The sequence below is a fragment of the Kaistia defluvii genome, from assembly GCF_040548815.1.
GTDB lineage: Bacteria > Pseudomonadota > Alphaproteobacteria > Rhizobiales > Kaistiaceae > Kaistia > Kaistia defluvii_A.
Genome location: NZ_JBEPSM010000002.1, coordinates 625,149 through 680,482, shown reverse-complemented (window position 1 = coordinate 680,482; position 55,334 = coordinate 625,149). Strand labels below are relative to the sequence as shown.

At 66.0% G+C, this 55,334-nt stretch carries 56 protein-coding genes (1 of these 56 only partly in view); 37 read left to right on the top strand and 19 right to left on the bottom strand.

Features of this window, described 5'->3' with window-relative positions; all coding sequences use genetic code 11:
- Positions 1-3: 3 nt before the first annotated feature.
- Positions 4-1,053, top strand: coding sequence for a cupin domain-containing protein (locus ABIE08_RS16205; RefSeq protein WP_354552581.1), 1,050 nt, complete (start codon positions 4-6; stop codon positions 1,051-1,053).
- A 44-nt stretch (positions 1,054-1,097) separates the two neighbouring features.
- Entirely contained in the window at positions 1,098-1,592 is a 495-nt protein-coding gene (locus tag ABIE08_RS16200) for a Dps family protein (protein ID WP_354552579.1), read from the top strand.
- 59 nt (positions 1,593-1,651) lie between these two features.
- Here the strand turns inward: ABIE08_RS16200 and ABIE08_RS16195 are convergent, their stop codons facing one another.
- Entirely contained in the window at positions 1,652-3,151 is a 1,500-nt protein-coding gene (locus tag ABIE08_RS16195; RefSeq protein WP_354552577.1) for a CoA-acylating methylmalonate-semialdehyde dehydrogenase, read from the bottom strand.
- A 105-nt stretch (positions 3,152-3,256) separates the two neighbouring features.
- Here ABIE08_RS16195 and ABIE08_RS16190 point away from each other — a divergent pair, with 105 nt between their 5' ends.
- Positions 3,257-4,144 (top strand): LysR family transcriptional regulator, encoded by an 888-nt coding sequence (locus ABIE08_RS16190; RefSeq protein ID WP_354552576.1) that lies wholly within the window; start codon positions 3,257-3,259, stop codon positions 4,142-4,144.
- 7 nt (positions 4,145-4,151) lie between these two features.
- On the opposite strand, the gene ABIE08_RS16185 is transcribed toward ABIE08_RS16190, so the two are convergent.
- Positions 4,152-4,457 (bottom strand): DUF2218 domain-containing protein, encoded by a 306-nt coding sequence (locus ABIE08_RS16185; RefSeq protein WP_354552575.1) that lies wholly within the window; start codon positions 4,455-4,457, stop codon positions 4,152-4,154.
- Entirely contained in the window at positions 4,457-5,068 is a 612-nt protein-coding gene (locus ABIE08_RS16180; protein ID WP_354552574.1) for a PadR family transcriptional regulator, read from the bottom strand. Before ABIE08_RS16180 ends, ABIE08_RS16185 begins: the two co-directional genes overlap by 1 nt.
- A gap of 204 nt (positions 5,069-5,272) precedes the next feature.
- On the opposite strand from ABIE08_RS16180, the gene ABIE08_RS16175 reads away from it, so the two are divergent.
- The 4 genes from ABIE08_RS16175 (at position 5,273) to ABIE08_RS16160 (ending at position 8,454) form a co-directional block, all read left to right on the top strand.
- Positions 5,273-6,034: a FadR/GntR family transcriptional regulator gene (locus ABIE08_RS16175; protein WP_354552572.1), complete on the top strand. Its 762-nt coding sequence runs from the start codon at positions 5,273-5,275 to the stop codon at positions 6,032-6,034.
- 44 nt (positions 6,035-6,078) lie between these two features.
- Positions 6,079-6,978 carry a polysaccharide deacetylase family protein gene (locus ABIE08_RS16170; protein ID WP_266333464.1) on the top strand — a complete coding sequence of 300 codons (900 nt, stop codon included), beginning with the start codon at positions 6,079-6,081 and terminating at the stop codon, positions 6,976-6,978.
- Positions 6,979-7,057: 79 nt separating this feature from the next.
- Positions 7,058-7,363: a hypothetical protein gene (locus tag ABIE08_RS16165; protein ID WP_354552570.1), complete on the top strand. Its 306-nt coding sequence runs from the start codon at positions 7,058-7,060 to the stop codon at positions 7,361-7,363.
- Positions 7,363-8,454 carry a CobW family GTP-binding protein gene (locus ABIE08_RS16160; protein ID WP_354552569.1) on the top strand — a complete coding sequence of 364 codons (1,092 nt, stop codon included), beginning with the start codon at positions 7,363-7,365 and terminating at the stop codon, positions 8,452-8,454. The genes ABIE08_RS16165 and ABIE08_RS16160 overlap by 1 nt, the downstream gene beginning before the upstream one ends.
- A gap of 309 nt (positions 8,455-8,763) precedes the next feature.
- On the opposite strand, the gene ABIE08_RS16155 is transcribed toward ABIE08_RS16160, so the two are convergent.
- The 9 genes from ABIE08_RS16155 to ABIE08_RS16115 form a co-directional block, all read right to left on the bottom strand.
- Positions 8,764-9,744 carry an asparaginase gene (locus tag ABIE08_RS16155; RefSeq protein WP_354552567.1) on the bottom strand — a complete coding sequence of 327 codons (981 nt, stop codon included), beginning with the start codon at positions 9,742-9,744 and terminating at the stop codon, positions 8,764-8,766.
- A gap of 133 nt (positions 9,745-9,877) precedes the next feature.
- Positions 9,878-10,636, bottom strand: coding sequence for an SDR family NAD(P)-dependent oxidoreductase (locus ABIE08_RS16150; protein WP_266333460.1), 759 nt, complete (start codon positions 10,634-10,636; stop codon positions 9,878-9,880).
- A gap of 14 nt (positions 10,637-10,650) precedes the next feature.
- On the bottom strand, positions 10,651-12,084 hold the full coding sequence (gene hydA, locus ABIE08_RS16145) for a dihydropyrimidinase (protein WP_354552566.1): 1,434 nt from the start codon (positions 12,082-12,084) through the stop codon (positions 10,651-10,653).
- A 40-nt stretch (positions 12,085-12,124) separates the two neighbouring features.
- Positions 12,125-12,880, bottom strand: coding sequence for an SDR family NAD(P)-dependent oxidoreductase (locus tag ABIE08_RS16140; protein WP_354552564.1), 756 nt, complete (start codon positions 12,878-12,880; stop codon positions 12,125-12,127).
- Positions 12,880-13,809 (bottom strand): NAD-dependent epimerase/dehydratase family protein, encoded by a 930-nt coding sequence (locus tag ABIE08_RS16135; protein WP_354552562.1) that lies wholly within the window; start codon positions 13,807-13,809, stop codon positions 12,880-12,882. Before ABIE08_RS16135 ends, ABIE08_RS16140 begins: the two co-directional genes overlap by 1 nt.
- A complete protein-coding gene (locus ABIE08_RS16130; RefSeq protein WP_354552561.1) occupies positions 13,806-15,479 on the bottom strand; it encodes an ABC transporter ATP-binding protein in 1,674 nt (557 codons plus the stop codon). The genes ABIE08_RS16135 and ABIE08_RS16130 overlap by 4 nt, the downstream gene beginning before the upstream one ends.
- Positions 15,476-16,315, bottom strand: coding sequence for an ABC transporter permease (locus ABIE08_RS16125; RefSeq protein WP_354552560.1), 840 nt, complete (start codon positions 16,313-16,315; stop codon positions 15,476-15,478). Before ABIE08_RS16125 ends, ABIE08_RS16130 begins: the two co-directional genes overlap by 4 nt.
- On the bottom strand, positions 16,315-17,370 hold the full coding sequence (locus ABIE08_RS16120; protein ID WP_266333454.1) for an ABC transporter permease: 1,056 nt from the start codon (positions 17,368-17,370) through the stop codon (positions 16,315-16,317). The genes ABIE08_RS16125 and ABIE08_RS16120 overlap by 1 nt, the downstream gene beginning before the upstream one ends.
- Before the next feature lie 70 nt (positions 17,371-17,440).
- Complete coding sequence (locus ABIE08_RS16115) at positions 17,441-19,123, bottom strand: ABC transporter substrate-binding protein (protein WP_354552558.1); 1,683 nt, start codon at positions 19,121-19,123, stop codon at positions 17,441-17,443.
- A 649-nt stretch (positions 19,124-19,772) separates the two neighbouring features.
- On the opposite strand from ABIE08_RS16115, the gene ABIE08_RS16110 reads away from it, so the two are divergent.
- Positions 19,773-20,375, top strand: coding sequence for a biliverdin-producing heme oxygenase (locus tag ABIE08_RS16110; protein ID WP_354552557.1), 603 nt, complete (start codon positions 19,773-19,775; stop codon positions 20,373-20,375).
- 317 nt (positions 20,376-20,692) lie between these two features.
- The gene (locus ABIE08_RS16105) at positions 20,693-21,235 is read left to right on the top strand and encodes a flavin reductase family protein (RefSeq protein WP_436409563.1); all 543 of its coding nucleotides are present in this window, start codon (positions 20,693-20,695) and stop codon (positions 21,233-21,235) included.
- Between the two features lie 24 nt (positions 21,236-21,259).
- Here the strand turns inward: ABIE08_RS16105 and ABIE08_RS16100 are convergent, their stop codons facing one another.
- Positions 21,260-22,171 carry a LysR family transcriptional regulator gene (locus ABIE08_RS16100; protein ID WP_354552556.1) on the bottom strand — a complete coding sequence of 304 codons (912 nt, stop codon included), beginning with the start codon at positions 22,169-22,171 and terminating at the stop codon, positions 21,260-21,262.
- A gap of 118 nt (positions 22,172-22,289) precedes the next feature.
- Here ABIE08_RS16100 and atzF point away from each other — a divergent pair, with 118 nt between their 5' ends.
- The 8 genes from atzF to hpxZ all read left to right on the top strand — a co-directional run bounded on the left by atzF (position 22,290) and on the right by hpxZ (position 30,953).
- On the top strand, positions 22,290-24,104 hold the full coding sequence (gene atzF / locus ABIE08_RS16095) for an allophanate hydrolase (protein ID WP_354552554.1): 1,815 nt from the start codon (positions 22,290-22,292) through the stop codon (positions 24,102-24,104).
- A gap of 241 nt (positions 24,105-24,345) precedes the next feature.
- Positions 24,346-25,449 carry a BMP family ABC transporter substrate-binding protein gene (locus ABIE08_RS16090; RefSeq protein ID WP_354552553.1) on the top strand — a complete coding sequence of 368 codons (1,104 nt, stop codon included), beginning with the start codon at positions 24,346-24,348 and terminating at the stop codon, positions 25,447-25,449.
- 123 nt (positions 25,450-25,572) lie between these two features.
- Entirely contained in the window at positions 25,573-26,682 is a 1,110-nt protein-coding gene (locus tag ABIE08_RS16085) for an ABC transporter permease (RefSeq protein ID WP_354552552.1), read from the top strand.
- On the top strand, positions 26,679-27,599 hold the full coding sequence (locus ABIE08_RS16080) for an ABC transporter permease (protein WP_354552551.1): 921 nt from the start codon (positions 26,679-26,681) through the stop codon (positions 27,597-27,599). The genes ABIE08_RS16085 and ABIE08_RS16080 overlap by 4 nt, the downstream gene beginning before the upstream one ends.
- Before the next feature lie 46 nt (positions 27,600-27,645).
- Complete coding sequence (gene biuH, locus ABIE08_RS16075; RefSeq protein WP_436409572.1) at positions 27,646-28,347, top strand: biuret amidohydrolase; 702 nt, start codon at positions 27,646-27,648, stop codon at positions 28,345-28,347.
- The gene (locus ABIE08_RS16070) at positions 28,344-29,891 is read left to right on the top strand and encodes an ABC transporter ATP-binding protein (RefSeq protein ID WP_436409562.1); all 1,548 of its coding nucleotides are present in this window, start codon (positions 28,344-28,346) and stop codon (positions 29,889-29,891) included. The genes biuH and ABIE08_RS16070 overlap by 4 nt, the downstream gene beginning before the upstream one ends.
- A 2-nt stretch (positions 29,892-29,893) precedes the next feature.
- The gene (locus ABIE08_RS16065) at positions 29,894-30,577 is read left to right on the top strand and encodes a cysteine hydrolase family protein (RefSeq protein ID WP_354552549.1); all 684 of its coding nucleotides are present in this window, start codon (positions 29,894-29,896) and stop codon (positions 30,575-30,577) included.
- The gene (gene hpxZ / locus ABIE08_RS16060) at positions 30,570-30,953 is read left to right on the top strand and encodes an oxalurate catabolism protein HpxZ (protein WP_354552547.1); all 384 of its coding nucleotides are present in this window, start codon (positions 30,570-30,572) and stop codon (positions 30,951-30,953) included. Before ABIE08_RS16065 ends, hpxZ begins: the two co-directional genes overlap by 8 nt.
- Before the next feature lie 29 nt (positions 30,954-30,982).
- Here the strand turns inward: hpxZ and ABIE08_RS16055 are convergent, their stop codons facing one another.
- Entirely contained in the window at positions 30,983-31,576 is a 594-nt protein-coding gene (locus ABIE08_RS16055; RefSeq protein WP_354552546.1) for a TetR/AcrR family transcriptional regulator, read from the bottom strand.
- 237 nt (positions 31,577-31,813) lie between these two features.
- Positions 31,814-31,978 carry a hypothetical protein gene (locus ABIE08_RS16050; RefSeq protein WP_354552545.1) on the bottom strand — a complete coding sequence of 55 codons (165 nt, stop codon included), beginning with the start codon at positions 31,976-31,978 and terminating at the stop codon, positions 31,814-31,816.
- A 309-nt stretch (positions 31,979-32,287) separates the two neighbouring features.
- Here ABIE08_RS16050 and ABIE08_RS16045 point away from each other — a divergent pair, with 309 nt between their 5' ends.
- From ABIE08_RS16045 to ABIE08_RS16000, 10 genes are all read left to right on the top strand, one after another.
- Positions 32,288-33,094, top strand: coding sequence for an ATP-binding cassette domain-containing protein (locus ABIE08_RS16045; RefSeq protein ID WP_354552544.1), 807 nt, complete (start codon positions 32,288-32,290; stop codon positions 33,092-33,094).
- A 60-nt stretch (positions 33,095-33,154) separates the two neighbouring features.
- Positions 33,155-34,207 carry a sugar ABC transporter substrate-binding protein gene (locus tag ABIE08_RS16040; RefSeq protein WP_354552542.1) on the top strand — a complete coding sequence of 351 codons (1,053 nt, stop codon included), beginning with the start codon at positions 33,155-33,157 and terminating at the stop codon, positions 34,205-34,207.
- Positions 34,208-34,222: 15 nt separating this feature from the next.
- Positions 34,223-35,212, top strand: a complete 990-nt coding sequence (locus ABIE08_RS16035; protein ID WP_354552541.1) for an ABC transporter permease — start codon at positions 34,223-34,225, stop codon at positions 35,210-35,212.
- A complete protein-coding gene (locus tag ABIE08_RS16030; RefSeq protein WP_354552540.1) occupies positions 35,209-36,216 on the top strand; it encodes an ABC transporter permease in 1,008 nt (335 codons plus the stop codon). The genes ABIE08_RS16035 and ABIE08_RS16030 overlap by 4 nt, the downstream gene beginning before the upstream one ends.
- Before the next feature lie 48 nt (positions 36,217-36,264).
- A complete protein-coding gene (locus ABIE08_RS16025) occupies positions 36,265-37,455 on the top strand; it encodes an enolase C-terminal domain-like protein (RefSeq protein WP_354552538.1) in 1,191 nt (396 codons plus the stop codon).
- 5 nt (positions 37,456-37,460) lie between these two features.
- Positions 37,461-38,234 carry an IclR family transcriptional regulator gene (locus tag ABIE08_RS16020; RefSeq protein ID WP_354552537.1) on the top strand — a complete coding sequence of 258 codons (774 nt, stop codon included), beginning with the start codon at positions 37,461-37,463 and terminating at the stop codon, positions 38,232-38,234.
- 9 nt (positions 38,235-38,243) lie between these two features.
- Positions 38,244-38,546, top strand: coding sequence for an L-rhamnose mutarotase (locus ABIE08_RS16015; protein ID WP_354552536.1), 303 nt, complete (start codon positions 38,244-38,246; stop codon positions 38,544-38,546).
- Between the two features lie 89 nt (positions 38,547-38,635).
- The gene (locus ABIE08_RS16010) at positions 38,636-39,553 is read left to right on the top strand and encodes a dihydrodipicolinate synthase family protein (protein ID WP_354552534.1); all 918 of its coding nucleotides are present in this window, start codon (positions 38,636-38,638) and stop codon (positions 39,551-39,553) included.
- Between the two features lie 263 nt (positions 39,554-39,816).
- Entirely contained in the window at positions 39,817-40,845 is a 1,029-nt protein-coding gene (locus ABIE08_RS16005) for an aldo/keto reductase (protein ID WP_354552533.1), read from the top strand.
- Between the two features lie 22 nt (positions 40,846-40,867).
- On the top strand, positions 40,868-41,749 hold the full coding sequence (locus tag ABIE08_RS16000; RefSeq protein WP_354552532.1) for an amidohydrolase family protein: 882 nt from the start codon (positions 40,868-40,870) through the stop codon (positions 41,747-41,749).
- Between the two features lie 40 nt (positions 41,750-41,789).
- Here ABIE08_RS16000 and ABIE08_RS15995 read toward each other — a convergent pair whose 3' ends face one another.
- Positions 41,790-42,617, bottom strand: a complete 828-nt coding sequence (locus ABIE08_RS15995) for a universal stress protein (protein WP_354552530.1) — start codon at positions 42,615-42,617, stop codon at positions 41,790-41,792.
- 284 nt (positions 42,618-42,901) lie between these two features.
- Here ABIE08_RS15995 and ABIE08_RS15990 point away from each other — a divergent pair, with 284 nt between their 5' ends.
- Positions 42,902-43,345: a MaoC/PaaZ C-terminal domain-containing protein gene (locus ABIE08_RS15990; protein WP_266333401.1), complete on the top strand. Its 444-nt coding sequence runs from the start codon at positions 42,902-42,904 to the stop codon at positions 43,343-43,345.
- Between the two features lie 18 nt (positions 43,346-43,363).
- A complete protein-coding gene (locus tag ABIE08_RS15985) occupies positions 43,364-44,242 on the top strand; it encodes an amidohydrolase family protein (RefSeq protein WP_354552529.1) in 879 nt (292 codons plus the stop codon).
- 66 nt (positions 44,243-44,308) lie between these two features.
- Here ABIE08_RS15985 and ABIE08_RS15980 read toward each other — a convergent pair whose 3' ends face one another.
- Positions 44,309-45,289 carry a LacI family DNA-binding transcriptional regulator gene (locus tag ABIE08_RS15980; RefSeq protein WP_354552528.1) on the bottom strand — a complete coding sequence of 327 codons (981 nt, stop codon included), beginning with the start codon at positions 45,287-45,289 and terminating at the stop codon, positions 44,309-44,311.
- Between the two features lie 162 nt (positions 45,290-45,451).
- On the opposite strand from ABIE08_RS15980, the gene ABIE08_RS15975 reads away from it, so the two are divergent.
- The 7 genes from ABIE08_RS15975 (at position 45,452) to ABIE08_RS15945 (ending at position 53,004) form a co-directional block, all read left to right on the top strand.
- The gene (locus tag ABIE08_RS15975; protein ID WP_354552526.1) at positions 45,452-46,660 is read left to right on the top strand and encodes a CaiB/BaiF CoA transferase family protein; all 1,209 of its coding nucleotides are present in this window, start codon (positions 45,452-45,454) and stop codon (positions 46,658-46,660) included.
- Positions 46,661-46,709: 49 nt separating this feature from the next.
- Positions 46,710-47,687, top strand: coding sequence for a substrate-binding domain-containing protein (locus ABIE08_RS15970; RefSeq protein WP_354552525.1), 978 nt, complete (start codon positions 46,710-46,712; stop codon positions 47,685-47,687).
- A gap of 186 nt (positions 47,688-47,873) precedes the next feature.
- Positions 47,874-48,872: an ABC transporter permease gene (locus ABIE08_RS15965; protein WP_354552524.1), complete on the top strand. Its 999-nt coding sequence runs from the start codon at positions 47,874-47,876 to the stop codon at positions 48,870-48,872.
- Between the two features lie 47 nt (positions 48,873-48,919).
- Positions 48,920-49,885, top strand: coding sequence for a sugar ABC transporter substrate-binding protein (locus ABIE08_RS15960; protein WP_354552522.1), 966 nt, complete (start codon positions 48,920-48,922; stop codon positions 49,883-49,885).
- A gap of 51 nt (positions 49,886-49,936) precedes the next feature.
- Complete coding sequence (locus tag ABIE08_RS15955) at positions 49,937-51,412, top strand: sugar ABC transporter ATP-binding protein (protein WP_354552521.1); 1,476 nt, start codon at positions 49,937-49,939, stop codon at positions 51,410-51,412.
- A gap of 15 nt (positions 51,413-51,427) precedes the next feature.
- A complete protein-coding gene (gene rbsD, locus ABIE08_RS15950) occupies positions 51,428-51,919 on the top strand; it encodes a D-ribose pyranase (RefSeq protein WP_354552520.1) in 492 nt (163 codons plus the stop codon).
- A gap of 20 nt (positions 51,920-51,939) precedes the next feature.
- A complete protein-coding gene (locus tag ABIE08_RS15945) occupies positions 51,940-53,004 on the top strand; it encodes a Gfo/Idh/MocA family protein (protein WP_354552518.1) in 1,065 nt (354 codons plus the stop codon).
- 75 nt (positions 53,005-53,079) lie between these two features.
- Here ABIE08_RS15945 and ABIE08_RS15940 read toward each other — a convergent pair whose 3' ends face one another.
- Both ABIE08_RS15940 and ABIE08_RS15935 read right to left on the bottom strand, forming a co-directional pair.
- Positions 53,080-53,778, bottom strand: a complete 699-nt coding sequence (locus ABIE08_RS15940; protein WP_354552517.1) for a FadR/GntR family transcriptional regulator — start codon at positions 53,776-53,778, stop codon at positions 53,080-53,082.
- Positions 53,779-53,903: 125 nt separating this feature from the next.
- Complete coding sequence (locus ABIE08_RS15935; protein WP_354552516.1) at positions 53,904-54,953, bottom strand: LacI family DNA-binding transcriptional regulator; 1,050 nt, start codon at positions 54,951-54,953, stop codon at positions 53,904-53,906.
- A 212-nt stretch (positions 54,954-55,165) separates the two neighbouring features.
- On the opposite strand from ABIE08_RS15935, the gene ABIE08_RS15930 reads away from it, so the two are divergent.
- Positions 55,166-55,334: the beginning of an amidohydrolase family protein gene (locus tag ABIE08_RS15930; protein WP_354552514.1), read on the top strand. 692 nt of this gene lie beyond the right edge of the window; only the first 169 of its 861 coding nucleotides appear in the window; the start codon lies at positions 55,166-55,168; its stop codon lies off the right edge, out of view.

The window sequence follows — 55,334 nt, the reverse complement described above, 5'->3', positions numbered from 1 at the left end:
ATCATGACAACGGAAACCAGATCCCGACACACGATTTCGCTGGCGGGCCAGAAGCCCCGCTTCGAGGGCCCGAGAGGCTCCATCACCCATATGGATGTGACGGACCTGCCGATCCTGCGCCGGCTTTCCATCCGGCGGCTGCTGCTGGCGCCGCTCGGCCTGCGCGAACCGCACTGGCACGCCAATGCCCATGAATTGGGCTACTGCGTGCATGGCGAAGCGCTGATCACCATCGCCGGCAACCACGCCGAGCGCGAGAGCTTCGTGATCCAGGCCGGCGAGATGTTCTTCGTCCCCTCCGGCGCCATGCACAGCATCGAGAATATCGGCACCGGGCCGGCCGAATTCGTGCTCGCCTTCTCGCATGAGAAGCCCGAGGATTTCGGCATCAAGGCGGCCTTCGGGGCGATGTCCGACGCCGTGCTGGGCAACACCTACGACCTGCCCGCCGCCGCCTTCACGCCGTTCGACCGGCAGGTCGCGGGAAGCGAGATCCTCGAGCTCCCCGCCCATCGGGCGATCGAGGACGAAGCGCGCCACGTCAATCCCTACAAGTATAGTGTCGAGGCCACGCCGCCGCAGATCGACTATCCGGCCGGTAACGCCCACACCACCAAGGCAGCCCTCTGGCCGGCGCTGCGCGATATCGCGATGTTCTCGGTGACGATCACCCAGCAGGGTATGCGCGAGCCGCACTGGCACCCGGAAACGGCGGAGATGGGCTATGTCCTCACCGGCCAGGCGCGGATGACGATCCTCAATCCCGATGGCCAGACCGACACCTATCTGATCGGTCCCGGCGACGCCTATTTCATTCCCGCCGCCTATCCGCACCACATCGAGAATGTCGGCGAGGGCAATGTGCACCTCCTGATCTTCTTCGATCAGGTCTCGCCCGGTGACGTCGGCTATCGCTCGCTGATCAACGTCTATCCGCGCGCCGTGCTGGCCGCCGCCTTCGGCATTCCCGAGGCCGAGTTGCCGGAATTCCCCTTCACGGAAATCGACCCGCTGCTGGTGCCGCGGCCCAACCCGCTCGACCCCGTGCTCTGAAACCTCCCCTGCCCCAACCGACCTTCAACCCAAGGAAATCCGCTATGACCACCCGCAACGCCCTCCGTACCCCGACCGATCTCGGCGAGAATGCCACCAAGGACATCTCGGCCGCCCTGTCGGGCCTGCTGGCCGATACCTTCGCGCTCTACCTCAAGACCAAGAACTTCCACTGGCACATGTCGGGGCCGCATTTCCGCGACTATCACCTGATGCTCGACGACCAGGGCGACCAGATCTTCGCGATGACCGATGCGATCGCCGAGCGCGCCCGCAAGCTGGGCGGCACGACGATCCGCTCGATCGGCCATATCGCTCGCCTGCAGCGCATTCCCGACAATGACGCCGAGTTCGTCACGCCCGAGGACATGATCGCGGAACTGGCAAGCGACAACCGCGAGCTGGTCGGCTTCCTGCGCTCGACCCACGCAACGGCGGAGGAACATAACGACGTCGCCACCACCAGCCTGATCGAAGTCTGGATCGACGAAACCGAACGCCGCAGCTGGTTCCTGTTCGAGATCACCCGCAACGTCTGATTGGCTGCCTCCAAAAAGCAGAAAGCGCGCCCGGCATCCCCACCGGGCGCGCTTTCTTTTTAGCGCATCGTCGGCATCACGAAGTCGGCGCCGGCGCGGATGCCGGTCGGCCAGCGGCTGGTGATGGTCTTGAGCTTCGTATAGAAGCGCACGCCCTCCGGCCCGTGCATGTGATGATCGCCGAACAGCGACGCCTTCCAGCCGCCGAAGGAATGGAACGCCATCGGCACCGGGATCGGCACGTTGATGCCGATCATGCCGACCTGGATCTGGTGCGCGAATTCGCGCGCGGCGTCGCCGTCGCGGGTGAAGATCGCGGTGCCGTTGCCGAACTCGTGCTCGTTGATCCACTTGGCGGCAGTCGTATAATCGGGCGCGCGGGCGACGGCCAGCACCGGCCCGAAAATCTCTTCCTTGTAGATCTTCATGTCGGTGGTGACGTTGTCGAACAGCGTCCCGCCGATGAAATAGCCGTCCTCATAGCCCTGGCGCTTGAAGTCGCGGCCATCGACGACGAGCGTGGCGCCTTCGGCGACGCCGGCATCGACATAGCCGCGCACCTTGGCGAGATGCTGGGAGGTGACCAGCGGGCCCATTTCGGCCTCGGGATCGGTGCCCGGCCCGATATTGAGCGCGCGCACCTTGGGCTCCAGCTTGGCCATCAGCGCATCGGCCGTCTTCTCGCCGATCGGCACCGCCACCGAGATCGCCATGCAGCGCTCGCCGGCGGAGCCATAGGCCGCCCCCATCAGCGCATCGACCGCCTGGTCGAGATCGGCGTCCGGCATGATGATCATGTGGTTCTTGGCGCCGCCCAGCGCCTGGCAGCGCTTTCCGGTCCGCGCCGCCGTCTCATAGATGTAGCGCGCGATCGGGGTCGAGCCGACGAAGCTCACCGCCGAGATGTCCGGGTCGAACAGGATAGCGTCGACCGCCTCCTTGTCGCCGTGCACGACGCTGAAAACGCCGTCCGGCAGGCCCGCTTCCTTCAGCCATTCGGCGACCAGAAGCGAGGCGGAGGGGTCCCGCTCCGACGGCTTCAGGATGAAGCAGTTGCCGCAGGCGAGCGCGACCGGGAACATCCACATCGGCACCATGGCCGGGAAGTTGAACGGCGTGATGCCGGCGACGATGCCGAGCGGCTGGCGCAGCGAATGGCTATCGACGCGGGTGCCGACATTCTCGGTGACCTCGCCCTTCAGCAGCTGCGGCGCCGAGGTCGCGAACTCGACCACCTCCATGCCGCGCTGGATCTCGCCCTTGGCGTCGGACAGCACCTTGCCATGCTCGGCGGTGATGACAGCCGCGAGTTCGTCGGTGCGGTCTTCGAGGATGCGCAGGAACTTGTTGAGGATGCGCGCGCGGCGAAGCGGCGTGGTCGCGACCCAGCCGGGCAGCGCCTTGCGCGCCGCGGCGACCGCCTCGCGCACCTCGTCCGCCGAGGCGAGCGGCACCAGGCCCGTCTGCTCGCCGGTCGCCGGATTATAGACGGGGGCCGTGCGGCCGCTGCGCCCGGCGACGAGGCCGCCGGCGATGAAATGGGAGATCAGGTTCGGCATGTCGCCCTCCACGAGCCGGTTACGATGCCGGGCTTATGGACCTCGCAGATTTGCACAGCAATCGCGACGATTGCAGTTCCGATGTGCGGAAATTATAGTCCTGATATGGATTGGGATCGCATTCGCATCTTCCTCGCCGTCGCGCGTACCGGCCAGCTGGCCGGCGCCGCCAAGCGGCTTGGCCTCAACCACGCGACGGTCGGCCGCCAGTTGACGGCACTGGAGGAAGAGCTTTCGACCAAGCTGGTCGAGAGGCAGACCAATGGATGCGTCCTGACGCCGGCCGGCGAGGCGCTGCTTGCAACGGCGGAACGGGTCGAATCCGAATTCCTGCAGCTCGAGGCCGAGCTTTCCGGCACGGCGGAGGCGATCAGCGGCGCGGTCCGCGTCGGCGCGCCGGACGGGCTCGGCAATTACTTCCTCGCCGGGGCGCTGGGCGGCATGGCGGCGCGTTATCCCGACCTCGTGATCCAGCTGGTGCCGCTGCCCCGAACCTTCTCGCTGTCCCGCCGCGAGGCCGACATCGTCATCACGCTCGACCGGCCCAAGCAAGGGCGCATGCTGGTGCAGAAGCTGACCGACTACACGCTCAGCGTCTACGCCTCGGAGCGCTACCTGGCCAAGACGGGGCCGATCGAACAGGAGGCCGATCTCGCCGGCCGGCTGTTCGTCACGCATGTCGAGGATTTCGTCTATAGCCGCGCGCTCGACTATGCCGACCGGCTCGGCCAGCTGATGCATCGCCGGTTCGAATGCGGCAGCGTGATGGGGCAGATGGAGGCGGTGCGCGCCGGCCACGGCATCGGCATCATGCACGATTATGCCGCGCAGCGCTTCCCGGAGCTGAAGCGCCTGCTGCCGGAGATCCGCTTCACCCGCAATTACTGGCTGATATCGCACCCCGACACGCACCGGCTGCGCCGGGTCGCCGAGGTGCAACGCCACATCGTCGCCAGCGTCCGCGCCGCACGCCGCGAATTCGAGGCGGACTAGCGCCGATTCAGGCGGGACGCCAGTCGATGGCGAGTTCCTCGCGAAAGGCGAAGCGCAGGAGGTGGCGCACCACGACATCCTGCAATTGCGGCATCTCACTACCGTCCTGCGCGGTCAGCGTCAGGGTCAGCACGCCGTCGGCCGCGACCAGCCGGCAGGAGCCGATCGAGAAATCGATCTGCCCCGCCGTCTCGTCGAAGGTGACGGGAAGCTTGTGCGCGAAATGCTTGCAGAGCTGCTGCAGGTAGCGGCTCGCATGCTCCGTCGCCACGGTGGCGACGGCGGTCTGCGGGTTCGAGCTGGTATCGGTCATCAGCTGCGCTCCACGGTCTGGGCGGCCGCGTCGAGGGCGGCGGCGATGGCTTCGGCGGCGGCGGCGTCGATCGAGCCGCGCTGGATGCGAAGCCGCAGCGCGAGCTTGAGGTTTTCCATGGCGCGGATCATCGGCGCGGGAACCGCCTCGCTCCCTTCCCGGCCGACCGGGCCGACGCGGGCCAGCAGCTCATCCGCCGCGGCGCGATTGGCCGCGAGGAAGGCCTCGCCCTCGGCGGTGATGCGATAGCGCTTGCGGCCGGCCTCGACCGGTTCAATCGCGGCATAGCCCATGTCGTCGAGCCAGGCGAGCGTCGGATAGATCACGCCGGGGCTGGGCGTATAGCTGCCGCCGAAGCGCTCTTCGATCGCCTTGATCAGCTCGTAGCCATGCCACGGCCGCTCGGCGATCATCGCCAGAAGCAGAAGGCGCAGCTCACCATAATCGAACAGGCGGCCACCGCCATGGCGCCCGCCGCCGCGGCCATGCGGGCCGCGACGACCGTGATCCGAATGCGGATGGAAGTGGGGGTGAAAGCGGTGATGCCCCGAGAAATCCTCATGGGCGGCGAAGGGACGGCCGTGGCCGTCATGGGTGTGTCTGTGTTTCATGAAGCCGATATAGATCTCGATATATCGTAAATCAAGATATATCGAGAAATATCTCGACTGTATCGAAACTGCCTTTGAATGCCCGTGCCTTTTTGACTGGCGGATGCATCGTGCGATTGCACAAATCAAAGTCTGGTCGGACCAATTCCAAGCTGCCATGATCCCAAGCGAGCGCCACCGCGCTCCGAAAGATCGAATGGAAGCATGACGGCAGACATCAACAGCCAGGATATCGACACCGGTCTGACCGGACGCGGTTCCAGCGACCCATCCACCCCGAATGCCAGCTTGGCGCAACTTGCGGTCGTCAAGCTGCGCAAGATGATCGAGGATGGCGAACTGGTCGCCGGCGAGGCGCTGGTGGCGCAGCGCCAGCTGGCGCGCGAGCTCAATGTCAGCCGCGCCACGCTGCGCGAGGCCCTCTCGATCCTGGCGACCGTCGGGCTGGTCTCGATCGAGCCCGGGCGCGGCACCTTCGTGCGCGACCCCCATGCGGTGGCGGAATCCGGCTCGGCCATGTCGTGGCGCTTCTCCGCCCGCTACAGCCCGGCCGAGGTCTACCAGGTGCGCTACATCGCCGAGAGCCAGGCGGCGCAGCTGGCTGCGATGACGCTGACCGCGCCGGAAATCGGCCTGCTCAAGGACAATCTGCAGGCCTTCCGCACGGCGGCGCGGCTGTTCGACGTCGACGCCTTCGCGCAGGTCGATTTTGAATTCCACGCCATGATCATGCGCTTCTCGCGCAACCGGCTGCTGTCGGACATCCATCACAGCTACGCCAGCGTGCTGATCGAGAGCACGCGGCTGCCGATCACCCGCGAAAAGCTCTGGGATCCCGTCGCCGAGCACGAGCGCGTGGTCGAGGCGCTGGTGATGAACGATCCCGAGGGCGCGGGATATTATATGCGACGCCATCTGAGCCGCACGGCTCACCGCGTCGGCATCTCCATCGTTGAACTGGTCTGAAAGCGGGCGGCACGCCGCCCCGATGTTAAGCGGAAAGGAACGACATGCCGAAAGAGATCTTCGTATCCTACGGGATCGACGTCGACGCCGTAGCCGGCTGGCTTGGCTCCTATGGCGGCGAGGATAGCCCTTGCGACATCTCGCGCGGCGCTTTCGCCGGCCATGTCGGCAGCGCCCGCCTGCTGCGGATGTTCGAGAAGTGGGGCATCCAGACCACCTGGTTCATCCCCGGCCACTCGATCGAGAGCTTCTGGACCGAGATGAAGGCCGTCGCCGACGCCGGCCACGAGATCGGCATGCATGGCTACAGCCATGAAAATCCGATCGCCATGACGCCCGAGCAGGAAGAGGCGATCTTCGACAAATGCGTCGAGCTGATTACCAAGCTCTCCGGCAAGCCGCCGCGCGGCTACGTCGCGCCGTGGTGGGAGTTCGGCTCTAAGACCAACGAGCTCCTGAAGCAGAAGGGCATCAAGTACGATCACTCGCTGATGCACAACGACCATCACCCCTATTATGTGACGGTCGGCGACGAATGGACCAAGATCGACTACTCGAAGCATCCCTCGACCTGGATGAAGCCCTATGTCCAGGGCGAAGAGACCGACCTGATCGAGATCCCGGCTTCCTGGTATCTCGACGACCTGCCGCCGATGATGTTCATCAAGGCCTCGCCGAACAGCCACGGCTTCGTCAATCCGCGCGATATCGAGCAGATGTGGAAGGACCAGTTCGACTGGGTCTACGAGAATTACGATTACGCCGTCTTCCCGCTGACCATCCATCCCGACGTCTCGGGCAAGCCGCATGTTCTGAAGATGCATGAGCGGCTGTTCGAATACATGAAGGGTTTTGAGGGCGTGAAGTTCGTGACGATGGAAACCATTGCCGAGGACTTTGCCAAGCGCTTCCCGAAGAGTGGCACGGCGCGGCCGCAGTCCTGATCGAACGACAATCGGCGCGGCGGCGGTCTGCGGATCGCCGCCGCGCCCCTCCAGCGGCCACGGCCGGAAGGAACAGACGATGTGCGGATTGTGCGGCGCCTTTGGCGGCAGCGACCACTGGACCGGCGGCAGCGCGGCGACGGCGACCGGGCTGACGCCGGCGGCCGAGCGGCAGGCGCGCGCCCGCATCGCCAACCAGATCCTGAAGCCCTACGGCCTGACGCTGGACGAATGGGCCGGCCGCTTCACGCTGCGCGCCCGCAACGGCAAGACCGCGATCATCGACCATTTCGGCGCCATCTGGCCGGAAGCGGAAAGGCTCACCGGCCGGACCTTCGACCCGCTCGACCCGGCCGCCCTCGACCGGATGGAGGGAATTTCCTGATGACCGCCCCGGACGAAAGCGACGACCGGATCACCGCCAATGTGCTGACCGGCTTTCTCGGCGCCGGCAAGACGTCGCTGCTGAAGCGCCTGCTCGCCCTCCCCTCGCTTTCCGGCACGGCGGTCATCATCAACGAGTTCGGCGAGGTCGGGCTCGACCATCTCCTCGTCGAGGCGATCGATGACGACATCGTGCTTCTGAAGAGCGGCTGCATCTGCTGCAACATCCGCACCGATCTGAAGACCGCGCTGCTGTCGCTGTTCGAGCGCAGCCGCAGCGGCGAGATCCCGCGCTTTTCCCGCATCGCGATCGAGACCACTGGCATTGCCGACCCCGCGCCGATCGTGGCCACGCTCTCCGCCGACCCGATGCTGCGGCACCATTTTCGCGTCGGCAACATCGTCACCGTGGTCGACGTGCCGAACGGCCTGAGCAACCTCGACGCCTTCCCGGAATCGCAGCGCCAGGTCGCGGTCGCCGACCGGATCATCGTATCGAAGGGCGACATCGCGCCGGCCGACGACACGGCCCGGCTGCGCGCCCGGCTCGAAACGTTGAACCCCGCGGCGGAAATCATCGAACTCTCGGAAGTCATGCAGCCGGACGAGGCGCTGTTCGTGCGCGACATCCACGACATTTCCGCGCGTGGAGCGGAGGTAGCCCTCTGGCTGAAGGCTGAGACGCACACGCAAGACCATCACGGCCACCATCATCATGGCCACGCCCACCCTGCGCATGATCACGACATCAACCGGCACGGCGACATCCGCGCCTTTGTGCTGACGGGTGACGCGCCGCTCAACTGGGCGCGCTTCGGCCTCTGGCTGTCGATGCTGCTCAACCGGCATGGCGGCGAGATCTTGCGGCTGAAGGGCCTGCTCGACATCGAGGGCAATGACAGCCCGGTCGTGATCCAGGGCGTGCAGCACCTGATCCACAAGCCGATGCATCTCGACCGCTGGCCGGACGGCGTCATCGGCACGCATCTCGTGGTGATCGCCAGGGGGCTCGACCCGGCCCTGGTCGAGCGCTCCTTCCGCGCCTTCAACGGCTTGGCGCCGCTGGCGGCCGGGCTGGCGAAGAGCGCGTGAGGGGTCACGAAGCGCCCATCTCAACATGCTGAGGAGGCCCGAAGGGCCGTCTCGAAGCACGCACGACGTCTGCCCATCGGTCCATCGGCCTTGCGTCCTTCGAGGCTTCGCTACGCGAAGCGCCTCAGGATGTTGGGCATTGGAGGCTGCAGGACTGCCGGAGTCGAGCTTCGCACGTAAAGCTGACGCGGTCGTCATCCCGGCGGAGGCCGGGATCCAGACACGCTGGCCCATGGCCGCCAGGCTGAACCCATATTGCCGGCGCCGGTGTCTATGGGCCCCGGCCTCCGCCGGGGCGACGACTGCCCCCTACCCGCCCAGCAGTTCAAACTCCGCGCGGATCTCCTCCCGGTCCAGCCCCAGGCCAAGCAGCACCGAGGCGAGGATGCGCGCCTTGATGCCGGTCAGGTCGCCGGCAAAGATCACCCCGGCGCGCTCCAGATCCTTGCCGCCGCCATTGCCGTAGATCGGCTTGACGCGGCCTTCCGGGCAGCGCGACGTGACGATGACGGGGATGCCGGTTTCGGCCAGTTCCTCGACGGCTCGTGTAACGGCCGGCGTGGCGTTACCGCGGCCGAATCCTTCCAGCACGATCGCCTTGGCGCCGCTCGATGCCGCAAAGCGGATGGCGCGGTCGGAGGCGCCCATCACCATCTTGATCAGCTCGACATCCGTCTCGACCCGCTCGGCCGAATAGGCCTTGCGCAGCAACGGCTTGCGCTGGACGAGGACGCGCTCGCCGTCGACCTCGCCCAGCTTGCCATGCTCGCCGGAGCGGAAGGTGTCGACGCGCGAAGTGTGGGTCTTGGTGACGTCGCGGGCGGCGTGGAAATCCTGCTCGAAGGCGATCACGACGCCAAGACCGCGCGCGGCCGGGCTAGCGGCGATGCGGATCGCCGCGGCGATGTTGCGCGGGCCGTCCGTATCGGGCTCGTCGGCGCTTCGCTGCGCGCCGGTGAAGACGACGGGCTTGTCGCTCGCGACGAGGAGATCGGCCATCCAGGCGCTCTCCTCCATCGTGTCGGTGCCATGGGTGACGACGACGCCGTCGCAGGTGGGATCGGCAAGATGCTCCGCGATCCGCTTCGCCAGGTCGAAGGCGAGCGGCAGGTCGATCGCGTAACTGCCGACATTGCAGAATTCGTCGATCGTGAGCCCGATCCCTTCCAGCGTATCCTGCAGCGTTTCACGCAGGTCGGCGCCGGAAACACTGGCGACGACATCGCGGCCGTCGGCGGCGAGCCGGGAGGCGATGGTGCCGCCGGTCGTGATCAGGGAGATCTGGGACATGGAAACCAACTCCATTCGCGCGAGGCGCGAAAAGGATCCCGGAACGGGGCATTCCGGACGGATCCTGCAGGGAATAGGAAGGACGCCGACCGCCGCCAGGGCGACCGGCGACCGACGATCGGCGACCGGATTTTCAGTAGCGGCCGACGAGCAGGCCGCCGTCGACGACGATGACCTGGCCGGTGATATAGCGCGAGCCAGGCGAGGCGAGGAAGAGGATGACATCGGCAATGTCTTCCGGCTCGCCGACGCGGCCCATCGGGATGAAGGACGCCGCCTGCTCCAGCCCCTCGGGGCCGAGCGAATGCTCCTTCGAAAGCGCCTGGGCGGTGCGGATATAGCCGGGCGCGATGCCGTTGACGCGGACGCCGTCCGGGGCGAGCTCGACGCCAAGCCCGCGCACCAGGCCGACCACGCCGGACTTGGCGGCGGAATAGTGGACATGCTCGTCCCAGCCATAGGCGACGCCCATGATCGAGGACAGCGCGACGATGGCGCCGGACTTGCGGCGGCGCATGCCGGGGGCCGCGGCGCGGATGATGCGCAGCACGCCCTTCAGGTCGACGTCGAGCGTGCGGTCCCACTGGTCGTCGGTGAGGTCGGCGAGCGGCACTTTCTTGGCGATGCCGGCATTGGCAATGATCGCGTCGATCTGGCCGAAGCGTGCCTCGACATCGGCGACCAGCGCATCGGTGCGCTCGGTCGAGGTGACGTCGAGAAACTGGAACTCTGCGCTGCCGCCCTCGGCGCGGATGCCCTCGGCGACGGCGTTGCCTTCGGCCTCGAGGACGTCGGTGACCACGACATGATAGCCGGCGCGGGCGAAGGTGAAGGCGGTGGCCCGGCCGATGCCGATACCGGCGCCGGTGATGATGGCGATGGGCTGCGTCATGAAATATCCGTTCGTTACAGGGCGGCTGCGCCGTTCGGCACAGCGTAGGGCGAAAGCGAGCGCTTGAGGAAGCCGCCATCGCCAGGCTCGCCGACGATCTCGCCATCCTGCATCACGACCTTGCCGCGCAGCACGGTCATGACCGGCCAGCCGGTGACCTCCAGCCCTTCATAGGGCGTGTAGTCGGCGCCGTGATGCATCAGCTCCTGCCGGATCGTCTCCTTGCGATTGGGATCCCACAGCACGATGTCGGCGTCGAAGCCGGGCGCGATCGAGCCCTTCTTCGGATAGAGGCCATAGATCTTGGCGTGGTTGGTCGAGGTCAGCGCGACGAACTCGTTGACCGTGATGCGGCCCTCGACGACGCCCTTCTGGTAGAGGATCTGCAGCCGCGTCTCGACGCCCGGAATGCCGTTCGGCACCCAGCGGAACGAAGTCCGCGCCTTGGGATTGAGCTTGCCCATCTCGCCTTCGTAGAAGAAGGGGCAATGGTCGGACGAGAAGGTCTGGAACACGCCGGCGCGGATTCCCTCCCAGATCGCGTCCCAGCTGGCATGGTCGCGCGGCGGCGGCGAGCAGACATATTTGCCGCCGCTCTCGTCCATGTTGAGGCCCTTCATGTCGTCAGCGGTGAGGGCGACATATTGCGGGCAGGTTTCGGCATAGACCTTAAGGCCCTTCTGCTGGGCCCAGCGGATCTGCTCCATCGGCTCGCGGCCGGAAACATGCACGACCATGATCGGGACGTCGGTCAGCTCGGCATGGCTGATGGCGCGGTGCGTCGCCTCGCGCTCGACCGATTGCGGCCGCGACACGCCGTGATAGTAGGGCGCCTTCTTGCCGGCCGCCTCGAGCTTCTCGGTCATGAAACGGATCGCGTCATAGCCCTCGCAATGGACCATGACGAGCGCGCCGCAGCCGCGCGCGCAGTCGAACACTTCGAGCAGTTGCCGGTCGTTCAGCACCAGGTCGTCATAGGTCATGAAGACCTTGAACGACGAGTAGCCGTCATCGACCAGCGAGGGCAGTTCCTGGCCGAGCACGCTCGGACTCGGGTCGGAAATGATCAGGTGGAAGCCATAGTCGCAATAGGACTTGCCGTCGGCTTCCTTGTGATAGTCGACGACGCTGGTCCGGAGCGATGCGCCGCGCGGCTGCAGCGCGAACGGGATCACCGTCGTGTTGCCGCCTGCGATCGCCGAGCGCGTGCCGCTCTCGAAGCCGTCGGCCATGGCCGGGCCGCCAAAGGCCGGCTGCGCCAGGTGGACATGGCTGTCGATGCCGCCCGGCATGACCAGCAGGCCGGTGGCGTCGATGATGCGGTCGGCGTCGTCGAGCTTTTCGGCGACGGCGATGATGCGGCCGTCGCGGATGCCGACATCGGCGCGCAGCGTATCGGACGCGGTGACGACGGTGCCGCCGCGAATGACGAGATCATAGTCGCTCATGGAGCCCTCTTCCGGATCGGACGTTTCTTGAAGGCGGCCGTCAGACCATCACGTCGCCGCCATTCGGCGACAGCGTCTGGCCGACATAGTAGGCGCCGGCGTCCGAGGCGAGCATCAGGATGGTAGGGGCGATTTCGGACACCTTGCCGAAACGGCCGATCGGCAGCTGGGCCTTCTTCATGTCGCGCCATTCCTGGCTGAGGCCGTTCAGCAGCGCGGTTTCGGTGGCGCCCGGCGCGATCGCGTTGACGGTGACGCCATGCGGCGCGCCCTCATAGGACAGCGCGCGGGTGAAACCGACGAGGCCGGCCTTGGCCGCGCAGTAATGCGCCAGACCCGGCGCGCCCTTATAAGCAAGCTGCGAGGCGCAGTTGATTACCCGGCCATAGCCGCGCGCCAGCATGTCGCCGAAGAAATGGCGCGTGACCAGGAAGGTGCCGCGCAGATGCACGCCCAGCATCTGGTCCCAATCGGCGACCGAGATATCGACAAAGGCCTTGTCGCCGCCAATGCCGGCGAGGTTGACGAGGATGTCGACCTGGCCGAGCTTTTCCTTGGCCCAGGCGGCCATCGCGTCGACGGAGGCCTCCTCGGCGACGTTGCACTCGATCGCATGGACCGTGTAGCCCTCGCCGGCCAGCCGGGCGACCAGCGCCTCGGCATTCTTCGCGTCGCCATAGTGGCAGAAGGCGACTTCGGCGCCGTAGCGGGCGAAGAGCTCGACCGTCTCGCCACCAATGCCGCGGCTGCCGCCGGTGACGAGGGCCTTGCGGCCTGCAAGCGAAAATTCGTTCATCAATGGGCTCCCGCATTCGGCTTCCGGCTGGCGATCCAGTCGGCATAGGACCTTATTCCGGCCTTGAGGTCGAAGCTCGGCGCATAGCCGAGATCGCGCTCGACGGCCGAGATATCGAAGCGCCGATGCACCTCGTCGACCGGATCGGCGCCGGGCTGCATCTCGATGTCGGCATCGGGAAGAACCGTCTTCACGATGTCGCCGATCTCCTGCAGCGTATGATAGGTGCCGCCCGTCACCGTATAGATGCGGCGCGGCAGGTCGGCGGCGTCGAGCGCCAGCAGAAGCGCGCCGGCCGCGTCGTCGACATGGATGTACTGGCGATGGAAATCGGCGCCGAACGGCACGCGCGTCGGCCGCCGGGCAAGCGCATCCTCGATCAGCGTGCGGATCATGCAGTCCGTCGTGCGGCCGGGTCCGTAGACCCAGGAAAGCCGCAGCGCCACCGCATCGACGCCGAACTGGCGGAAATAGGTCCAGACCAGCTGCTCGCTCGCCGCCTTGCTCGCGCCATAGACCGTGGTCGGATAGAGCGGGACATCCTCGGGAACCGGCCCCTCCGGCGTGTTGCCGTAGGCGCTGGTCGAGGAACAGAACACCATGCGCCGCATCTTATGCACGCGGGCCAGTTCCAGCATGTTGGCGGTGCCGACGATGTTGACCTGCACCATGGAATAGGGATTGTCGCGCGCCACCATCGGGCCGGAATAGGCGCCGCAATGGATGATCGCGTCGACGTCGTGATCGGTGACGACGGCATGCAGGCGGTGGATGTCGTTGACGTCGCAGGGGATGATCGGCTGGCCGTCCGCGCTGCGGTCGACGCGGTCGATCGCGACGACGGCGCGCCCCTGCTTCTCCAGCTTCTGGCGCACGACATTGCCGACCAGGCCGGCGGCGCCGGTAACGAGAACTGCCTTGTCGCTCATGCCGCGGCTCCTGCCAGACGTCGAGTCTCGGCCCGGTCGCGCTGCGCCGTGCCCTGTTCCACCGGCAGTTCGGCCGCCAGCAACGCCTTGGTGTAGTCTTCCTTCGCAGCAGAGAAGATCATCTCGGTATCGCCCTCCTCGACGATCTTGCCATAACGCATAACGGCGACGCGATGCGCCAGCGAGCGAACCGAATTGAGATCATGCGTGATGAACAGCGCCGACATGCCCATCTCCGCCTGCAGGTCGCGCACCAGGTCGATGATCTGGGCGCGGACGCGGATATCGAGCGCCGTGGTCGGCTCGTCGAAGACGACGAAATCCGGCCGGGTCGCCAGCGCCCGGGCGATGCCGACGCGCTTCTGCTCGCCGGCCGTCAGCTGGTGCGGATAGACCTCGGCGATGCCAGCGGGAAGCTGCACCAGATCGATCAGCTGACGGACCCGCTTGTCGGTCGCGGCGCGGTCGAGCGTCGGATCGAGGCGCAGCGGTTCGGCGATCAGCGCCTTGACCGGCCAGCGCGGGTTGAGCGCGACATAGGGTTCCTGGAACACCATCTGGATGCGCCGGCGCATGGCGCGGAACTCGGCCGCCGGCATGGTCGTGATGTCGGCGCCGTCGAAGGTGATGCCGCCGCCATCGCTGTCGAGCAACCGCACCAGGCACTGCCCGACCGTGGTCTTGCCGGAGCCGCTTTCGCCGACCAGCGCCAGCGTCTCGCCGCGCCTGACCGAGAAGGACACGTCGTCGATCGCGCGCACCACGTCCTGCGTGCCGGCGATCGGGAACAGCTTGAGCAGGCGGCGCACGTCGAGCAGCGGCGTCTCGGGCTGCTTCTCGAGCGCGGGATCCTCGACCTTGGCGACCATCGGCGTCGGGCGGACGCGCGCGGCATCGAGCAGCGCCTGGCCGTATGGCTCCTTCGGCGCGGCGAGGAACTTGCCGACCTCTTCCAGCTCGACGATCCGTCCCTCCTTCATGATCGCGACGCGGTCGCAATAATGCGCGACGATGCCGAGATCGTGGGTGATCAGCACGGCGCCGGCGCCCAGCTCGCGGCAGCGCTTGACCAGGAGGTCGAGCACCTGGACCTGGATCGTGGCGTCGAGGCCGAGCGTCGCGTCATCGGCGAGCACCACGTCGGGGCCGGCCACCATCGCCATGGCGATAACGATGCGCTGCGCCATGCCGCCGGAAAGCTCGTGCGGATAGGCCTTGGCGCGGCGTTCCGGATTGACGATGCCGACCTGCACCATCAGGTCGACGGCCGCCTTCCAGGCTTCCTTCTGGCTGCAATTGCGGTGGGCGCGGAGCACGCGGGCGATCTGCGCGCCGACCGTCTCGACCGGCGACAGCAAGGCCTTGGCATTGGTGCCGATCAGCGCGATGCGGCCGCCGCGGATCTTGCGCTGCTCGGCTTCGCTGATACCCAGCACCGTCTCGCCCTCGAGACGGATGTCGCCGCTGGTGAAGCGGCCGCCCTCGGGCAGCAGGTTCAGCAGGCTACGGGCGAGCAGCGACTTGCCGGCGCCGGTCTCGCCGACGATGCCGAGGATCTCGTCGCGGCCGAGGCTGAACGAAATGTTCGAAAGCGCCTTGCGCGTGCCCTCGCCGAAATCGACCGAGAGATTGTCTACCTCGAGCAGAGCGGTGGAGTTGCGATCGCTCATAGGCGTTCCCTCGTGGTCGGGTCGGAAAGGTCCTTCACCATGTCGCCGAGCAGCGCGAAGCTGAGTACCGAGATGACGATGGCAAGGCCGGGGAACAGCGCCACCCACCAGACGCCGAGGATCATCTGCTGCGCGCCGGTCGAGACCATCAGGCCCCATTCCGGCGTCGGCATGCGCACGCCGGCGCCGACGAAGGAGAGGCCGGCGGTGAGCAGGATGGCGAGGCCGATGCTGATCGAGACCTGGACGATGGCCGGCGTCAAAGCGTTGGGCAGGATGTGGCGGAACATGATCGAGCCATCCGTCGCGCCGCTGCAGCGCGCCGCGCTGACATAGGGCCGCTCGCGCAGCGACAGCACCTCGGCGCGGATCAGCCGGGCGAACATCGGTATGAACAGCACCGCCAGCACGATGGCGACGTTCCAGATCTCCTGCCCCATCACCGATACCAGCGCCATGCCGAGCACGAAGACCGGGAAGGACTGGATGAAATCGAACACGCGCATGACCAGCGCGCTCATCCAGTTGCGGTAGAACCCGATCAGCAGCCCGATCGGCACGCCGACGACGAAGGCGAAGGCGACGGCGACGATGCTGATCAGCAGGTTGATGCGGGTCGCGTAGACGATGCGGGTATAGATATCCATGCCCGAGACGTCGGTGCCGAACCAGTGCGCGGCCGAGGGGGGCTGCAGCGACATCAGCGGATCGGCCTCCTCCGGCGAATAGAAGGTCAGCCAGGGGGCGAAGAGGATCGAGGCGATCTGGAGGGCCAGGAGCGTGAGCCCGACCATCGCGCCCGGATGCTTGGAGACGTAGCGGATGAAGCGGGTCATCAGACGCGAATCCTCGGATCTGCGAGTTCGTAGAGGATGTCCACCACCGTGTAGACGATCAGGATGAAAGCGGCGGCGACGAGGACGAAGCCCTGCAGCGCCGGGTAGTCGCTGTTGACGACCGACTGCACGGCGTACTGGCCGAGCCCGCCCCAGGCGAAGATCGTCTCGACGAGAACGGCCGCGCCCAGCAGGAAGCCGAACATGAAGCCGACCAGGGTGATGATCGGCGGCAGGCTGTTGCGCAGCGCGATGCGGCGGATCGTGCCTTCGGAGAGGCCGGAGGCGCGGGCGTGGCGGATGAAGTCGCTGCGATAGATGTCGGCGAAGGTCGTCTTGGTCATCTTCATCAGCGCGCCGGCATTGACGATGGCGAGCGTGAGGACGGGGAGCGTCAGCCGTCCGAGCGAGGAGACGAAGGCGTTGAGATCGCCGGCGATCAGGCTGTCGATGGTGTAGAAGCCCGTCACCGTATCCGGCGGCGACACGAAGGTGTCGATCCGGCCGAAGGGGGCCGGCGCCCAGCCGAGAATGTAGAAGAAGAAATAGATCAGCAGCAGGCCGACCCAGAAATCGGGAATGGCGCCGGCGGCGAGGCCGTAGACGCGGCTGCCAATGTCGACGACGCCGCCGGCCCTGACGACGGAGATGATCGCCAACGTCACGCCGATCAGGATCGTCAGCAGCATCGCATAGGTGATCAGCTCGAGCGTCGCTGGCGCGCGCTCCAGCAGATCGGTCACGACCGGGTTCGAGGTGAAGATCGAAACGCCGAGATCGCCATGCAGCGCATTGCCGACATAATGGACGAACTGTTCCCACAGGCTGAGATTGAGGCCCAGCTTCTCGCGGAAGGCCGCGATCGTGTCGGGCGTGGCCATGTTGCCAAGCAGCAGCAGCGCCGGATCGCCGGGCAGCATGCGCACCAGCAGGAACGTCACCATCATGACGCCGAACATCTGCGGCACCAGCATCAGGAGCCGGCTGGTGATGATGCGCAACGGGCGGGGTATCGCCCGCCAGTAGACGCCCAGATTGGCAACAGCCACGGTCATCGGATCTTTCCTGTCTTCGCAACCGGAGAAGGAGATGCGGCCCCGCCGGGGGGCGAGGCCGCGCTGTTCGCTATTCTTTCGAGAGGTCGAAGAAGGCGTTGCCGTTCGGCGTGTACCAGGAGTAGCCCTTGACGTTGGCCCGCGTGGCGAGCTGGTAGCCGGGGTTCATCAGGAAGACCCAGGGGGCCTGCTCCATGGTGATCTGCTGCACGCGCTTCATGTCGACGAGGCGCTTCGGCTCATCCGTGCTCTTGAGGCCGCTGTCGATCAGTTGATCGACCTCGTCGCTCTTGAACTTGGAGTAGTTGATCGCCGAGGCGCTGTTCAGCCAGAGATTGGCGACATAGGCGGCATCGGGAACGATCGCCATGTCGCGGAAGAAGTACATCGGCACTTCGCCCTTGGTGTAGCGCTCGACCAGGGTCGAGGCCGGCAGCTTCAGCAGTTCGACATCGACGCCGGCCTTGGCGAAGGCGGACTTCAGGATGACGGCCATTTCCTCTTCAAGCTGGTCGCCGGTGCGGTAGGCGAGCTGGGTCTTGAAGCCTTCCGGGAAGCCGGCTTCAGCAAGCAGCGCCTTGGCCTTGGCCGGATCGTTCGAATAGGCGAAGAACTCGTCGGAGAAGCCCGGATAGATTTCCGAGATCGGGCTCTTGGTGAAGCGCGCGGTGTTGAAATAGACGCTCTTCAGGATCTCGTCGCGCGGCACCAGGTAATTCAGCGCCTGGCGGACCTTGACGTTGTCGAAGGGCGGCTTGGCATTGTTCATCTCGACGCGGTGGATGAAGTTGCCGAACACCTTGTGCACTTCGACGCCGGGCGCCTTCTCGAGCAGCGCCAGTTCGCGCGGCAGCAGATATTCGGCGACGTCGACCGAGCCGGCCTGGATGGCGGCGACGCGGTTGGCCGAGGTGGGCATCTCGCGCAGGATGACGCGCTTCAGCTTCGGCTCGCCGCGGAAGTAATTCGGGTTGGCGTCGTAGACGACTTCCTGGCCGGGCTTGTACTTGCTGATGAAATACGGGCCGAAGGCAGCGGTGTTGGTGGCGAGCCAGGAAGCGGCCCAGGGATCGGCGTCGGTCAGGTGCTTCTTGACCTCGACCGAGTCGAGAATGCCGAGATCGCTGTTGATCCAGATGCGCTCGATCAGCGGCGAGGCGTTGGGCAGCGTGACCTTGACGGTGTAGTCATCGACCTTCTGGAACGCGGTGTCGAAATCCTCGATCTTGAAGATCTGAGTCATGTACCAATGGAAATTGGACTTCATGTTCCAGCCGCGCAGGAACGACCACATCACCGTATCGGCGTTGAGCTCGTTGCCGAGCGCCGACTTGACGCCCTTGCGCAGGTGGAAGGTGATCGACTTGCGATCGTCCGAGACTTCCCATTTTTCGGCGAGCGCGCCGTCGATCGCGCCGAAATCTTCATAGAAGATGCCGTCGTCGCCCTTCTTCTGCTTGTAGGTCAGCAGGCGCTCGAACACGTTGCGGCGCACTTCATGGCCGGCTTCGGTCGGCGGGTATTCCTGGTCGAGCGATTCCGGCGTGCGCGGCGCGGCCACGACGAGCGTGGTCTTGGCGTCCTGCGCGAAGGCGCCGACGGTGCCCAGCACGGTCGTCGCCATGAAGGCGCCGACGAGGCCGGCGAAGATGCCCTTGAGCGGCGCCTTGCGCAGCCACAGGGACCGCGCGGCGCCCTTGCCTTCCGGCAGACGTCTCGTCATGCCGCTGGAGGTATGAGGGAAAGTCTGCACGTTCGTCTCCTTGAGATGGGAGTGGCACCGCACGACTGGTCTGACCAATGCAGGTGTGAGAGCATCCTCCCGATGCGGGCGCCCATCGACAACGACAAATTTTCAGCGCTTTATGCACAAGACTCGATCAGGATTAAAAAGACGGCAAATTGCCGATAATCCAGCGAAACTCCGCAAGATAATCACGGCGGATTCTGCGGATCAGCGACGAAAACATTTGTCCATAATGTCGCCACCAGACTATATTTACAGATATTTTGCATGCCTACATCGCATCGGTGAACGGTTGCGGTCGCCGTAGATCCCCGGACTGGAATTTTCACTCCGAGATAACAGGAGATCCGGGCAATACATTGGGAATCTATACATCGCTATAGGTTGGCGGCTCTTCATGATACCGCTTAACCTCGCGACGATCCGCCCGCCCCTGATGCCGCCTGCGGGCCAGACTGCCTGCAATTTGGTCTGACCGGTTTGTGACAATCTGGCCCAATGGCCCCAAATGGCCCATCCGGGGCTCCAGCGGCCCGCGCCGACCGGCCCTTCCTCCGAAAAGCCTCTGTCCCGGCAGCGTCCCTCGGGTCAGCTTGACAGCCGCGCCCGGAGCTATACCAAGGGGCAAAAGTCAACTTTCATGGAAAGACTCCGCATGAGCGAGACGATGGAACGGGCAAAGCCGCTCGATACCGGGCGCGCCAAGCTGCTGAAGGCCGAGACGACCGAGACCCATAGCCGGCTCGACCAGTCGATCATGGCCGGACGGCCGTTCGAGAGCCGCGAGCGCTATGCGCTGTTCCTCAAGGTGCAGCACCAGTTCCACCGCGATATCGACGCTCTCTACTTCAACCCGGCGCTGGATCGCCTGCTGCCCGACCTGGCCGGCCGGCGGCGCTTTGACGACATCGAGCAGGACCTTGGCGATCTCGCCGTGACGGCTCCCGCCGCCGCGACGTCCCCCGCCTTTGACGGCAATCCCGACATCCCGACCGCGCTGGGCTGGCTCTATGTCGCCGAAGGGTCCAATCTCGGTGCCGCCTTCCTGATCAAGCAGGCCGCCAAGCTTGGCCTTTCGGAAGAATTCGGAGCCCGCCATCTGGCAGGCGCGCCGGAAGGCCGCGGCCTGCACTGGAAGACGTTCACCGCGGCGCTCGACGCGCTCGATCTCGACGAGGCCGAGGAAGCGCGCATGATCGAGGGTGCCCGTGCCGCCTTCCGCCGCGTGCATGGCCTGGTGATGGACGTCTTCGCCTGAAAGCGTCGGCGCCTGCCCGCCCGCTGCAGCCAAGCCCTGGAATCGGCGGCGGGCACCACCCGCCGCTCACGCCGGAGAAGACCCCATTTGTCGCCTCGGTCGACAGGCGGTTTTTTCTTCCCCGCATTCCCCGCCTTTCAGCAAGGAAAGTCCTCGCAAAGGGGCAATCCCGGACTGGCCCGCCCTCGTCTTGCCTCGGCCGTCCGTGCTGCAATGGGGCATGAAGGCCGCCTGCCCCTCCGATCGCATCGCCCTGCCCCGCCTCCCGCCAAAACCGGCGCGCGACCGTTCGAACGACGTCCCCCACGGAGAAAACCATGTCGCTTGCCGCAGCCTATGACCCCATGCTGATCCCCGAGCAGCCTCCCGTCGAAAGCGCGGACTTCAAGCACTCGATGCGGTTTCTGGCAGGAGCCGTCAGCGTCGTCACGCTTGGACAGGGCCGCGATCGGACCGGGTTCACCGCAACCTCGGTGTCCTCCCTCTCGGCGGATCATCCCTCGATCCTCGTCTCGCTTAACCGTGCCTCGTCCTCCTGGCCGATCCTGCAGCGCTATCGCCGCTTTTGCGTGAACGTGCTGGCCGACGACCAGCAGGCCGTAGCCGACAATTTCGCCGGCCGGGGCGGCGTCAAGGGCGCCGACCGCTATGAGGGCGCCGCGTGGGAGACGCTCGCCAGCGGCAGCCTCGGCCTGGTCGGTGCGCTGACCGTGCTCGATTGCGAACTGGAAGAGGCGATCGAGCGGCATTCGCACTCGATCCTGATCGGCTCGGTCCGCGCGATCACGACGCGGGCGGAAGCCCAGCCTTTGCTCTACTGGCACGGCGGCTACCGCCACCTGTCCAACCAGACGGCGTAGGCCCATGGCAGAACGGGCCGCCGGCTAATACCGTCCCGCCGCCGCATAATCCTTGAGACTGGTGGCCAGTTGAACCGCGAAGCGGGCGGATGCCACCGGCAGCGCGCGGCCGCGCATCTGGCCGAGGATCAGGTTGCCGGCCGGCAGGTCCCGCTCGGCGATCGGCCGGAACACCAGCGAACCGTCGCCGGGATCGCGCAGGCCGATGCCGATCTGGAACCCGATGACGTTCTCGTGCCGGACATAATGGCGGATCATGTCGAAGCTCTCCGTCTCCACCACCGGGGAGACGCGCCGCGATCCGCGCCGGGCCGCGAAATCGAGCAGATGGCGAACGCCGAACTTCGTGCTCGGCGCGATGTGCGGCACATCGAGACATTCGCGCAGCCGGATCTCGCTCTTCGCCGCCAGCGGATGATCGGCGCGCATGACGACGTGAACAGGCTGCGGGATGACGTGCAGCACCTCGAAATCGACGAGATAGACCGGCTCGAACACCAGCGCGAGGTCGCTTGAATAGCTGGCCAGGTCCTGCTCGGCCTGGGCGCGGTCGCGCACATGCACCGAGAAGGTGACGCCTGGATGATCGGCGCGATAGCGGGCGATCTCCTGCGGCAGGAAATAGGGCAGCAGCGCCTGCGAGCAGGCGATCGAGACATGGCCGCGCCGCTCGCCGGATAGATCGGCGACCTGCCCCTGCACGCGCAGCAGGTCCGACCGCGTGGCGCGATAATGATGCAGCAGCAATTCGCCGGCCGAATTGAGCCGCACGCCGCCGGGCAACCGCTCGAACAGCTCGGCGCCGAACTCGTCCTCGAGGCGGTTGATGCGGCGGACCAGCGCCGAGGCCGTGATGTTCATGTCCTCGGCCGCCTTGCGCATCGAGCCGGCGCGCGCCACCGCCTCGATCATCAGGAATGTCTGCAAGTGGCGCATCGCGTCGCTCTCCGGAGCCCGGTGCATTTTTTGCACCGCATCGCTGAAATCATAGCATTTTTGGAGAACACAAAAAGGCTGCACCTTGCCGGGGCTGAGTTCTGCCGCCGAGCGATCCATGACCCTTTCGAAACTGCCCTTCACCGTCGACGCCCTGCACGCCGCCTACAAGGCCGGCTTGCAGCCCGAAGCGGTTGTCGCCGAAGCCTTCCGCCGGCTCGATGCCGTGGGCGACGCGGGCATTTTTATCCACCACGCGCGCGAGCAGGCGCTGGCCGAGGCCCAGTCGCTGGGCGCGCCGGACGGACGCCCGCTCTGGGGCATCCCCTTCGCGGTAAAGGACAATATCGATGTCGCCGGTATGCCGACCACCGCCGCCTGCCCTGATTTCGCCTATCAGCCCGGAGCCGACGCCTTCGTCGTGGCGCGGCTGCGCGCCGCCGGCGCCATCTGCCTCGGCAAGACCAACCTCGACCAGTTCGCCACCGGCCTGGTCGGCGTGCGCACGCCCTATCCCGTGCCGAAGAACGCCATCGACCCGGCGATTGTGCCGGGTGGGTCTTCCTCGGGCTCCGCGGTCGCGGTGGCGCATGGGGTCGTGGGCTTCGCGCTCGGCACCGACACGGCCGGCTCGGGCCGCGTGCCGGCGGCGCTGAATGCGATCGTCGGCCTGAAGCCGACGCTGGGCGCGCTTTCCGCCTCGGGCGTCGTACCGGCCTGCCGCACGCTCGACACCATCTCGATCTTCGCCACCACGGTTGCCGAGGCCTGGACGGTGTTCGAGGCCGCCGCGGCACCGGACGAGGCGGACGCCTATTCGCGCCCGGTTGCGGTTCCCGCCCTGACCGCGCCGCCACCTTCGCTCCGCATCGGCGTGCCGAACGCGGCCAGCCTGGTCACCTTCGGCGACGCCCTTCAGGCCGAGGATTTCCGCGCCACCACTGCGAGACTGGCTGACCAAGGCGCGACTCTCGTGGAGATCGACCTCGAACCCTTCTTCGCCGTGGCCCGCATGCTCTATGAGGGCGCGTGGCTGGCCGAACGGGTCGCCGCCGTCGGCGACCGGCTGACTGAAAAGCCGGAAACCCTGCATCCGACCACGCGCGCCATCCTCGAACCCGGCCTCGATCTTACCGCCGTCGATGCGTTTCGCGGCCTGTACCGGCTTAGGGAGCGCGAGGCAGTCTGCCGGAAACTGCTCGCCGGTATCGACGCGCTTTGCGTGCCGACCATTCCCACTTTCGTCGCGCTCGACGAGATCGCGGCCGATCCGATCGGCCCGAATTCGCGGCTCGGCACCTACACCAATTTCGCCAATCTGCTGGATCTCTGCGGCATCGCCGTGCCGACCGGACCGCGCGCCGATGGCCGGCCGGGCAGCGTGACGCTGCTCGCCACCCAGGGCCGCGACGCGCTCTGTGCCGGGATCGCGGCCGGCCTCGAAGCGGGGCCAATGGGCGCGACCGCCTGGCCTCGCCCGGCCAATGCCCTGCCCGATGCCGTCCTGCCCGCCCCCCATGAGATCGCGATCGCGGTCTGCGGCGCGCATATGTCCGGGCTGCCGCTCAACCACCAGCTGACCTCGCTGGGCGGACGCTTCCTGCGCGCCACCCTGACGGCGCCGGAATACGGGCTCTATGCGCTCGCCGGCGGGCCGCCGGCACGCCCCGGCATGGTCCGTCACGCGGCAAGCGGCCAGTCGATCGCGCTCGAGGTCTGGGCGCTGCCACGGATCGCCGTCGGCGACTTCCTGGCCGGCATCCCCGCCCCGCTCGGCCTCGGCACCGTCAAGCTCGCCGATGGCAGCACGGTGAAGGGCTTCCTGTGCGAGACGCAGGGACTGGCCGGCGCCACCGACATCACCAGCTTCGGCGGCTGGCGAGCATGGCTCGCCGCCGGAGCGTCCAAGGCAGCGCCCGAGGTGGTCGCATGACGCGTCTGGCGCGCTTCATCCCACTCCATACCCCGAGATGGGTGCCCGCTTTCGAGGCATGCCGCATGGGCAGGCAGAGAGCGGTCTCCGGACGGCTGCCACGAGAACACAGGGTTAACAGGACGTTACCAGCAAGCCTTCGCCCGACACGGGAATGGCATGTGCCTTGCCTCTACCTGGAAGACAGACCGGCTGCCGCTGGGGGCGCGCCGGACACGCAACCTTAGCCACGGAGCCTCGCATGTTCACATCGTCCCTGACGAGACGTTCGCTTCTCAAGGCCGGCGCCGCCGGTGCCGCCCTGGCCGCCCTGCCCTTCGGCGTGGCCCGCGCCGCCAACCCGATCGTCATCGGCGCCGTCTATGTCGGCCCGCGCGATGATTTCGGCTGGAACCAGGCCCATGCCGTCGCCATGGACATCCTGAAGCAGGTGCCGGGCGTCACGGTGATCGAAGAGGAGAAGGTGCCGGAAACCGATGCCGTGACCCAGTCGATGGAATCGATGATCAACCTCGACCAGGCCAACCTGATCCTCGCCACCTCGTTCGGCTATTACTCGCCCTTCGTCGTCGAGGCCGCCAAGAAGTATCCGGCCGTCCAGTTCCGCCATGCCGCGCCGCTCTGGAAGGAAGGCGACCCGAAGAATGCGGGCAGCTATTTCTGCTACCTGAACCAGGCGCACTACGTGAACGGCGTCGCCGCCGGACTGTCGTCGAAGACAGGCAAGATCGGCTTCGTCGCCGCCAAGCCGATCCCCTCGGTGCTCTCCAACGTCAATTCGGTCCTGCTCGGCGCCCGCAGCGTCAATCCGAACGCCACGGTTCAGGTGATCTTCACCGGCGAGTGGTCGCTGCCGGTGCGCGAGGCCGAGGCTTCCAACGCGCTGATCGACGCCGGTTGCGATGTCATCACCTGCCATGTCGACGGCCCCAAGGTGGTCATCGAGACGGCCGAGGCACGCGGCGTGAAGAGCTGCGGCCACAATGCCAGCCAGGCGCCGCTGGCGCCCAAGGGCTTCATCACCGGCGCCGAATACAAGTGGGAGACGATCTACAAGATCTACGCCGATGCGCTCGCCGCGGGCAGCGAACTGCCGAACTTCATCGCCGGCGGGTACCACAACGACATGCTGCGCAACACCGCCTATGGCGCGGGCGCGACGCCCGAGGCGATCAAGGCCGCCGACGCCGCGATCGCAGGGCTCATTGCCAAGAAGCCGATCTATGTCGGCCCGCTCAAGGACAACACCGGCAAGATCGTCATCGAAGGCACGATGGACAATTACGACCCGGTCCTCGACGGCATGAACTACCTGCTCGAAGGCGTCCAGGGCTCCACTACCTGACCTTCCTCCCGGCGGCGGCGCCATGCCGCCGTCCACTGCAGCGCAAGCGCGCGACCGCGTAGGCAAAAGGAACCGGACGATGCACGCCAGAGCCGCGAGACTGCCGGGCGAAGGAGGCAGGCCATGACCGCCGTCCTCGCCTCTTCCTCGATCGAACGCGGCGGCTTCAGCCCGCGCACCATCCGCATGATCGAGGCGGTGATCATCCCGCTCGGCGCGCTCGTCGCCTCGGCGGCGCTGTTCTCGATCTTCCTGCTCTTCCTCGGCAAGTCGCCGGTTACCTTCTTCAACCTGATCTGGACCGGCGGTTTCGGCTCGTCCTTCTCGATCCAGAACACGCTGCAACGCGCCGCGCCGCTGATCCTGACCGGCCTCGCCTTCGCCATTCCGGCCCGCATCGGCCTGACGCTGATCGGGGCGGAGGGCGCGCTGGTGCTCGGCGGCTTCTCGGCGGCGGCCATCGCCATTCCTCTGGTGCGCGGCGGCTGGACGCCCTGGATCGGCCTGCCGATCATGGCCATCGCCGCCATGCTGGTCGGCGCCTTCTGGATCGGGCTTGCGGGCTGGCTTCGGCACTATCGCGGCGTCAACGAGACGATCTCGTCGCTGCTGCTCTCCTACATCGCCATCGCGATCATGAACTTCTTCGTCGAGGGCGCGCTGCGCGATCCAGCTTCCGCCAACAAGCCCTCGACCATGCCGATCGGCGATGCCTATCGCATCGGCCCGATGCCGGGCACGTCCGTGCACTGGGGTCTGGCCGCTGGCATCGTGCTGGCCGCGATCCTCTGGCTGCTGATGTCGCGCACCACCTTCGGCTTCGCCGCGCGCATGACCGGCGGCAATGTCCGCGCCGCGCAGGCACAGGGCCTGCCCGTCGGCTTCCTCGTCGTCGCCTGCTGCGCCATTGCGGGCGCCTGCGCGGGCCTCGCCGGTTTCTTCGAGGTCGCCGCCATCCACGGCCAGGCCAATGCCTCGCTGGTGGCGGGCTATGGCTTCACCGGCATCCTCGTCGCCTTTCTCGCCCGGCAGAACCCGCTCGCCGTCGTGCCGGTCGCCATCCTGTTCGGCGCGCTCGCCGCCGCCGGCGGGCTGGTGCAGCGGCGCATGGCGATGCCGGACGCCACCGTGCTGGTGCTGCAGGGCATGATCTTCGTGGTGCTGCTGGTCAGCGAGACCTTCTATGGCCGCATTCCCTTCCTGCAGCCGAAGCGCGCGGGAGACCGGTCATGAGCCAGGCCGACCTCTTCATCGTTTTCATCGCCCTGGTGGGCGGCGCCATCCGCGTCTCCACCCCGTTCATGTTCGTCGCGCTCGGCGAGTGCCTGACCGAGAAATCCGGCCGCATCAATCTCGGCCTCGAGGGCAATCTCGTGCTGGGCGCCATGGTTGCCTATGCCGGCTCCTACACCACCGGCAGTCCGTGGCTCGGCGTGCTGATGGCGGGCTGTTCCGGCCTCGTGCTCGGCGCCATGCATGGCTACATCTGCAAGCTGCCCAAGGTGAACGACATCGCCGTCGGCATCGCCTTCATGAGCTTCGGCATCGGCCTCGCCTTCTTCTTCGGCAAGCCCTACATCCAGCCGACCGCGCCGCGCCTGGAGGCGATCCCGCTCGGCGGCTGGTCGTCCGATCCGCTGGTGGCGCAGGCGCTGCAGGTCAACCCGCTGTTCTTCCTCGGCATCGCGCTGGCGCTGTTCCTGCGCTGGGCCTTCGCCAATACGCGCTGGGGCCTGATCCTGCGCATGACGGGAGACAGCGCCGCCTCGGCCCGCGCCATGGGCGTCTCGGTCGATCTGGTCCGCCTGCTGGCGACGGCGGCCGGCGGCTTCCTAGCCGGCGTCGGCGGCGCCTTCCTGTCGCTGTTCTATCCCGGCAGCTGGAACGAGGGCCTCTCGTCCGGCCAGGGCCTGATGGCCGTGGCGCTGGTGATCTTCGCGCGCTGGGACCCGATCCGCTGCGTGCTGGCGGCCCTGCTGTTCGGCGCGGCCGGCGCGCTTGGCCCCTCGCTGCAATCGATCGGCGTCAGCCAGGGCTACTACTTCTTCAACGCGGCCCCCTACATCCTGACCCTCTTCATCATGATCGCTTCGGCCCGTTCCAAGAGCGCTGCGCGCGAAGCGCCCGGCGAGCTCTCGATCGTCAAGTGATCCCCGAATTTCCCGTGAGGTTGCCATGACACTCGTCGATGAACGCATAGACGCCGCCCTCAAGCCCGATGCCGTCACGGTCGCCGCCGACCCCTATCCCTGGCCGTTCGACGGCGATCTCGGGCCGCACAACACCTGCCTTGTCGTCATCGACATGCAGACCGATTTCTGCGCGCCCGGTGGCTATGTCGACTCGATGGGCTACGATATCTCGCTGACCCGCGCGCCGATCGGGCCGATCCAGGCGGTGCTCGCCGCCATGCGCGCCAAGGGCTATCCGATCCTCCATACCCGCGAGGGCCACAAGCCCGACCTCTCGGACCTGCCGGCCAACAAGCGCTGGCGCTCGCAGCGCATCGGCGCCGGCATCGGCGACCAGGGGCCGTGTGGCCGCATCCTGGTGCGCGGCGAGCCGGGCTGGGAAATCATCCCAGAACTGCAGCCCTTGCCCGGCGAGGCGATCATCGACAAGCCGGGCAAGGGCTCGTTCATCGCCACCGATCTCGATCTGGTGCTGCAGAACAAGCGCATCCGCAACATCATCCTGACCGGCGTAACCACCGATGTCTGCGTCCACACCACCATGCGCGACGCCAATGATCGCGGCTATGAGTGTCTGCTGCTGTCGGATTGCTGCGCGGCCACCAAGGTGGAAAACCACCTCGCCGCCATCGACATGATCAAGATGCAGGGCGGCGTCTTCGGCGCGGTGGCGACATCGGCCGAGTTCCTGGAGGCGCTGACATGAACATCGCCGCCCGCCCGACCCCCGACAGCCTGCCGCTCCGCGCCCCGTCGCTGCAGACCATCGGCATGACCAAGACCTTCGGCGCCTTCACCGCGCTCGACGACGTGTCGATCGACGTCAAGCCGGGCTCATTCCACGCCCTGCTCGGCGAGAATGGCGCCGGCAAGTCGACACTGGTCAAATGCATCATGGGCTTCTACACGCCAGAGAAGGGTTCCGTGCTGCTCGACGGCAAGGAGGTCGAGGTGCGCAGCCCGCGCGACGCCCGGGCGCTGGGCATCGGCATGGTCTACCAGCAGTTCACGCTGGTCCCCTGCCTGACGGCGGCCGAAAACCTCGTCATCTCGCGCGCCGACGCGCCGGCCATCATCGACTGGAAGGCGGAGAAGCAGCGGCTGGAAGCCTTCATGGAACGGATGCCGTTCCGCGTGCCGCTGAACGAGCAGGTCTCCTCGCTCTCGGCCGGCGAGAAGCAGAAGCTCGAAATCCTCAAGCTGCTCTATCTGGAACAGCGCTTCGTCATCCTCGACGAACCGACGTCCGTGCTCACCCCCGGCGAGGCCGACGAAGTGCTCGGCCTGCTCGGCGACATGGCGCGGCGCGGCGAGGTTACCGTGCTGATGATCAGCCACAAGTTCCGCGAGGTGAAAGCCTTCTGCGACAGCTTCACTGTGCTGCGCCGAGGCCGACTGACCGGCGCCGGCGACGCCCAGACCGCGACCGTCTCCGAGATGAGCCGGATGATGATCGGCGATACGGAGATCCGCGAGCGCGCCGAACGGCGCAAGCACAACGATACCTCGGCCGTGCTCGAACTCGCCGGCCTCGTCGCCGAGGATGGCGAAGGCCGGCCCGTCCTCAACGCGATCAATCTCAAGGTGAAGGCGGGCGAGATCGTCGGCATCGCCGGCGTCTCCGGCAACGGGCAGAGCGCGCTGGTCGAGGCGCTGGCCGGGCAGCGTCCGCTGAAGGATGGCGCCATCTTCATCCACGGCAAGCCGTTCGAGCCGAAGCGCGGCGATTTCGACCGCTTCAAGGTATTCGGCCTGCCGGAGGAGCCGCTGAAGAACGCCACCGTGCCGCGCATGAGCGTCGCCGAGAACATGGCGTTCCGCGCCTTCGACAAGGCGCCGATGGCGAGCCTCGGCTGGTGGCTGTCGCCCGGCCCGATGCGCCGTAAGGCCGAGGAACTGATCGACCGCTACCGGGTCAAGACGACCTCGGCCGACGCGCCGATCGAGACGCTGTCCGGCGGCAACGTCCAGCGGGCCGTGTTGGCGCGCGAGCTTTCCGGAGACGTCGACGTGCTGATCGTCGCCAACCCCTGCTTCGGCCTCGACTTCGCCTCGGTCTCCGAAATCCGCAGCCAGATCATGGAGCAGCGCAACCGCGGCGCGGCGGTGCTGCTGGTCAGCGAGGACCTTGACGAGATCCTCGAGCTTTCCGACCGGGTGGCCGTGATGTCGGGCGGGGCGATCGGCTATGTCTCGGCGATCGAGGACACCGACCGCAACACCATCGGCCAGCATATGGCGGGGCACTGAGCATGGCGCTTTCCGTCGCCGCCCGCCCCTATGACTTTGCGCTCGACCCGGCCAAAGCCGCGCTTGTCGTGATCGACATGCAGCGCGATTTCATCGAGCCCGGCGGCTTCGGCGGCGTGCTCGGCAATGACGTATCGCGGCTGACCGCGATCGTGCCGACCGTCGCGGCGCTGATCGATGTCTTCCGCACGAACGGCCTGCTGGTCGTGCACACCCGCGAGGCACACAAGCCCGACCTCTCCGATTGCCCGCCGGCCAAGCGGCTGCGCGGCAGGCCGGGCCTCCGGATCGGCGATGAAGGCGCGATGGGCCGGATCCTGATCGCCGGCGAACCCGGCAACCAGATCTTGCCGGAACTCGCCCCCATTGCCGGCGAGCTCGTCATCGATAAACCGGGAAAAGGCATGTTCTGGGCGACCGGCCTGCACGAGACACTTTCGGCTCGCGGAATCAGACAGCTGGTGTTCGCGGGCGTGACGACGGAAGTCTGCGTCCAGACCTCGATGCGGGAGGCGAACGATCGCGGCTATGAATGCCTGCTGATCGAGGATGCGACCGAGAGCTATTTCCCGGAATTCAAGGCAGCCGCGATCGAGATGATCGTCGCGCAGGGCGGCATTGTCGGCTGGTCGACGCCGCTCGAAGCCCTGAAGGCGACCTTCGCAGGAGCCATGGCCGATGGCTGAGCCCCTTGTCGTCGACGATCCGGCGCTGGTCGCCGAGGTGACCGCGATCTTCCAGGCTTACGAGAAGGCGTTGCTGGAAAATGACGGCGACACGCTCGACGCGATGTTCCTGCATTCGCGCCAGACCATCCGCTACGGCGTCGCCGAGGTGCAGCATGGCATCGAGGAAGTCCGGAAGTTCCGCTCGGCGCAGAAGCCGTTCGAGCGCACGCTGTCGCGAACCGTCATCACGACCTATGGCCACAACGTCGCCATCGCCTCGACGCTGTTCCACCGCCCCGATTTCCCCAACCGCATCGGCCGCCAGATGCAGACCTGGATCCGGACTGAGGACGGCTGGAAGGTCGCTGCCGCGCATGTCAGCATGATGGACTGACGGGCAGCGCCGGGCTGGTCCGATCGACCTCAGGCGGCGGGCTTCTCCGCGGCCCCGCCGGGCGCGAGATGCGCCAGGGTGGCTTCGAGGATTTCGCTGGAAAGCGCGGGGTCGTCGGCAGCGCGGGCGAGAATGACCGCCCCGACCATTTCCGACAGCGTCGACAGGGCCCGCTGGCGTTTCGCGGCCTCGGATCGTCCGGGCACGAGGGAGGTGAGCTTCTCGGCATAGGCGCGAATGGCTCGACCGAATACCGAGCGGACACCCGCCTCCTGCCGGATGGCGTCCGGACCGAGCGCCGTCAGCGCACAGCCCGAATCCGGGCTGTCGCGATGCTGGGGCGAAACATAGGCCCGGATGATCGCCTCCAGCGCCGTCTCCGGCTCCATGCCCTCCAGGCCGCGCCAGTTTTCGCGCGACGTGACGAAGGCGTGCTCGCTGGCGCGCGCCGCGAGGTCTCCCTTGGATTTGAAATTGCCGTAGAAGCCGCCATGCGTGAGCCCGGCCTGCTTCATGACATCGGCAATGCCGATGCCGTCAAATCCATGCTGGCGGAACAGCCGGCTGGCGACATCGATGACGCGGGCGCGATTTTCATCGGCCTGGGCTCTCGTAACCTTCATCGTCCAACCTCCCGATCCATCCTGACACAGATATATGTCAGGCGAAATCTATCAGCAATGCGCGGAGGCATCGGGCAACGTCATTTGACCCGCTCGTCGCCGAGGATGCGCTCGATCCGGCGGACGCCATCGCCGCTGGCGCCGCGCCGGGCGTTTCGTCCGCTCGCTGAGGCGCAAGAACGAAAAAAGGCGGCGCTCGGGGCGCCGCCTTTCTGTGTCGTGCGAAGGAATCGCCGCTCAACCGGGGCCGATGTCGACGCCCTTCGTATCCGGATCCGGCAAGGAGCCGGTGCCGGGCGTCTTCTCGTTATCGGTCAGATCCGGCCGCGCATGCGGACCTTCCGGCGGCATCGGAGCCTTCTTTTCCGGCACGTCCTTGCGGGCCAATTTATCGTCCGACATGCGGCTCTCTCCTCATTGTTTCTCGATGCTTATCAACGCGCAGCCCCCAGCATCGTTGCGGCCGCAGGCGCTCGTGCGGCACGTCCCGCCGTCTGACCGCCCGCCCGTCCGCCCGGGTCGGCGAGGTCGATAAACTTGCAGCGCAACACGAGAGATCGCTGCGCCGCGCGCTCAAAACCAGCCATGACGCAACGAACGGCAAGATCCTCTTTCTCGCCTTCCCCTCGTTGACAAGCTCTCCTGCGCTTCGTACCGTTCATTATCTGGTACGGCCGTTCCAATATTGGAACAGCATGGAGGCGTACTTGAATGTCGGAAATATCCACCACGCCTGTACTTGAGGCGCGGCACATCACGCGCCATTTCGGCGCCGTCATCGCCCTGGCCGACGCGTCACTGACGCTCGGGCGCGGCGAGGTTCTGGGGCTGGTCGGCGACAATGGCGCCGGCAAGTCGACCTTCCTGAAGATCCTGTCCGGGGTGATCAGCGCGTCGAGCGGCGAAATCTTCGCCGATGGCAAGCTCGTGCAGTTGAAGCGGGCGCAGGACGCCATGGATGCCGGTATCGAGACCGTCTACCAGGACCTGGCCCTCGTCGATACGATGAGCGCCTTCCAGAACGTCTATCTCGGACGCGAGGAACTCTCGACCAATCCTCTGGCGCGGCTGTTCAACCTGGTCGACGACCGCAAGATGCGTAGCCGGGCCCGCGAAGTGCTCGACATGCTGGCGGTGAAGATCCCGTCGATCGACGTCAGCGTGAAGGGCATGTCCGGCGGGCAGCGCCAATGCCTCGCCATCGCCCGCGCCCTGCTCTGGGGCCGCCGCATCGTCATCCTGGACGAACCGACCGCCGCGCTTGGCGTGCGCGAGACCGGCCAGGTGCTGGATGTCATCCGCGACCTGCGCAACCACGACGTCAGCGTGATCGTCGTCAGCCACAACATGCAGCAGCTGATGAGCGTCGCCGACCGCATCACGGTGATGCGCCTCGGCCGTTCGATCGCCACGCGCAGCGTCCGCGACACGCAGGTATCGGAAATCGTCGGCCTCATCACCGGGGCGATCCCCGGCGATACCGAAGCGGAGGCCGCCAAGCTCGCCATCCCCGCCTGAGACCGGATCAACCGGCCCGTGGCGGACCATCCAGCACGAACATTTCCTTAGGGAGGAAGCATGTTGCGCATTTCGAAACGCGTCATCGCAACGATGGCGCTCGCGGTTCCGCTCGCCTTCGGCGTCGCCTGGACCGCCAACGCCGCCGAGAAGTTCAAGCTCGGCATGGCCGTCGGCGGCAATACCTGCTGCGACTGGATGAAGGCCCAGGGCGATGTCGCCCGCGCCCTCGCCGAAAAGAACGGCTGGGACTACATTGAGCTCTCCAACAACAACGACCCCGCTATCGCGCTGAAGAACGCCAGGATCTTCGCGCAGGAGGGCGTCAACGCGATGATCCAGTTCAACGGCCAGCCGGCTTCCAACCCGGCGATCAGCCAGGCCATGAACGCCGCCAAGATCCCGGTCGTCACCTATGACATCGCCGATCCCGGCATGTATTTCGTCGGCATCGACAATCTCGCGGCCGGCGTCGCGGGTGGCGAGCAGCTCGGCAAGGTCATCAAGGAAAAGTGGGCCTGCAACCCCGACCTGGTCGTCTCGGCCGAAGGCGCCGCCGCCGGCATCGTCAATGAGTGGCGCACGGGTGGCATGCGGACGGGCCTGAAGAAGGTCTGCCCGGATATCCCGGCCGAGAAGTGGGTCAGCTTCGAAAGCCAGGGCGACGCGGCCGTCGGCCTGCCGGCCGCGCGCGACCTGCTCGCCGCCCATCCCGACGCCAAGAAGATGGCGGTCGTCGGCCTCAATGACGGCGGCGTGCTGTCGCTGATCAACGCCGCCGAGCAACTCGGCCGCGCCGACGAGGTCACCGGCTGGGGCCAGGACGGCGCCTTCATCACCGGCGACAACGTCAATCCGCATCTCGCCGGCTCGGTATTCTACTTCCTCGAGGGCTACGCCGTTTACGCCATCCGCGACGTAATCGCGCCGATCGCGGCCGGCCAGATCCCGCCGCTCAAGGCCGCCGCCGACAATCCGGCCTCGCGCGTCGAGCCCTGCCCGGTCAGCGCAGAGCAGGCCAAGGCCGTCCCGGCCATGGCCGAGCGGGTCGCCAAGCTGCTGGAAGCCCCGGCAGGTACGACCGCCTATTCGCTCTTCTGCCCGAACAAGTAAGGCCCGGGTTCGCCGATGTCCCTTGACCAACGCCTCGAAAGCCCGGCCCGGGCGCTATCGCCCGGGATGCGTTTGCAGGGCTGGGGCACCGGCCTCACGCTTCTGGCCGTGTGGCTGCTGCTGATTGCAGCCACCGGCCTCTACCGGCCCGATTTCTTGTCGCACCAGACGGTGCTGGCCGTCAGCTTCACCATGTCGATCGTCGGCGTGATGGCGATCGGCCAGGGCCTGGTCGCCATCTCGGGCGGCTTCCTCGATCTCAGCCAGCCGGCGGCGCTGATCGCCTCGAGCCTGGTCGCGGTCCGACTGTCCGAGGCCGGCCTTCCCTTCGCCTTCGTCATTCTCGGCGCGGTGCTGACCGGCATGGCCTGGGGCTTTGCCAACGCCGTCATCATCGTCGGCGCCAAGCTCAATCCCGTCATCGTCACGCTCGCCACCAACTTCATCGGCCTCGCCGCGCTCTATTTCGCCTTCCAGCTGGCCGAGGTACCGCTCGGCTCGGCGATCCACCAGTTCGGCCGCGCCAAGCTTTTTGGCCTGCCGGCGATCTGGTGGCCAATGCTCGCTCTTGTGCTGGTCGTCGGCTTCCTGATCCCGCGCACCCGCTATGGCCGCCGCGCGATCGCGGTGGGCGGCAACCGGATGGCGGCGCGCGCCCGCGGCATTTCGCTGAAGGCGAGCCGCTTCGCGATCTTCACCGCGGCGGGCGGCTTCGTCGGCTTTGCCGGCGTACTGTTCTGCGCCACCAGCGGCCCTTTCAATCCGAGCTCGGCCAATGCGCTGCAGTTGAACGTCATCGCCGGCGTCATCCTGGCCGGCATCTCGCTTTCCGGCGGACGCGGCAATTTCTGGCTGCTGCTCCTGAGCGTCGGATTTCTTTCCACCATCCCGACGGCCCTGGTTTTCTTCGGGCTGAGCTCCGACACGCAATCGATCTTCCAGGGCCTGATCCTGATCTCGGCGGTCGCCTTCGATGGCTATCGCGCGCGGAGGGGAATTCCATGACCGACGCCACCGCCCCGCGCAGCGCGCCCGCGACCTATATCGTGCCGCATCATCCGTGGCGCGACCTGCTGACCGGCCCGGTCGCCAGCATCGCCTTCACGGTGATCGCGGTCGTCGCGGTCGGGCTGATCTGGATCGGTCCGCGCTTCCTCGCCTTCGGCAATGTCGGCATCATGGGAGCGTTCCTGATCGTGCCGCTGGTGGTGGGCGCCTGCGCCGGCTTCGCCCTGCTCTCCGGCGTCGTCGATCTCTCGATCGGCTCGATGGTCGGCTTCTCCTCGGCGCTGTTCGCCCTGCTGCTGACGCTCGCCTGGAACCCATGGGCGGCCGCGGCCGTGACGCTCGCCGCCTGCCTCGGCTTCGGCGCGATCAACGCCATCGCCATCGTCGGCTTCGGCGCCGAGGCGATCGCCGCGACGCTGGGTATGCTGGTGGCGCTGCGCGGCATCACCTGGGTGCTGCTGGGACCGCAGGGTGCGATCTTCTCGTTCAATCCCAGCCTCTCCGACCTGGTCAACCAGACCCTGTTCGGCCTGCCGCTGTTCTTCCTGGTCGCGATCGGATTGACCGTAATTGCCGCCATCGTCGGCACCAAGACGCGCTTCGGCCGGCATGTGCAGGCAGTGGGCGGCGACGACAAGGCCGCCTCGCGCGCCGGCATTCCGGTGAAGCGGATCCGGGTCGCGGCGCTGCTGCTCTCGGCCTTCGGTGCCGGGCTTGGCGGCATCGTCTTCACGGCGCAGCTCGGCAGCGCCGCCCGCGCCACCGGCTTCGGCCTCGAATTCCAGGTCTATGCCGCGCTGATGATCGGCGGCTATTCCATCCTGCGCGGCGGCGTCGGCAACCCGATCGGCGGCGCCCTCGGCCTGCTCGCCGTCGCCGGCGTCTCCAACATTCTCGATCTCAAGGCGGTCAGTCCCTACTACGTCAACATCATCGTCGGCCTGCTGCTGCTCGCAGCCGTGCTGCTCGACCGGATGCGCGGGGGCGACGCCTATGAATAGACCCCTGCCTTCATCTCGCGCCCTTTCGCCTGCCAGAGGACTGCATCCGTGAAAATCACCGACATCAAGATCAAGACGTTCAAGACCTGGGCCGACCGCTGGGACGTGGGCCATGCTTTGCCCGTGCCCAAGGCCGACCTTATGCAGACCGTACTGGCGATCGATACCGACGAAGGCGTCACCGGCTATTACTTTGGCGGCGGCTCGCATGGCGACGCCGAGGGGCTGAACGTCGTCGACCAGCAGATGATCCGCGGCCGCATCCTGCCGCTGCTGAAAGGCCAGGACCCGCTCGACCGCGAGATGGTATGGAAGTGGCTCTGGGTCGCCAACATCCCGGAAAATGTCGCGAGCGTCGTCGACAACGCGCTGTGGGATCTCGCCGGCCGCGCCTTCAACCAGCCGGTCTACAAGCTGATGGGCGGCGCCGGCCGCGAGAAGGTCAAGGCCTATGCCTCGACCTATCCGAACATCGGCGTGCCGCGCGTCTATGCCGAGCACGCGCTCGCCTGCAAGAACGAGGGCTACCTGGCCTACAAGATCCACCCGCACTATTTCTGGAACCCCGAGACCGGCCAGCCGACGCCCGGCCGCCCTTCCAACATCAAGGCGGATATCGAGACCTGCCACCTCGTGCGCGAGGCGGTCGGGCCGGACTATGTGCTGATGTTCGATCCCTGGGGCACCTACATGACCATGGAGGAGGCGATCCAGGTCGGCCGCGAGCTGGAGAAGCTGAACTTCTACTGGTACGAGCACCCGATGCCGGAATACCGGGTCGAGAGCTATGTCCGCCTGTCGCGCGAATTGTCGATCCCGATCCTCTCGCCGGAAATCGTCGCCGGCGGCGTGTTCAGCCGGGCCGAATGGATCCTGCGAGGCGCCGGCGACATGAGCCGCATCGACGTCGTGCGCGGCGGCATCACCGGCGCCCGCAAGACGGCCATCGTCGCCGAGGCCTATGGCCTGCGCTGCGAGATGCACATGGCCGGCTGGGGCAATCTTCAGGTGCTCGGCGCTACCTCGGAAGACACGTCCGAATATTACGAGAAGGGCCTGCTCGCCCCCGGCGTCGACTACGATGCGCCGCATCCGTATCTCAAAAACACCTGCGACAGGATCGACAGCGAGGGTTATGTCCACATGCCCAAGGGCCCGGGCATGGGCTACGAGATCGAGTGGGACTACATCGACGACAATCTGATCGACCCGTTGGCGCTCGAAAAGAAGTTCTGGTAGCCGCGATGTCGAGCATCCGCCGATCCGTGCAGGTGATGGAGCTGCTGGCGCGCAAGAGCCCGCTTGGCGTCCGCGCCGTCGCCACCCAGCTCAGCCTGCCGCTCGGATCGGTGCATCGCCTCCTGCTCGACCTCGAGCAGGAGGGCATTGCCGAGCGCACGCCCGGCGGCGAATGGGAGCTGTCGTTCCGGCTGCTGGAAATCTGCGGACTGCAGCTGGAGCGCATCGCCCTGCCGGCGCTCTCCCGCCCCTTCGCCGAGAAGATCGCGGAAACCACCGGTGAAACCGTCAACATCAACGCGCTGAGCGGCAAGCATGGCGTCTGCATCGACAAGGTGCGCGGCAATGACGGCATGCAGCTCGACATGCGGATCGGCGCGCGCGGTTCGCTGCATTGCGGCGGCGCTGGCAAGGCGATGCTGGCCTTCATGAGCGAGGCCGAGCAGCGCGAAGTGCTCGACGGCGCTCTCCCAGCCTATACCGTGAAGACCATCACCGATGCCGGCGTGCTGGAGGCGGAACTGAAGCGCATCCGCCAACGCGGCTATTCGATTGACGACCAGGAAGTCGTGCTCGGGGTCTATTGCGTCTCCGTGCCGATCTTCGATGCCATGGCCCGTCCCGTCGGCGCCATGAGCATCACCGGGCCGTCGCTCAAGCAGCCCGGCCCCGAAATCCTGCCGCTGGTCGAGATGCTGAACGAGGCCTGTGGCCATGTCAGCCGCCGCCTCGGCTTTCGCGGCACCTGGCCGGCCGCGGCCGGCGAAGCGAAACAGTGAGGAGCAGGCATGCGCGTCGCGTGGGTGATGAAGCTGAAGCCGGGCTTTGAGGCGATCTACAAGCAGAAGCACGACGAGATCTGGCCGGAGATGCTGGCCAACATGGAGCGCGACGGTATCCGCAACTTCTCGATCTACCGCTACGGGCTGCTGCTCTTCGCCTATCTCGAACGCGACCACGCCCCGCCGCCCGGCACGCCGCACGACCCGGTTACGCTGCGCTGGTGGAAGATGATGGAGCCCTACATGGAATATAACGACGACGGCACACCCTGGCAGGCGCCCCTCGAAGAGATGTTTCACAAGTCCTAGCGCGCGTTCCCGCGAACCGGATGCGTTTCGCGGGAAGACGTGAACAGGAACCAGACCCAAATTCATTCCGAAGAGCCGAGAAGAACATCATGTCCCTCCCCGCGCTGCACGGCGTCGTGCCGATCCTGGTGACGCCGTTCCATGAAGACGGCCGGATCGACGAGGAAAGCCTCGCCAACCTGGTCGAGTTCAACATCGCAGCCGGTGTGCATGGTCTCGGCGTCGCGCTGGGCAGCGAGGTGTTCAAGTTCAACGAGGCCGAGCGTGCCCTGGTGACGCGCGTGGTGATCGAGGCGGCGGCGAAGCGCGTGCCGATCGTCATCAATTCCGGCGCCGCCGGCACGGATCTCGCCGTGTTCTACTCGAAGGCGGCGGAGGCGGCCGGCGCAGACATGCTGATGGTGATCCCGCCCTCCTTCATGCCGATCAGCGCCGAGGAGATCTTCGATTACTACAAGGCGATCGACACCGCCGTCGGCATCCCTGTTATCCTGCAGGACGTGCCGCAGGCGCCGATCTCGCCCGGCCTGGCGTTGAAGATCGCCGCCGAATGCCCGAACGTGCGCTACATCAAGGTCGAGACCCTGCCGGTCACCAGCAAGGTCGCCGCCATGTCGCAGCAGGCCGGCGACCGGCTGACCATCTTCGGCGGCGCGGGCGGCAGCTATTTCATCGAGGAACTGCGGCGCGGCGCCTTGGGCACCATGCCGTTCTGCAGCCAGCCGGCCGACTTCGTCGCCGTCTGGGACGCGTTCCGCCGGGGTGACGAGGCCAAGGCGCGCCAGCATTTCGATGCGACGATCATGGCGATCAACCGCCTCGCCGTGCAGGGCGGCGACATCTTCTATTTCATTCACAAGCAGATCCTGGTCCGCCGCGGCGTCATCCGCACCGCCTTCGTCCGCAGCCCGACGACCACCATCGACCCGATCACGGCGCGCGAGATCGAGGAGCTGATCGCCCAGATCGTGCCGGCCGCCATGCCCTTCGGCCGGCTCGCGGCGTGAGTGTCTGGCCCGTAATTCGACAAGCGATGCCGATTCCCCCTTGAGCCGCGTTGCCCCTTATCTCTCCCTGAGGGAGAGGTCGGAGCGAAGCTCCGGGTGAGGGTTTAGGAAACCATCCGGAGAGGCCGTAAACCCTCACCCGCCGGCCTGCGGCCGCCGACCTCTCCCTCAGGGAGAGGTGAACAGAGGGTATTTCGGACCGCGTTCGCGAGGAGGTTCAAAACTGCCTCCTCTCGTCAATCAGGCCAGACACTGAGGTAGCCATGGATCCCTTTGCCCTGCGCCCGCTCGGGCGCACCGACCTCCGCCTGCCGCAGCTTGGCTTCGGCGGCGCGCCGTTCGGCAATCTCTTCACCATCGTCAGCGACGACGAGGCCGAGGCGACGCTGCAGGCCGGCTGGGATGCGGGCTTGCGCTATTTCGATACCTCGCCCTGGTATGGGCGTGGCCTGAGCGAACAGCGCATCGGTCGCTTCCTGCGCCGGCAGGCGCGTGGGGAATTTCTACTCACCACCAAGATCGGCCGTGTCTTCACCGCCCCCGCCGACCCCGACGCTTTCGCCGCCAGTAAGCGCGACTGGCCGAACGGGCTGCATTTCGAGCACCGCTACGATTACAGCTATGACGGCGTCATGCGCGCCTATGAGGACAGCCTGCAGCGGCTCGGCCTCAACCGGGTCGATGCGCTGCTGATCCACGATCTCGACCTCGCCAATCTCGGCTCCGAAGTATTGGTCTCCGCCCATCTGGCGCAGCTCGCGACCGGCGGCATGCGGGCGCTGCAGGAACTGAAGGCGGCCGGCCAGATCGGCGCCATCGGCGCCGGCGTCAACCGGATCGGCACGATTCCACGATTCCTGAAACTGCTTGATCTCGACTTCTTCCTCGTCGCCCTACCCTACACGCTCGCCGAGCAGCCGGTGCTCGACCATGAATTCCCGCTCTGCGAAGAGCGCGGCGTCGGAATCGTCATCGGCGGCGTGTTCGCCTCGGGCATTCTCGCCACCGGCGTGCTGCCCGGCGCGACCTACAACTACCACCCGCCGACGCCGGCGGAGGCCGCGCATGTGCGCGGAATCGAGGCCGTCTGTGCCCGCCACGACGTACCGCTTGCCGCCGCCGCGCTGCAGTTTCCGCTGCATCATCCTCTCGTCGCCTCGGTGATCCCTGGCGGCTTCCGCCCGGATCATGTCACCCGCAACATCGCCTCGATGCAGCACGCGATCCCGGACGCGCTCTGGGCCGAACTGAAGCATGAGGGCCTGTTGCGCGCCGACGCGCCGACGCCCTGAGCCCGCAGAAAGAGAGCCGCCGATGCCCGCCTTTCCGATCGTCGACACCCACCTGCATCTCTGGGATCCAGCCCGGCTCGACTACACCTGGATCCAGGGCAACCCGCTCTTCGAACGGCCCTATCACGTCGAGGACTACGCCCGCGATCTCGGCTCGGTCGAGGTCGAAGCGATGGTGTTCCTCGAATGCTTCGCCGATTTCGACGCGGAGCGTGGGCAATATCTGGAGGAAGTCGTCTTTGTCGAGGACGAGGCGAAACGCGATCCGCGCCTGAAGGCGATCGTGCCGATGGCGCCGCTCGAACGCGGCGCAGGGGTAGAGCCGATCCTGGCCGAGATGGCCGAGACGCATCCGATGGTGAAGGGCATCCGCCGCATCGTCGAGTTCGACGCCGATCCCCGCGCGCTGACGCTGAGCTCGGACTTCATCGCCGGCGTGAACCGGCTCGAAAAGTTCGGCATGCATTTCGAGATCAACGTCAACTACACGCAGATGGACATCGTTCGCGAGTTCGTGCGGCACATCCCTAAGGTGCCGCTGATCCTCGATCATTGCGGCAAGCCCGGCATCCGGGCCGGCGCGATCGGACAATACCGCACCGACATCGCCGAGCTGGCGCGCCACCCCAATCTCTGGATCAAGCTCTCCGACCTGCCGGTCGAAGCCGACCACCGGAACTGGACCGAGGCGGATCTCCGCCCCTTCATCGCGGCGACCATCGAGACCTTCGGCGTCGATCGCGTGATCTATGCTGGCGACTATCCCGTCTGCCTGCAGGCCACCACCCTGCCCCGCTGGGTCGAGGTGCTGGACCGCGCCTTTGCCGATCTGGGTCTCCCGGAAGCCGACACGCGAAAGATCTATCGCGACAACGCCAACGCCTTCTACCGGCTGGGCCTGTAAGCCACCCCTGTCTGATATCGACTGAGGCCGTGCGCGGGGCTCAATGGCTCATCAGGCAGGCGACGGTGCCGGTTTCCAGCATGCTGCGCGTCGTCCCGCCAAACACCCACTCCCGGGCGCGGGCCCGGCCATAACCGCCCATGACGACGAGATCAGCGCCCTGGTCCTCGGCAAAATCGCAGATCCGGGTGGCGGAAGTCTCCGAACTTTCCCCGAGCGCGTAGGAAGTGGCGGCGATGCCGTGCCGCCCCAGGAAGGCGACGACGTCTTCGGCACCGCGGCGCCAGCGCGACTCGCTTTCCGGTGACGGCATGGTGAGGAGAGAGACCCGGCTTGCCCGGCGCAGGAAGGGCAGCGCGTCGGTGACGCTGCGGCGCGATTCCCGCGTGTCCTTCCAGGCGACGACGATGTTCTTGCCAGTCGGAGCATGTGTATCCGGCGGCAGCAGGAGGATCGGCCGCCCGGCGCGAATGAGTACGTCGCCCGGCTCGACCGAATTGTTGGGTGCGCTCGCCCCGCGCCGTCCCAGCACGATGAGATCGGCCCGGCGCGACTGCTCGGCGATGAAGCCGGCCGGATAGGTCATGGCCGAACACCATTCCATCCGCGCAGAACTGCGGTCGGCGGCGCTCCGGAACAGCCTTTCGGCGCTCCGCAGCCCCGTCTCCGCGGTGTCGCGCTGCAACATCGAATATTCACCGGCCATGGCGCCGACGGTGAGCGGGTCGTAGAGCGGCGCCTCGGAAGCGCAGGCCGCGATGCCGATAAGCGTGGCGTCGAAACGCTCGGCAAGATTGCAGGCAGCCGCCACCCTCGTGGCCGCCGATCTCGTGTCGTCGACGTGAACCATCAATGTACCGATAGACATCGCCATCCCATCCATTGCCCCAGCAGGCCCAGTCCTGTCACGCTGGCCGATCGGCTTCCTTGCGCCAGATCAACGGAGGGACCGAAAGGCGTGGCGCCGCCCGAGATGCCGCAGGCGGCCGTCGCGCAGCGTGTTTGCGAGCCCCAGGACGGCCCCGCACGGGGCCCGGCTGTCGCCGCTTGTAGTGCGTGAATGATAGCGCTAACCTGACATCGGCCCCAATCGGCGAAAATGGCCTCGCCGGTTAACAAGAGGCTAACAAGAAGCGCTGTTAGAGGACGACAATGGCCCGCTATTTCGAAGATTTTCATGAGGGCGATGAGCTCTGGTCGCCCGGCCGTACCATCACCGAATCCGACGTCATGGCCTTTGCCGGACTCTCGGGCGACTACAACCCCGCCCATACCGATTACCAGTTCGCGTCCAAGGGACCGTTCGGCAAGCCGATCGCGCATGGATTGCTGGCGCTGATCGTCTCGGCCGGTCTCGCCGACCGGGATGGCGGCCTCGACGGCACCGCCGTGGCCTTGCTTGGCGTGAACTGGCAGTTCAAGAAGCCGGTATTCTTCGGCGACACGATCCGCCTGAAGCTGACCGTCGGCAGCACGCGCCGGACCAGCAAGGGCGATCGCGGCGTCATCGTGCGCGATATCGCCGTCTACAACCAGAATGACGAAATCGTGCAGCTGGGCGCGTTCACCACCATGGTCCTGGCGCGGCCGGCCTGACACTGACGGGAGGAAACTATGACCAACGAGCTATTCGAATTCGTCGACGCCCACCACCATTTGTGGGACCTGAAAAGCGGGATCCGCTACGGCTGGCTGACCGACAAGCCGTTCGTCGGCCACCCTTCGGGCGACTATTCCGCCATCATGAAGGACTATCTGGTCACCGACCTGCAGCGCGAGGGCGCGCCGGTCAATCTGATCAAGTCCGTGCATATCGAAACCGCGGATGGCGAGGTCGATACGGTCCGCGAGACCGAGTGGCTGCAGAAGGTCGCCGACGAACACGGCATGCCGAACGGCATCATCGCCCGGGTCGATCTCGCCGCCGACAATGCGGCCTCGGAGCTGGACCGGCACCGGCAATACGCCAATTTCCGCGGCGTGCGGATGCTTTCCTTCATCGGCCTCGACTTCCTCGATGACCCGGCTTTCCGTCGTGGTTTCAACGAGTTGCAGAAGCGCGACCTGATCTACGACATGGATGCCGGCTGGCCGCAGATGGGCAAGGCATTTGATCTCGCGCGCGATTTTCCGCGCTCGACCATCATCCTCGGCCATTGCGGATTCCCAAAGCAGCGCACGGTTCCTTATTTCAACGAATGGCGCAAAGGCATCCAGCATCTCGCCAAGGCGCCCAACGTCGCCTGCAAGCTGTCCGGCCTCGCCATGGTCGATCATGGGTGGACGGTGGAGACGATCCGGCCCTGGATCGAGGTCTGCATCGAGGCCTTCGGCCCGTCGCGCTGCATGTTCGGCACCAACTGGCCGCTGGACGGCCTGTTCAGCGATTATCCGACGGTGGTCAACGCCTATCGCGAGATCGTGGCCGGCTATTCGGCAGACGAGCAGCGTCAGCTGTTCCGCACCACGGCCGAAGGCTGGTACCGGATCTAGCCCATCTCAAAGGGATAGCGGGTCGCCGCTATCCCTTTGAAGCGAATGAGAAAGGTCGCGGCGGCGTCACGCGCTGCCGCGACGGATCAGCTGGTGCTGGAGGATGACGCTGGCGGGCTTGTCGTCGCCGTCGAGCCGCGCCAGCAGCAGTTCGGCCGAGGTGCGCCCCATCACGTCGGGCTGGATCTTCACCGTGGTGAGCGCCGGCGTCACCAGCGAGGCGAGGTCGAAATCGCCGAAGCCGCAGATCGCCAATTGCTCCGGTACCCGCAGACCGCGCCGGTTGCATTCGAGCAGCGCCGCGAGCGCCAGGCTGTCGGCCGAGAAGAAGATCGCATCCGTCATCGGCGCCTTCTGCATCACCTGATCGAGCCCGCTGATACCGTCCTGCGTGCTCATCGGCAGCACCAGCTCGATCCGAAGCGGCGGCGGCAGGTCCGCCTCCTCCAGCGCCTTGGCCAAGCCGATGAAACGGCCGTTCGCGCGCGAATCCTGGTGCGCGGCGCCGCCGACAAAGGCGATGCGGCGCGAGCCGCGGGCGGCCAGCAGCGAGCCGACATCATGCCCGGCCGCGATGTTGGAGAAGCCGGCGGCGCAATCGAGCGGCGCGGTGTCGGTGTCCCAGGTCTCGACCACCGGCACGCCACTCTGGCGCAGCAGGTCCTTGGCGCGCGGCGTGTGGTGCAGGCCGGTCAGGATGAAGCCCATCGGCCGCCGCTCCAGCAGCGTCTGGATGATCTGCTCCTCGCGCAGAACCGAATATTCGCTGTTGCCGATGACAACAGAGATGCCGCGCAGCTCGAGCGTGTCGATGGTGGCCTTGACCTGGGCGGAGAAGGCCGAGCTCGACAGGGTCGGGATGATGACCGCGACGACCCGGCTGCTGTTGGAGGCCAGGTTCCGCGCCGCTTCGTTGGGGATGTAGTTCAGCTCGCGAATCGCGTCGTGCACGCGCTTGCGGGTTTCCTCCGTCACCATCTCCGGCCGACCAATGACGCGGGAAACGGTCTGGGCCGAGACTCCGGCCCGGCTGGCGACGTCCGACATCGTGACGACACCCGCCCCGGCTGGAGCATTTCCAAATCGTCTCCGACGCATTGACAGCCTCCCATGTTGGCGCTAACAAATATATCGACTTGTTAGCGCTATCACAACGATCAACACAGCCGCCATATTTCAATTGGCGAAAAAATTCGAGCGGGAGAGGCAATGAGCCAGGAAAAGCGGAATAAGGCCCAGATCCTTTCGGGCTACCGCGTGCTGGACTGCACGGTTGCGATGTCGGGTCCGTTCGCGGCCCAGCGCATGGGCGACATCGGCGCTGACGTGATCAAGATCGAGCCGGTCGAGGGCGAGTGGCAGCGGCGCATGCCGGCAGGCGGCGGAAATCGCAAGATCAACGCCTCGTTCCTGTCGCTGAACCGCAACAAGCGCAGCCTGGCGATCAACCTGAAGGCCCCCGAAGGCCAGGCCGCCCTGCACAAGCTGGTCAAGGACGCCGACGTCTTCATGCAGAACTATCGCCCGCATGTGGCGAAGAAGCTGGGCGTCGATTACGACACGCTAAAGGCGATCAACCCGCGCCTGATCTATGTCTCGATCTCCGGCTACGGTGCCGAGGGCCCCTATTCGGCCCGCCCCGGCCAGGATCTGCTGCTGCAGGCGCTGAGCGGCGCTATGTATTCGACCGGCCAGGCGGACGGACCGCCCCAGCCGATCGGCCAGTATGTCGTCGACGCCACCACCGCCTATGCCGCCTTTGAAGGCGCGCTGGCAGCGCTGCTGCACCGCGAGCGCACCGGCGAAGGCCAACTGGTCGAGGTCAACATGCTCGACGCGGCCATCTCCTTCCAGATGCAGGAGCTTTCCGTCTTCACCATCGACGGCAAGCCGCAGAAGCGCACGCAGGAGCCGCACGGCCACGTCTATATCCGCGCGCCCTATGGCGTGTTCGCGACCCAGGACGGCTATGTCGCCCTCGCCTTCCCGCAGCTCGCCAAGCTTGGTGAACTGTTCGACGAGCCCGCCTTCCTGGCAATGAACGACGATGTTGATCCGTTCGAGCAGCGCGACCTGATCCACCAGTTGGTGGCCAAGCACAGCGCGAGGTGGAAGCAGGCCGACCTGATCGAAGCGATGCTGGCGCTCGGACTCTGGGCCGGCCCGGTCAACGACTTCGCCAAGACGGTCGAGGATCCGCAGGTGAAGTTCAATGGCAGCTTCGTCGAATACGAACATCACTCCGAGGGCCATCTGAAGACCCCCGGTTTTCCCATCCGCTTCAGCAAGACCCCGTCGACGGTGGAGAGAGGCGCGCCGCTGGTCGGCGAGCATAGTCGCGAGGTTCTCGGTGCCGCGGGTTTCGAGGCTGAGGAGATCGACCGTCTGATCTCGGAAGGCGTTATCGGCGCGCCCTAGGCGCGCGAGGAAGGGCGGCGAATGCCGCCGTCGATGAGGGAGGATTACCATGACCTATACCAAGCGTCAGTTCATCGCTCTGGCAGGCGCGTTCGGCCTGCTGGCTTCTGTCGCGATGCCGGCGGCGCAGGCCGCAGGCAAGCAGATCGTCTATCTTTCGGCCGGGCTCGACGCGCCTTTCTGGCGTTATGTGTCGAAGGGCGTCGAGGCGGCGGCGAAGGAGCACGGCTACGACTTCGTCGCGCTCGATTCCCGCAACAATACCCAGACGCAACTGCAGAATACGCAGGATGCGATCGTCAAGGGCGCGACCGGCATCGTCCTGTCGCCCACCGACTCCTCGACCGCACCGGCCGTTCTCGGTCTCGCCCAGAAGGCGAACATCCCGGTAAGCTTCGCCGGCATCGGCACGACTTCGGGCGAATACGTGACCTTCGTCACGTCGAATGACGAGGCGGGCGCCTATGACGTCGGCAAGGCGCTTGCCAAGGCGTTTGAAGCCAAGGGCTGGAAGAATGCCGAAGTCGGCATGGTCACCATCTCCCAGGCCCGCCAGAACGGCGTCAAGCGAACCAACGGCTTCGTCAAGGCGATGGAAGAAGCAGGCCACAAGATCGTGGCCCGCAACGAGATGCAGACCTACACGGCCGACGAAACCTATCGTTTCGTGCAGGACATGCTGACGGCGCATCCCGAAATGCGCGGCATCTTCGTCCAGACGGATTCCCCCACGCTGGGCGCCAAGCGCGCCGTCGACGCGATGCGTCGCGGTGGCGAGACTCTGATCGGCGCCTTCGACGGCGTGCCGGAATTCCTGCCCATGATCGAAGGCGGCTCGATCGTCGCCAGCGGCATGCAGCAGCCCTACCTGATGGGCAAGACGGCGGGCGAAAGCGTCATCGCCAAGCTCGAAGGTGGCAAGACGGAGAAGGAAGTCGTGCTTCCGATCCTGACGGTCAGCAAGGACAACCTCGCGACCATTCTGCCGGATATCAAGCTGACGGTTTTCGCCGGCGAACTGAAGTAATCGGCCGGTCGGCGGCCTTGCGCCGCCGGCCCGTCCGCCCGCCCTGCCCGATACGGCAATGGGCCAAGCCATTTCATGAAATCAACACCCTGCGAGCCGGGCCGCTTCGTTGCGCGCCGCCTCGTGGACCAACGGATACGGAATCGTCCGCACGCTGAGCTGCGACGATGCGAGGGAGATAGGATGATGACGAACGTCGCAACGGGCAGCCCCGCGCAGGGTGGACTGGTACAATCGGCGCGAGGGCTGCTGCTGACCCGGGAGGCCGGTGTCTTCGGGGCGTTGCTTGCGCTCTGCATCGTCTTTGCCATTGCCAGCCCCGTCTTCCTGACGGGCCAGAATATTCTCAATCTCCTGCGCCAGATCTCGCTGCTTGGCGTGCTGGCGATCGGCGCCACCTATGTTCTGATCATCTCCGAAGTCGATCTCTCGGTCGGCTCGCTCTACGGCTTCGCCGGCATGGTCGGTGGCCTGCTGATCGTCAGCGGTGTGCCGGAAGTCGCCGCGATCCTGATCACCCTGACGCTGGGCCTTGCCATCGGCGCGATGAACGGCGCCATCACGGTCGCCGGCCGCATCCCCTCCTTCATCACCACACTCGGCACGCTCTATCTGATTCGCGGCGCCACGCTGGTGATGAGCAACGGCATGCCGGTCTCCCTGCCGCACGGCCAGGGCGCCGCGCCGATCCTGACCGCTCTGGCGCAGGGCAGCCTGATCGGCAACCTGTCCAACCAGGTGCTGGTCCTGATCGTCGTCGCCGCGCTCGGCTTCTTCCTTCTGCACAAGACGACCTTCGGCTTTCACATCTTCGCCGTCGGCGGCAATGACCGCGCCGCCCGCATCGTCGGCGTGCCCGTGTCGCGCACCAAGATCATCGCCTTCGCGATCGCCGGCCTGCTCGCGTCCTTCGCCGGCATCATCAATTTCGGATTTCTCGAAAACGTCCAGCCTGTCACGGGCATCGGCCTGGAGCTGGATGTCATCGCCGCAGTCATCATCGGTGGCACGCGGCTTGGAGGCGGCGAGGGTTCCATCCCCGGAACCCTGCTCGGTGTGCTGCTGATCGGCGTCGTACGCAACGGCCTTATCCTGCTGGGTGTGACGCCCTTCTGGCAAACCACGCTGATCGGAGCGGTTGTGCTGACCGCGGCGCTGATCGGCGGACTGACGTCGAAGAAATAGCCATTCGACCCATCAACTGAACGAACTTCATCTGGGAGGATACCACCATGCTACGCGCAACACTCTTTGCGGGCCTCGCGACCCTTGCGCTGCTCGTGCCGGCCGCGGCCGCCGACTTCACGCTGTCGCCGGCGATCAAGGCCCGTGCGGCCGCCAAGGAACAGCCGACCTTCGTCGTTTCCTATCATGACCCCGCGCTCTCGGTCGCCGTACCGATGCGCAACGGTGTCGAGGCTGCCGGCAAGGAGTTCAACGTCAACGCGCTGTTCACCGGCCCGGTTGGCGGCGGCGCCGAGAAGCAGGTTGCCGAGCTCGAGAACTGGATCACCAAGGGCGTCGACGGCCTCGCCGTCTCGTCCTCCTCGACCGACGCGCTCGCGCCGGTGATCAACAAGGCGCTCGCCGCCGGCATCCCGGTCGTCACCTTCAACACCGACAATCCGGCTTCGCAGCGCCTGACCTTCGTCGGCCAGGACCTCGTCTATTCCGGCGTCGTCATGGGCGACACGCTGGTCAAGGAAATGGGCGAAAAGGGCAAGATCCTGATTTTCACGGTCGATGCCGCCGCCCAGTGGTCGAAGGATCGCGAGAACGGCGCCCGCCAGGCGCTTGCCAAGCATCCCGGCATCACCATCGCAAGCCTGGTGAACACGACCAACGAGCCGCAGCAGATCTACGCCGCGATCGAGAACGCCGTTCTGGCCAATCCGGACATCACCGGCATCATCTCGCTCGATTGCTGCTCGTTCCCCGCGATCGGCCAGTATCTCGAGCGCAATGGCATGGCCGGCAAGATCCCGGTCGTCGGTTCCGACCTGCTGCCGCAGACGCGTGAACTGATCATCTCGGGCGCGCTGACCTCGACCATCACGCAGAACCCGCAGCGCCAGGGCCACGACGCCGTGCTCGTGCTCAACCAGATCTACGCCGAAGGCAAGATGCCTCCGAGCCACACCGACACCGGCGTCGAAGTCATCGACAAGTCCAACGTGGAAAAGCACCAGGCCGAGTAAGGCCCGCTGCTTCCTGCCCTGCCAATTGATCCAGAACGAGAGTATTCGCCGATGACTTCGATGCTTCAGCTTCGCGACCTGGGGAAATCCTTCGGGAGCTTCTGGGCGCTGCGCAATGTCAGCATTGAGTTCAAGCAGGGCGAGGTTCATGCACTCGTCGGAGAGAACGGCGCGGGCAAGTCGACGCTGATCAAGCTGATCGCCGGCGTCTACCAGCCAAGCGAGGGGGCCATCATCGGCCCCCTCGGCACCGAACTGAAAATGAAGACGCCGCGCGATGCGCTCTCCTGCGGCATCGGCGTGGTGCACCAGGAACTCGACCTGTTCGACAATCTGACGGTGGCCGAGAACATCGCGCTCGGCATCGACGACAGCGGCTTCGTCAAGCCGTCCAGGGACAAGATGGCGGCGCGGGCGCGCAAGGCGCTCGACGAACTCCAGGAACAGAAAATCCTTCCCTCGATGCGGGTCGGAGACATTTCCTCGTCCGACAAGCAACTGGTTGCCGTCGCCAAGGTGCTGACCTGGGACGCGAAGGTCATCATCTTCGACGAGCCGACCTCGGCGCTGAACGCGGCCGAAGCCGCGCGTCTGCTGGAGCGCATCCGCCATCTGCGCTCGGTCGGCGTTACCGTGATCTATGTCTCGCACAAGCTCGGCGAGATCTTCTCGATCGCCGACCGCATTTCGGTCATTCGCGACGGCACGCTGATCACCACCCGTCCGGTGGCCGAGTTCGACCACGAGAAAGTGGTCGACGCGATGCTGGGCCGCCAGCCGGCCGAGATCTTTCCGGTCCAGGTAAAGCCGCGCCCGACCAAGGAAGTGCTGCTCGACGTCGCCGACGTGCATGGCCGCGAGCTGGCCGGCGCCTCGCTGAAGGTGCGCGCCGGCGAGATCGTCGCCTTGGCGGGCTTGCCCGATTCCGGCCCCTCCTCGCTGCTGCGCCATATCTTCGGCATGGACCATGCCACCTCGGGCACGATCTCGATTTCGGGACGGCCCATTGGCCGCTCGACACCCCGCGCCGCCATCCGCAGCGGTGTCGCCTATCTGCCGGCCGACCGGCTGCGCGAAGGCATCCTGCCGCTGATGAGCGTGCTGCGGAATGCCGAAGCGACGGATGAGGCGATGCACGCGAGCGACGGGTCGACGCGCCGGGGCAAGGCGCTGGCCGCCATCAAGCGCCTCTCGGTCCGCACGTCCTCGATCCTGAACCGCATCACCTCGCTCTCGGGCGGCAATCAGCAAAAGACGCTGATCGCCCGCTGGCTGGTGATGGATCCGAAGGTGCTGATGCTCGATGACCCGACGCGCGGCGTCGATATCGGCGCCAAGTCGGAGATCTATCACATCCTGCGCGGCATCGCCGATTCCGGCGCCGCCGTCGTCTTCACCTCATCGGACTCGCTGGAACTCGCCCGCCTGTCCGACCGCATCCTGCTTTTCCGCGGCGGCAAGATCGTCGACGAGATCGTGCGGGACGTTACCCATGCCGAACTCGACCGTGCGATCAGCGCGGCTTAACAGAGGAAGAAACCCATGAAGCGCTCCGGTATTCTCAACGCCGAACTCGCCGAAGCCATTGCCACGATGGGCCATGGCGACATCATGATGATCGTCGATGCGGGCTTCCCGATCCCCAGCGACGCCTGGCGCATCGACCTCGCCATCAGCGCCGACCTGCCGACGCTCGACCAGCTCTATTCGGCGATCGCACCGGAGCTGATCGTCGAGAAGGTGATGTTCGCGTCGCAGGTCGCCGAGCACAACAAGCCGCTCTACCGCTCGCTCACCACCTGGTTCGACGAGCGCGACTTCGAGCCCGTCACCTATGAGGATACCGTTGGTCCGCTGGCCCAGAAGGCCAAGGTCATCGTCCGCTCCGGCGCGCTCGATCCCTGGGGCAACATCGCCCTCGTCGGCGGCGTCGACTACAAGGCCTATTTTAACGACCCGGAATGCGCCGTGCCGGACATGTACCGCAAGTGGCTCGACCGCGAGCCCTTCGTCCCCGGCGCCAAGCGCCGCTAGTCCGACCGGAAGGAGCACACATGGCTGAGACAGCCCAGGCCGGGCGCAAGGCGCGCATCGGCATCATCGGCGCCGGCTCGTGGGCCGTCGCCAACCACCTGCCGATCCTGAAGCGCCATCCGGGCGTCGAGCTGGTCGGCGTCGCGCGGCCCGGCGCCGCGGAGCTGGCCCAGGTCAAGGAGGCGTTCGGTTTTGCGCACGCCTACGAGACCTATGAAGAACTGCTCGCCAATGTCGAGATGGACGGCGTCATCATCGCGTCGCCGCACCATCTGCACGCCGAGCAGGCCATGGCGGCGCTGGCCAAGGGCAGCCACGTCATGGTCGAGAAGCCCATGGCGACCAATTCCGGCGACGCGCGCAAGCTGATCGCGGCCGCCGAAGCCGCCGGCCGCGAAATTCTCGTGCCCTATGGCTGGAGCTTCCAGCCCTATTTCAAGAAGGCGCACGAACTGGTCGCTTCGGGCCGCATCGGCCGCATTCGCCATGTCTCGGCGCAGATGGCGACACCGATCGAAGACCTCGTCTCGGGCGGCGAGCTGCAGGGCACCGAGAACGAGATGTTCCGGCCCGAACGCGCCACCTGGGCCCATCCCGGCACCGGCGGCTATGGCTGGGGCCAACTGGTCCACATGCTGGGCGGCCTGTTTTATGTGACGGATCTGGAGCCGGAGAGCGTGTTCGCGCTGCTCGGCAAGTCGGCGATCGATACCGACATCCACAACGCGCTCGCCATGACGTTTGCCGGCGGCGCCACCGGTTCGCTGTCGGGCTCCGCCTCGGTGCCGCCCGGCTCGCCCTTCCAGGTCGATATCCGCCTGTTCGGCACGGAGGGCATGCTGCTGCTCGACGTCGAGCGCGAGCGGCTCTGGCTGCGCCGTCTCGATGGCCAGGACGAGGAGATGGCGATCGAGCCCGGCGCTGGTGCCTATACCTGCGTCACGCCGGTCGAAGCCTTCGTCGACATCTGCCTCGGCATCCCGACCGAAAACTGCGGCAACGCGCAGGTCGGCCTGCGCTCGGTGCAGGTGGTCGAGGCGATGCTGAAATCGGGCGAGACCCGCACGATGGTCGACGTCGCCTAGGCTTCTTTTTCTACGGAACAATGCAGATCGCCCTGCCGGGAAACCGGCGGGGCGATTGGCGTTTGGAGCCTTGTTCTACAGCCCCAGCCGGCGAGACGAGTTGGTCAAATGCGAGCGCATCGCGGCGGCTGCGGCAGCGGGATCGCGCGCCTGGATCGCCTCGAAGATCCGCTGATGCTCGCCATGCGCGATCGCCTTCGTCTTGGTGAAATCGAGCGAACGCAGCGCCATGAGAATGCTCTCCTTCAGCTTCACATCGACGAAGGCGATGAACAGCGAGACGAAAGGGTTCTTCGTCGCGCCGGCCACCGCGCGGTGGAACGCGATATCCGTCTCGACATAGGCGCTGTGCAAGTCCTTGACCTCGGCCAGATTGTCGATGCAGCGGGCCATCTCCGCGAGATCTTCGTCGCTGCGCTGGATCGCGGCGAGTTCGGCTGCGCCCGTCTCCAGCATCAGCCGCAACTCGTAGAGGTGACGGTAGTCTTCCGGTACCGCCAGGCTGTTCGGCTCCAGCGTCAGCGAGTTGGCAGCCTCGGGCGAGGCCACGAAGGCACCGATGCCCTGGCGCGAGACGACCAGCCCCTCATGCCGGAGCTTGGCGATGGCCTCGCGGATCACGGCGCGGCTGACGCCATGCTGGGCCGAGAATTCCTGTTCGGTCGGCAGACGGTCGCCGGGCTTCAGGTTTCCGCGCAGGATCTCGAAGCGCACAAAGGCGGCGACCTGGGACGGAAGCCCCTGCCGGCTGACCTTGTTCGGATTGGTTTCCATCGCGGCGCACTTCCCTGATCCGGTTCCACCCGGTGGGACACACGCGGGGGAACTCAACAAGGCCTCATACGCCGACTTGCCCCCTCAAGCCAACCTCGACGGCATTTCTCATCGCCCGGGCGAGCTCAGGTCGTTTCGCCCAGCTCGAAATGAACCGGCAGCACCAGCTCGCGGGTGGGGAAACGTCCCTCCTCGAAGCGAGTCAGCAGCATCTGCCCTGCCCTCTCGCCCAGCTCATAGGCGGAGGAGATTACCGTCGTGACGAGCGGCCTTGCATAACGTCGCTGCTCGAAGCCGTTGAAGCCGGTGATCTTCACCCGCTCCGGCACGGCGATGCCGCGATCGAGCAGGATCGACATCGCCGCGATGGCGAAGCGGTCATTGCCGCCGACGATCGCATCCGGCAGCGGATGGCGGTCGAGATAGCCCATCACGGCCGCCCGGGCGCTGTCGAACTCCTCGGTTTCCGCCTGCACCACATCGATGCGGACATCACCGCCCGCCGCCTGGAAGCCCTCGCGCAAGCCTGCAACGCGTTGATCGATAGCGGGCCAGTTCTGGCTCGGCACGACCACCAGCACGGTCCCGACGCGGCGGGCAGCCAAGTGGTCGGCGAGCAGCCTGCCGCCACCGGCATCATCCTGGCGGACGATGCAGGTTTCCTGGTTTGGCGAGGCGATCGGCTCCTGCATCAGGACCAGAGGCTGATCCAGGTTGATCAGGCTGTCCAGGATGGTGCTGCGCGCGTCCGGCGGGCCGGAAAGCACGACGCAGAAGCCGTCGACCGCGAAGTTGCGGATGATCGACGACTGGTTGAACTGGCCGGCGCGGATCCCCTGGACCGTGACGGTGTGGTCGGCGGTGCTCAGCACGTTGCAGAGGCCGGCAACGACATGGGCGTTGAAATGATCGACCAGGAAGGACGGCGACTCGTCGACGAAGATCATCCCGACGGAGCGGCGGCGCGAGACGCGCAGGCTCCGGGCGCTGTGCTGGACGCGATAATTGAGGCGGGCGATCTCGCGCTCGACGGCCTTTCGGGTAGGCTCGCTGACGAACTGGTGCTTGCCGTTGACCACGTTGGAAACGGTCATCGGCGAGACGTCGGCCGCCTTGGCGACGTCCTTTATCGTGACACGCTTTTGCGGAGCGCGGCCGGAATCATGGTCCGACATGGAATGAGTCTTCCTCTTTTGGCCGTTGGGCTTCGCTTGTCCACCCCGGCCCGCGATTCAACGCTTCAACTCTCGAAATAACGGCTCATTCAGCGACTTTTACCGCCGGAAGCAATCCCCCATTTCACGATCGGCCTCTTGACAGGGTTAAGTGGGGTGTAATTTAACGTTAAACAACACAAACGCAGATCCTGGAAAACGAGGGGCCGATCATGCTGGTGGACTGCCACGTCAATATCTACAACGACGACCAGGTTACCCCGCTCTATGCCCAGCAGGCAGGCCTGGCCCGCGCGGCAGGCCTCGCCCCCAAGGCGGATGCAGATACGCTGGCCCGCGAGATGGCCGACGTCGACAAGGCCATCATCTTTTCGCTGCGTT

Coding starts and splice junctions, on each gene's coding strand:
- ABIE08_RS16045 (WP_354552544.1), top strand. CDS start 32,288: ATGTCGGAAATATCCACCACGCCTGTACTTGAGGCGCGGCACATCACG.
- ABIE08_RS16050 (WP_354552545.1), bottom strand. CDS start 31,978: ATGTCGGACGATAAATTGGCCCGCAAGGACGTGCCGGAAAAGAAGGCT.
- ABIE08_RS16085 (WP_354552552.1), top strand. CDS start 25,573: ATGACCGCCGTCCTCGCCTCTTCCTCGATCGAACGCGGCGGCTTCAGC.
- rbsD (WP_354552520.1), top strand. CDS start 51,428: ATGAAGCGCTCCGGTATTCTCAACGCCGAACTCGCCGAAGCCATTGCC.
- ABIE08_RS16125 (WP_354552560.1), bottom strand. CDS start 16,315: ATGACCCGCTTCATCCGCTACGTCTCCAAGCATCCGGGCGCGATGGTC.
- ABIE08_RS16040 (WP_354552542.1), top strand. CDS start 33,155: ATGTTGCGCATTTCGAAACGCGTCATCGCAACGATGGCGCTCGCGGTT.
- ABIE08_RS16160 (WP_354552569.1), top strand. CDS start 7,363: ATGACCGCCCCGGACGAAAGCGACGACCGGATCACCGCCAATGTGCTG.
- ABIE08_RS16020 (WP_354552537.1), top strand. CDS start 37,461: ATGTCGAGCATCCGCCGATCCGTGCAGGTGATGGAGCTGCTGGCGCGC.
- ABIE08_RS16080 (WP_354552551.1), top strand. CDS start 26,679: ATGAGCCAGGCCGACCTCTTCATCGTTTTCATCGCCCTGGTGGGCGGC.
- ABIE08_RS15995 (WP_354552530.1), bottom strand. CDS start 42,617: ATGTCTATCGGTACATTGATGGTTCACGTCGACGACACGAGATCGGCG.
- ABIE08_RS16110 (WP_354552557.1), top strand. CDS start 19,773: ATGAGCGAGACGATGGAACGGGCAAAGCCGCTCGATACCGGGCGCGCC.
- ABIE08_RS16185 (WP_354552575.1), bottom strand. CDS start 4,457: ATGACCGATACCAGCTCGAACCCGCAGACCGCCGTCGCCACCGTGGCG.
- atzF (WP_354552554.1), top strand. CDS start 22,290: ATGACCCTTTCGAAACTGCCCTTCACCGTCGACGCCCTGCACGCCGCC.
- ABIE08_RS15940 (WP_354552517.1), bottom strand. CDS start 53,778: ATGGAAACCAATCCGAACAAGGTCAGCCGGCAGGGGCTTCCGTCCCAG.
- ABIE08_RS15945 (WP_354552518.1), top strand. CDS start 51,940: ATGGCTGAGACAGCCCAGGCCGGGCGCAAGGCGCGCATCGGCATCATC.
- hydA (WP_354552566.1), bottom strand. CDS start 12,084: ATGAGCGACTATGATCTCGTCATTCGCGGCGGCACCGTCGTCACCGCG.
- ABIE08_RS16100 (WP_354552556.1), bottom strand. CDS start 22,171: ATGCGCCACTTGCAGACATTCCTGATGATCGAGGCGGTGGCGCGCGCC.
- ABIE08_RS16070 (WP_436409562.1), top strand. CDS start 28,344: ATGAACATCGCCGCCCGCCCGACCCCCGACAGCCTGCCGCTCCGCGCC.
- ABIE08_RS15975 (WP_354552526.1), top strand. CDS start 45,452: ATGAGCCAGGAAAAGCGGAATAAGGCCCAGATCCTTTCGGGCTACCGC.
- ABIE08_RS16010 (WP_354552534.1), top strand. CDS start 38,636: ATGTCCCTCCCCGCGCTGCACGGCGTCGTGCCGATCCTGGTGACGCCG.
- ABIE08_RS15990 (WP_266333401.1), top strand. CDS start 42,902: ATGGCCCGCTATTTCGAAGATTTTCATGAGGGCGATGAGCTCTGGTCG.
- ABIE08_RS15960 (WP_354552522.1), top strand. CDS start 48,920: ATGCTACGCGCAACACTCTTTGCGGGCCTCGCGACCCTTGCGCTGCTC.
- ABIE08_RS16175 (WP_354552572.1), top strand. CDS start 5,273: ATGACGGCAGACATCAACAGCCAGGATATCGACACCGGTCTGACCGGA.
- ABIE08_RS15955 (WP_354552521.1), top strand. CDS start 49,937: ATGACTTCGATGCTTCAGCTTCGCGACCTGGGGAAATCCTTCGGGAGC.
- ABIE08_RS16135 (WP_354552562.1), bottom strand. CDS start 13,809: ATGAGCGACAAGGCAGTTCTCGTTACCGGCGCCGCCGGCCTGGTCGGC.
- ABIE08_RS16140 (WP_354552564.1), bottom strand. CDS start 12,880: ATGAACGAATTTTCGCTTGCAGGCCGCAAGGCCCTCGTCACCGGCGGC.
- ABIE08_RS16170 (WP_266333464.1), top strand. CDS start 6,079: ATGCCGAAAGAGATCTTCGTATCCTACGGGATCGACGTCGACGCCGTA.
- ABIE08_RS16055 (WP_354552546.1), bottom strand. CDS start 31,576: ATGAAGGTTACGAGAGCCCAGGCCGATGAAAATCGCGCCCGCGTCATC.
- ABIE08_RS15935 (WP_354552516.1), bottom strand. CDS start 54,953: ATGTCGGACCATGATTCCGGCCGCGCTCCGCAAAAGCGTGTCACGATA.
- ABIE08_RS16035 (WP_354552541.1), top strand. CDS start 34,223: ATGTCCCTTGACCAACGCCTCGAAAGCCCGGCCCGGGCGCTATCGCCC.
- ABIE08_RS15985 (WP_354552529.1), top strand. CDS start 43,364: ATGACCAACGAGCTATTCGAATTCGTCGACGCCCACCACCATTTGTGG.
- ABIE08_RS16150 (WP_266333460.1), bottom strand. CDS start 10,636: ATGACGCAGCCCATCGCCATCATCACCGGCGCCGGTATCGGCATCGGC.
- ABIE08_RS16190 (WP_354552576.1), top strand. CDS start 3,257: ATGGATTGGGATCGCATTCGCATCTTCCTCGCCGTCGCGCGTACCGGC.
- ABIE08_RS16000 (WP_354552532.1), top strand. CDS start 40,868: ATGCCCGCCTTTCCGATCGTCGACACCCACCTGCATCTCTGGGATCCA.
- ABIE08_RS16195 (WP_354552577.1), bottom strand. CDS start 3,151: ATGCCGAACCTGATCTCCCATTTCATCGCCGGCGGCCTCGTCGCCGGG.
- ABIE08_RS15965 (WP_354552524.1), top strand. CDS start 47,874: ATGACGAACGTCGCAACGGGCAGCCCCGCGCAGGGTGGACTGGTACAA.
- ABIE08_RS16105 (WP_436409563.1), top strand. CDS start 20,693: ATGTCGCTTGCCGCAGCCTATGACCCCATGCTGATCCCCGAGCAGCCT.
- ABIE08_RS16165 (WP_354552570.1), top strand. CDS start 7,058: ATGTGCGGATTGTGCGGCGCCTTTGGCGGCAGCGACCACTGGACCGGC.
- ABIE08_RS16030 (WP_354552540.1), top strand. CDS start 35,209: ATGACCGACGCCACCGCCCCGCGCAGCGCGCCCGCGACCTATATCGTG.
- ABIE08_RS16120 (WP_266333454.1), bottom strand. CDS start 17,370: ATGACCGTGGCTGTTGCCAATCTGGGCGTCTACTGGCGGGCGATACCC.
- ABIE08_RS16090 (WP_354552553.1), top strand. CDS start 24,346: ATGTTCACATCGTCCCTGACGAGACGTTCGCTTCTCAAGGCCGGCGCC.
- hpxZ (WP_354552547.1), top strand. CDS start 30,570: ATGGCTGAGCCCCTTGTCGTCGACGATCCGGCGCTGGTCGCCGAGGTG.
- ABIE08_RS16155 (WP_354552567.1), bottom strand. CDS start 9,744: ATGTCCCAGATCTCCCTGATCACGACCGGCGGCACCATCGCCTCCCGG.
- ABIE08_RS16015 (WP_354552536.1), top strand. CDS start 38,244: ATGCGCGTCGCGTGGGTGATGAAGCTGAAGCCGGGCTTTGAGGCGATC.
- ABIE08_RS15970 (WP_354552525.1), top strand. CDS start 46,710: ATGACCTATACCAAGCGTCAGTTCATCGCTCTGGCAGGCGCGTTCGGC.
- ABIE08_RS15980 (WP_354552528.1), bottom strand. CDS start 45,289: ATGTCGGACGTCGCCAGCCGGGCCGGAGTCTCGGCCCAGACCGTTTCC.
- ABIE08_RS16205 (WP_354552581.1), top strand. CDS start 4: ATGACAACGGAAACCAGATCCCGACACACGATTTCGCTGGCGGGCCAG.
- ABIE08_RS16180 (WP_354552574.1), bottom strand. CDS start 5,068: ATGAAACACAGACACACCCATGACGGCCACGGCCGTCCCTTCGCCGCC.
- ABIE08_RS16065 (WP_354552549.1), top strand. CDS start 29,894: ATGGCGCTTTCCGTCGCCGCCCGCCCCTATGACTTTGCGCTCGACCCG.
- ABIE08_RS16005 (WP_354552533.1), top strand. CDS start 39,817: ATGGATCCCTTTGCCCTGCGCCCGCTCGGGCGCACCGACCTCCGCCTG.
- ABIE08_RS16200 (WP_354552579.1), top strand. CDS start 1,098: ATGACCACCCGCAACGCCCTCCGTACCCCGACCGATCTCGGCGAGAAT.
- ABIE08_RS16130 (WP_354552561.1), bottom strand. CDS start 15,479: ATGAGCGATCGCAACTCCACCGCTCTGCTCGAGGTAGACAATCTCTCG.